The sequence below is a fragment of the Pelomonas sp. Root1444 genome, from assembly GCF_001426885.1.
In the GTDB taxonomy this organism is placed as follows: domain Bacteria; phylum Pseudomonadota; class Gammaproteobacteria; order Burkholderiales; family Burkholderiaceae_C; genus Pelomonas.
Genome location: NZ_LMFP01000028.1, coordinates 419,948 through 477,618, shown reverse-complemented (window position 1 = coordinate 477,618; position 57,671 = coordinate 419,948). Strand labels below are relative to the sequence as shown.

Genomic DNA, 57,671 nt, shown 5'->3' with positions numbered 1-57,671 from the left:
TGCCTGGTGGATGCATTGGAGATCATCACCAAGGCCGACCGCGGCCGCGCCAGCGAGCTGGTGCAGGCGCAGAAGAGCCTGCAGCAGGCCGACCTGTCGCTGGAGCAGACGATGTCGGCCCTGCGCCAGACCGAGGTGCGCATGAAGCGCCTGGTGGGCGAGCCGCTGCCGCCGGCCATCGGCATGTCGGCGGCGCTGTCGGTGCTGCCGGACCTGGAGCAGATGAAGAGCGACATCCTGCTGGGCGCCGACGTGGCGCAGGCGGAGGCGCAGGCCCGGTCGCAGCGCAACTTCGCGGAGTCGGTCATCGCCGGCCAGAAGCCCACGGTCAACGTGACCGGCAGCGCCAGCGCGCTGTATCGCACCGGCGCGCTGCCCGGGGAGGCGCGCTCCACCGATGTGGGCGCGGGCGTGTCCGTCACCATCCCCATCCTGCAGCCGGGTGCGCAGGCTCAGGCCAATGCCGCCGTGCAGCGCTACCGCGCGACGGTGATGCAACGCGACGAAACCATAGAGGCCAAGCGTTATCGCCTGCTGGAGATGAACGAAATGGGCTCGTCGGCGCTGGACCGCGCGCGCCGCATCGTCGAGATCCTGCGCAACAGCGACCGTGTGCGCGCCTCTACGCTGCAGCAGTGGCAGCAACTGGGTCGCCGCTCGCTGTTCGACGTGATGGGCGCCGAGAGCGACTACTACTCGATGCGCATCGCCCACGTGAACGCCTTGTTCGACGCGCAGCAGATCGCCGCCATGATGTGGTCGATGGGCCGCGGCGTCGTCACGCCGTTGCGCTGACCTACCGCCCGGCCTTGCGGGCGCGCGGCCATCCGGCCGGCGATTTGAGCGGTTTCCCGCCCCGTGCTCGCTGTGACCTGGCCTCTTTTTTGAGGTCTACTGCGGGCTTGTACTCCTCCAGAGAAGGACTCGCATGCTCCCGAACGCCCCGGCGCCGATCGCCAAGCTCCTGACGATGATGGAGAGCTCGGCCCGTTTCGCGCGGGAGAGCGTGCGCCGGGCGGCTGCGGAGTTCGGGCCGGCCTGGGAGGCCGACTTCTCGGCCATGCTGCAGAACTTCTACGGCAGCGATGCGGCACTGCAGGACGCGGTCAAGGGCTATGCGGCCTTCGTGATGGACTCCATGCGGCGCCAGAAGCGCTTCGAGCAGGAGCTGAGCTACCCGGCCAAGACCTACGCCGAAGCCGCCGCCGAGGTCTACTACAACGACGACTACATGCGTCGCCAGTACCTGCCGGGCCTGCTGCTGTCCCACTACCTGTGGACGCACCACTACCAGCAGATCGAGTACTTCAAGGGCTTCTTCCTGCCGTGGCTGCAGCGCCAGGGCGTCGAGGAGTTCGCCGAGGTCGGCGTGGGCACCGGCATCTACTCGCGTCTGGCGCTGCAGGCCCTGCCGAACCTGCGCGGCACGGGCCTGGACATCAGCCCCCTGTCACTGGAGTTCACCAGCGCCCACGTGGGCAGCTTCGGCTTCGGCCCGCGCTACGCGCTGCGCCAACAAAACATTCTCGAAGGCGACAGCCCCGAGCAGTACCGCGCGGTCATCTGCGTGGAGGTGCTCGAGCATCTGGAGGATCCCGTCGCCTTCCTCATCGGCTTGAAGAAGCTGACGGCGCCGGGCGGCCGGCTGTTCGTCACGGCGGCGCTGAACGCGGCGCATGCCGACCACATCTACCTGTACGGCAAGCCCGAGGAGGTCGTCGCTCAGGTGGAGGCCGCAGGGCTGCACCTGGAGCACAGCTTCTTCGCCAACGCCTATGCGCCGGCCAAGCCCGGGCTGCCCGTGCCGGGCGCGCTGGCGATGGTGCTGACCGTGAAACGCTGACATGCCTGCGCTGACGCTGAACGGCGAGTTCGTCGACCTGGTGCCGTTGACGCCCGAACATGCCGCGCTCACGTTCGGCTGGCGCCAGAGCCAGCGCGCCGCCAACCTGAACCGCGGTGCGGCGACCGTGGCGCAGCAGGCTGCGTGGATCGCCGGGCGGCCCGAGGCCGAGTACAACTTCGTCATCCGCCTGAAGGACGGCCGCGAGGTCGGCATGGTGTCCGTCACCGGCATCGACACCGAGCACAGCCACTGCGAGCCGGGCCGCTTCCTGATCGGCGACGAGGAGGCGGTGCGCGGCATCCCGGCAGCCGTCGAGGCGATGAAGCTGGTGTACGAACTGGTGTTCGACCGGCTGGGTCTGCAGCGCATCTACGGCACCGTGGCGTCGGACAACACGCTGATGATCAAGTGGCAGAAGTTCCTCGGCATGAAGGAAGAGGGCCGCATGCGCCGCCACTACTTCATCAACGGCCATTTCCAGGACGCCGTGTGGATGGGCATGCTGGTGGACGAGTACCGCACGCAGGCGCTGCCGCGCATGAATTCGCTGATTGCCGCGGGCCGCAAGGCCGCGGCTTGGAAACCCAAGGACTGAAGAGATGACGAACTCCCAAGAAGCCGCCGTGCTGGAAGCGATCTACCAGGCGCTGCGCACGCTCAACGAAGAGCGCGCCGCCGACGAGCAGATCGCCATCGGCCCCGACACCTGCCTGTTCGGCGAAGGCTCGGCGCTGGATTCGCTGTCGCTGGTGTCCGTCATCGTCGACCTGGAGACCGCCGTGTCCGACCAGTTCGGCAAGCCCATCAGCCTGACCGACGACAAGGCCATGAGCCGCGACCCGGTGCCGTTCACCGACGTGACGGCGCTGAAGACCTACATCCTGGAGCTGCTGGCCTGATGCGCTACGCCGGCAAGATCGTCCTCGTGACCGGCGCGCGCCGCGGCGTCGGGCGGCTGCTGGCCGAGCATTTCCTGAAGGAGGGCGCCCAGGTCATCGGCTTCAGCCGCCATGCCGACGACGACCTCGCCGCCGAGGGCTACACGCCCATCGCGGTGGACGTGGGCGATGCCGATTCGGTCGCCCGCGGCTTCGAGCAGGTGCGCAAGACCTTCGGCCGCGTCGACATCGTCGTCAACAACGCCGCCGTGCTGACCTCCCAGTACTCGATGATCATGCCGCCCGCCGCCGCCCGCGGCATGCTGGAGACCAACCTGTTCGGGACCTTCCTGGTGTCGCGCGAGGCCGCCAAGCTGATGCGCAAGGGCAAGTGGGGCCGCATCATCAACATCGGCTCCATGGCCGCCAGCCTGGAGCCCATCGGCGACTCCGTCTACGCGGCCACCAAGGCGGCCGTGGCGACGCTGGCCAACGTGATGGCCAAGGAGTTCGCGCCGTTGAACATTACCTGCAACACGCTGGGCATCACCGCCATCGAGACCGACATGCTGGGCCAGCTGCCGCGCGACAAGGTCGACGCCGTCATTGCCGGCCTGCCCATGCCGCGCTACGCGACGGCGGACGACATCTTCAACGTCGTGGACTTCTTCGCCAGCGAGCGCAGCAGCTACATCACGGCGCAGACCGTCTTCCTCGGCGGGGTGAACTGAAGTGAAAGTGAGCCCCTCGCCCGGCCTTGCCCTGCTGAACGCAGGCAAGTCCCGTCGGTCCCCCGGGTGGACGGCGATGCTTGCGGCGTCGAGCCGCAAGCACATCGCCAGACGGGCCGGCTTGGGAGCGGCCCGTCGCTCGGCCCGAAACACTGCTTTCATGCGTCGCGGGTGCTGCGTACGCGGAATGGATAACTGACATGAGCAAGTCCGTGGTCGAGACCCTGCTCGGTGGCGCGCTGAAGCGCATCACCAACCACGAGCTGCACTCGAACACCTACCTGCTGGCCGACCCGCAGCAGTCGGGCGCCTGCGTCGTCGTCGACCCCGGCCTGGACCGCGAACGCGTCGAGGCGGCCATCGCCGACAGCGGCTGGACGCCCATGGCGGTGCTGTGCACGCACGGTCACTTCGATCATGTCGGCAGCACGGCGGCGCTGCAGGAGCGCTTCGGCGTGCCGGTCTACCTGCGCGCGCAGGACCAGAAGACCGCCAAGCTGTCCAACTTCCTGATGGCGGCCTTCAAAATCAAGGCACGCATCGCGCTGCCCGAGTTCACGCTGCTGGCCGACGACGGCGCCAGCGTGGACGTGGCCGGCCGCCACTTCACCTTCCACGCGCTGCCGGGTCACACACCCGGCAGTGCCGGCATCGAGGTGGACGGCCTGCTGTTCTCCGGCGACTCGCTCTATGCGCGCCGCACGGCGCTGTCCAAGCTGCCGGGCGAAGACCACGACCAACTGCGCGCCTCGCTGAAGGCCCTGTTCGCCTGGATTCCGGGCGACACGCTGGTGCTGCCGGGCCACGGCGGCACGGCGACCATCGATCAGATCCACGCCGGCAATGAAGAGCTTCGCGCCTTCATGGCCGCTGCCGTCCCCGCTTGAACATGCTGAATCCCCACCTGCCTGCCGTCTCCATCATCGGCGTCGGCCATCACCTGCCGGCACAGTTCGAGGACAACGAGAGCCTGTGCCGCAACCTGGACGTGACGCCCGAGTGGATCGTCGAGAAAACCGGCATCGAGCGCCGCTACATCGCCGCACCCGACGACACGGCCTGGGGCTACTCGGTGGCCGCCGCGCGCCAGGCGCTGGAGATGGCCGGTGTCACGCCGGAGCAGCTCGGCCTCATCATCTGCTGCACCTTCTCGGGCGACTACCAGTTCCCGCCGCTGTCTGCCAAGGTCGCGCAGCAGCTGGGCGCCAAGAGCGCGCAAATCTACGACCTGCAGGCCAACTGCTCGGGCTTCGTCGCCGGGCTGACGGCCGCGACCGACCGCATGCGCGTGGACCCGTCGGTCGGTCATGCGCTGGTCATCGGCGTCGAGTTCTGCAGCCGCTACATCGACCGCACCGATGCCAACACCGCCATCTACCTGAGCGATGGCGCCGGTGCCGCGGTGCTGGGCCCGGCCGAGGCGGGGCAGGGCATCCAGGCTTCGGCCTTCCACACCGACGCGTCCAACTACGAAGCCGTGCGCCTGCGCGGCGGCGGTGCCGCGCATGCCAACAACGGTCGCGCGTTCGATGCGGCGGTGGATCTGATGGAGATGAACGGCATCGCCACCTGGAAACAGGCCATCACGCACCTGCCGCCCACCATCCGCCGCGCCTGCGAGAAGGCCGGCGTGGACGTGAAGTCGCTGGACTTCATGGTCTTCCACCAGGCCAACCTGCGGCTCATCGAGTACCTCGTGCGCAAGATGGGCCTGGGGCTGGACAAGACGTACACGAACGTGGCCACCGTGGGCAACAGCGGCTCGGCGTCGCTGGCCATCGCCCTCAGCGAGGCGGTGCGCAAGGGCCTGATCAAGAACGGCGACCTCGTCGCGCTGGCCGGCGTCGGCGCCGGCTTCAACTTTGCCGCCAGCGTGTGGCGCTGGACGCTTGGAGCCGCACGATGAGCGTGTTCGCCGATTTCGAGGCGGTCAAGGAAGGCGACGCCGAGTCGCTGACCAAGACCATCACCGAGGCCGACATCCGCCGCTTCGTTGAGCTGACGGGCGACGACAACCCGCTGCACGTCGACGCCGACTACGCGGCCGAGACCTCGTTCAAGGAGATCGTCGTCCACGGCATGCTGGGCGCGTCCTTCATCTCGACGGTGATCGGCACCAAGCTGCCCGGCCCGGGCGCGCTGTGGGTGTCGCAGGCGATGGACTTCAACCTGCCGGTGCGCCTGGGCGACACGCTGACGGTGACCTGCACGGTGCTGAAGAAGCACCCGCGCGACCGGCTGCTGGAGCTGGACACGCGCATCACCAACCAGCACGGCCAGGTCGTGCTGTCCGGCGGCGGCAAGGTCAAGCTGCTGGAGCCGCCCAAGCCCAAGGCCGAAGCCCCTCAGGCCAAGCTGAAGGTGGCCATCGTGACCGGCGGCGCGGGCGGCATCGGCCGCGCGATCTGCGAGAAGCTGGCGGCGGACGGCCATGCGGTGGTCGTCAACTACCGCTCGGGCGCCGAGAAGGCGCAGGCCGTGGTGGCGCGCATCACGGAGGCCGGCGGCCGTGCCGTGGCCGTGCAGGCCGACGCGGCCGAGGAGGCGGGGGCGGCCCGGCTGGTGCAGGAAGCGGTGAAGCGCTTCGGCGGCGTGACGGTGCTCGTCAATGCGGCGTCGCCGCGCATCGTGGCGCGCAACGTCGACGAACTGGCCTGGAGCGAGGTGCAGCAGCAACTGGACGTGCAGCTCAAGAGCGCGCTGCTGATGATCCAGGCCTGCAAGCCCGCCATGGTGGCGGCCGGTGGTGGCCGCGTGATCTCCATCGGCTCGCAGTCCTGGGACGGGACGCCGGTGGCGGGCTGGACGGCCTACGCGCTGGCCAAGGGCGCGCTGTCCACACTGACACGCTACCTGGCCGCGGAACTTGGCCCCCAGGGCATCACCGTCAACCTCGTGTCGCCGGGCATGACGAACACCGCCTTCATCTCCAACGTGTCCGAGAAGCAGCAGCTGATGGCCGCGCGCCAGACGCCGCTGCGGCGCCTGGCCGAGCCCGAGGACACGGCCGGCGCCGTGGCCTACCTGGCGTCCGAGCAGGCCGCCTACGTGACGGGCCAGAACCTGCGCGTCAACGGCGGAGGCTCGATGGCATGGTGATGAGCGATGCCGACGCGCTGGCGACGCTGGGCCGTGCCGACGCGCCCATGGTGGAGGTGCTGCAGGCGCTGAAAGTGCTGGACGGCAGCACGGCCGGGTTCCGCACCTTGCGCGTGGGCATCGCCGCCAACGTCACGGTCGACCTGCTGGGCACCTACCTGCGCCGCCATGCCTACGCTGCCGGCGTGCGGCTGCAGGTGGACAAGGGCAACTACGACGACCTCGTCGGCGACGCGCAAACGCATGCGGCCGCGGGCGTGGATCTGCTGGTCATCCTGCCGTTCTTCGACAACCTGCAGCCGGGCTGGGAAACGCAGCTCGAGACGCTGGACGCCGACGCCCGCGCCGCCGCGCAGGCCGACTACCTGAACCGCCTGGAGCTGGCGCTGCAGGCCGCCGAGGCCGTGCCGCAGGTGCTGCTGTTCACCGGCCACCTGATGAACCCGGCCGTGGGCGCGCGCAGCCCGCAGCAGGCGGCGCTGGACGCCTTCAACGACGGCCTGGCCGACGCGGCCGCGCGCCATCCGCAGGTGAAGCGGGTCGAGACCGCCGGCCTGCTGGCCCGCTTCGGCGCGCGTCATGCGTTCGACGCGCGCTTCTATTTCCGCGGCAAGGCGCCGTACACGGCGGGCTTCGTGGATCAGCTGGCGCAGGCCGCTGCCGCCGCCACGCGCCGCTTCGGCACGCAGTTCCACAAGGTACTGGCACTGGACTGCGACAACAGCCTGTGGGGCGGCATCGTCGGCGAGGACGGCCCGGACGGCATCAAGCTGGACCGCTACAGCTACCCCGGCAACATCTTCTGGACCGTGCAGCAGCAGTTCAAGGCGATGGAGGCTGGAGGAGCGCTGCTGTGCCTGAACAGCAAGAACAACCCGGCCGACGTGGACGAGGTGCTGGCCAACCATCCGCACATGGTGCTGCGCGACGCGCAGCTGGTGGCCAAGAAGGTGAACTGGACCGACAAGCCCAGCAACCTGCGTGCGCTGGCCGCCGAGCTGAACCTGGGCCTGGACAGCTTCGTGTTCATCGACGACTCCGCCTTCGAGGTCGAAGCGGTGCGCGAGCAACTGCCGCAGGTGCGCGTGTTCCAGGTGCCCAAGGCCTTGCAGGACTACCCGGCCCTGGTGCGCGACGAGATCGCGCCGCTCTTCACCGCCGGTGGCGTCAGCGCCGAGAGCAAGGGCAAGACGCAGCAGTACCGCGCATTGGCCCAGGCAGCCGAGGCGCGTGCCGGCTTTGCGAACCAAGAAGACTACCTGCGCTCGCTGGGCCTGACCGTCACGCTGCAGCGCGATGCCCAGGCGCAGCTGGCGCGCATCACCGAGCTGATGGCCAAGTCCAACCAGTTCAACCTGACAACCGAGCGGCTGCAGGCCGGGGACGTGGCCGCGCTGATGGCACGGCCGGACGCCACGGTCTATTCGTTCTCGGTCAGCGACCGCCTGGCCGAGCATGGCCTGACCGGGGTGCTCATCACCGAGGACGACACCGAGGACGCGGCCGCCGTGCGGGTGCATTCCTTCCTGATGAGCTGCCGTGTCATCGGCCGCGGCATCGAGTTCGCCGTGTGGCGCGCCGTGGTGGCCGATGCGCTGGCGCGTGGAAAGCAGCGGCTGAAGGCGGCTTATCGCCCGACCGCCAAGAATGCCCAGGTGGCAGACTTCTACGATCGACTGGGCTTGAGCCTGTCCTCCGAGGCAGGCGATGGCACTCGTTTCTACATGGCCGAGCTCGCCACCGTGCAGCTCGCCGAAAGTGCATGGGTGGAGTTGCGCAATGGTTGACAAGGCGTTGGTGAAGCAGGTGATGGCCTCGGTGCTGGAGGTCGATGAGGCCGCCATCGGCGACGACGCCAGCATGGACAACGTGCAGGGCTGGGATTCGCTCAAGCAGATGAACCTCGTGCTCGCGCTGGAGGAGAGCTTCGGCGTGACCATCCCCGACGAGGACGCGGGCAACGCCACGTCGTTCAAGCTGATCTGCCTGGTCCTAGAAGAGCAGCTCGCCTGACCATGCAATGGCTGCTCGACCGATTCGCCGCGGCTGATCCGTCGCTGAAGGCCTTCGTCCACAAGGGCCAGGTCTTCACCTACGGCCAGATGTCGGCGCGCATCGCCGAGTGCACAGCCGAGCTGCGGGAACGCGGCGTCAAGGCGGGCCACACGGTCGTCGTGCTGGCCGACTACGCGCCCGACGTGTTCTGCATGATCCTCGCGTTGGCCTCGCTGAAAGCGCTGGTCGTGCCGATGACGCGCGGCTCGGTCATCGAGGAGGGCGAGGCGCTGTCCATCTCCGGCTGCGACCATGCGATCGACTTCGCGCCGGATGGCCTGAGCTGGACGTTGAAGGCGCATGAAGTGCCCGTCAGCAACCCCATGCTCGACGAGTTCCGCGCCACCGGCAAGGCGGGGCTGATCCTGTTCTCGTCGGGCTCCACCGGCAAGCCCAAGGGCATGCTGCACGACTTCGAGCGCGTGATGGACAAGTTCCGCGTGCAGCGCGCGCCGGTCGTGGCCATCCCCTTCCTGATGCTGGACCACTTCGGCGGCATCAACACCATCCTCGCGATCACGGCCAGCCTCGGCACCGTGGTGACCGCCGAGGACCGCGCCATCGCGACGATCTGCGCGGCCATCCAGAACCACAAGGTCGAGCTGCTGCCCACCACGCCGTCGTTCCTGACGCTGCTGGCCGCGACCGACCTGGCCCAGCGCTACGACCTGTCGTCGCTCAAGCGCATCACCTACGGCACCGAGACCATGCCGCAGGCGACGCTGGACCGCATCCGCGCGCGCTTCCCTGGGGTGGAACTGCAGCAGACCTACGGGCTGTCGGAAGTCGGCGTGCTGCGCTCGCAGTCGCGGCCCGACGGCTCGCTGTGGGTGCGCATCGGTGGCTCCGGCTTCGAGACGCAGGTGCGCGACGGCATCCTGTGGATACGCTCCGACTACCGCATGGTGGGCTATCTGAACGCACCCTCGGGCTTCGATGCCGACGGCTGGTTCAACACGCAGGACCGCGTCGAGGTCGATGGCGACTACTTCCGCATCCTGGGCCGCGTGACGGACCTCATCAACGTCGGCGGCCAGAAGGTCTACCCGGCCGAGGTGGAGGACGTGATCCTGGCACAACCCAACATCGCCGACGTGGTGGTGGTGGGCGAGAAGCACGCGCTGCTGGGGCAGATCGTGGTCGCCAGGATCGCCTTGCACGAGCCCGAGCCGCTGGCCGACCTGCGGCTGCGCATCCGCAAGGCCTGCCTGGCCAAGTTGACGGCCTACAAGGTGCCGGCCAAGGTCGAGATGCTGGACCAGGCCATCTACTCGGCGCGTTTCAAGAAGATGCGGCGGTGAACCGGCGTTAATCCGGTGCGGACAGGGGCGCGCCCGGCCCACAATCCGTGGGAAACAGAGGATGCCCCCCCTATGTCCATCGACAACTGCAAGATTCTTGACCTGCCCAAGATCCAAGACCCGCGCGGCAACCTGACCTTCATCGAAGGCGGGGTCCATGTCCCGTTCGACATCCAGCGCGTCTACTACCTCTACGACGTGCCCGGCGGCTCCGAGCGGGGCGGGCATGCGCACAAGGAGCTGCACCAGTACATCGTCGCGATGTCGGGCAGCTTCGACGTCGTGCTCGACGACGGCAAGGACAAGAAGCGCGTCCACCTTAACCGCTCGTACCACGGCCTGTACGTCTGCCCCATGATCTGGCGCGAGCTGGACAACTTCTCCTCCGGTGCCGTCTGCATGGTGCTGGCGTCCAACCGCTACAGCGAGGACGACTACTACCGCGACTATGCCGAGTTCATGCGCGCGAGGTGGAGCAAGTGAGCGTGCCGGTGAGCCTTCCGTTCCTGGACCTCAAGCGCCTGAATGCCGCGCACGACGAGGCCATCCGGGCCGGCATCGCCCGCGTCATCGACTCCGGCTGGTACATCCTCGGCGAGGAGGTCGCCGCCTTCGAGCGCGAGTTCGCCGCCTATTGCGAGGCCAGGCACTGCATCGGTGTGGCCGACGGCCTGGACGCGCTGGCGCTGATCCTGAAGGCTTATGGCATTGGCGAGGGCGACGAAGTGCTCGTGCCCTCCAACACCTTCATCGCCACCTGGCTGGCCGTCAGCCAGGCCGGCGCGACGCCGGTGCCGGTGGAGCCCGACCCGCGCACCCACAACATCGACCCGGCCAGGCTTGAAGCCGCCATCACGCCGCGCACGAAGGCCATCATGCCGGTGCACCTGTACGGCCAGCCGGCCGACATGGCACCGTTGCTGGACGTGGCCCGCCGCAACGGCCTGAAGGTCATCGAGGACGCCGCGCAAGCCCACGGCGCCCGCTACCGCGGCCGGCGCGTTGGCAGCCTGGGCGACGCGGCTGGCTTCAGCTTCTACCCCGGCAAGAACCTGGGTGCGATGGGCGACGGCGGCGCCATCACGACGAACGACGACGCCCTGGCCGCCACGCTGCGCATGCTGCGCAACTACGGCTCCAGCATCAAGTACAAGCATGAGATGGCCGGCGTGAACTCCCGGCTCGACGAGATGCAGGCCGCCGTGCTGCGCGCCAAGCTGCCGTCGCTGGACGCCGACAACGCCGCCCGCCGTCGCATCGCCGCGGCCTACCTCGATGCGCTCAAGGGCCTGCCGCTGCAGCTGCCGCAGGTGGCCGACGGCGCCGAGCCCGTGTGGCACCTGATGGTCATCGGCACCGACAAGCGCTCGGCCGTCCAGGCCGCGCTGACCGCGGCCGGCATCGGCCACCTCGTGCACTACCCCATCGCCTGCCATCAGCAGCAGGCCTACGCCGGCCAGGCGTGGCCGCCGCTGCCCATCGCCGAGGCGCTGCAGCACCAGGTGCTCAGCCTGCCCATCGCGCCCTACATGAGCACGGACGACGTGGCCCGCGTAGCGGCGGTCGTCCGGCAGGCTCTTTCCTGACGCCATGCGGTTCACCACGCTCGTTCCGGCCTACAAGCCCAAGTACCTCATCGAGTTGCTGGCGGCGCTGCGCCATCAGACCGTCAAGCCCGCCAAGGTCATCATTTCCGACGACAGCCCGGACCAGGCCTTCATCGCCGCGCTGCGCGACACGCCGCTGGGCCAGATGGTTGCGGACCTGAACCTGGAAGTCGTGCCCGGCCCGCGCACCGGCGCGTACGACAACTTCCGCGCGCTGCTCCAGCGTTATGCCGGCCAGACCGAGCTGTTCCACCTGCTGCTGGACGACGACATTCCTTACCCCACCTTCTACGAGCGCCACCTGGTGGCGCACGAGCAGGGGCGCATGGCCTGCGCCGTCAGCCGCCGCTGGACGGCCACGGAGTCCGGCCTGCCCACGCGCGACCTGCCGGTGCCGGCGGCGGTGGCCACGCATCCGCAGCGCATGCTGTCGCTGGACGCGCCGCTGCTGTTCGCGCACACGGCGGGGCTCAGCGGCAACTGGCTGGGCGAGTTCTCGAACGCCACCTTCCGAGCCGACATGGCCGCGCTGCTGGACGACCCCAGCCTCGATGGCGTCTGCTTCACGGGCCTCGAAGACCTGGGCGCCTTCCTGAAGGCCAGCCTGCTCGCGCCGCTGGGCTACATCAACGAGCACCTGGGCTTCTTCCGCACCAGTGCCGCGCAGCATTCCGCCGACCCCATGGGCCGGCCGATGAAGCTGGCGCACCTGGCCTACATCGCGTTGACGCTGTCGGGCCGGCGGCTGGGCCAGCTGGACGCGAAGGCGGCGCAGGCCAACCTGGCGCGGCTGTGCCCGCTCATCGTGGAGCGCTATGGCGCGCAGGCCGACATGGCCGGCATGTGCGCCGTGATGCCGGCGCTGGCCGCGGGCGGCGAGACTGCCGAGGCCGACTTCCTGGCCTTGTGGCATGTCTACAGCGGCGCCGCGGCGCGCCGCGCATTGCCGCCGCTGGCGTGAGGGCAGGGCAGATGGCTGACGGCGAACAACGGCTGAGCGAGTTCCTGCAGGCCGAGCGTGTGCTGGCCGAGGCCAACCACCAGCGCCTGGCCGCGCTGTACGACCGGCCGTTCGAGACGCTGTCCAAGGATCAGGTCGCCATCACCGGCGCCGACGGCTGGCAGTTCATCAGCAACGGCAGCAACCACTGGGAGCAGCAGTACCTGGGCCAGCTGCGCCTGGCGCCGCCGGCCATCGCCGAGTGGCAGCAGGTGTTCGAGCGGCGGCTGGCCGCCTCTAGCGCCATCGGCGCGCGCTTCGCGCACCTGGTGGTGCCGGAGAAGCAATCCATCTTCCCCGAGGCGCGCTGGCCCAACGGCGTGGCCGTCGTGGGCGAGCGGCCCGTGCAGCAGCTGATGGCGGCCGTGCCGCAAGGCCTGGTCTATCCGCTGGAGCAGTTGCGCGCCGAGTCCTGGCGCGCCGAGCTGGCCTTCCGCGGCAACAGCCACTGGTGCGCCAGCGGCAGCTGGTTCGGCTTCGCGGCGCTGATGGCGCGCGTGTGGCCGGAGCGCCGCTTCGACTTCACCCACGTGCCGCTGGGCCGCGCCTGGTGGCGGCACGACCTGCTGCTGAAGTACATCGACGAGGTCTGCCACGAGAGCGTCATCAGCATCACGCGGCGCGCACCGCCGGTGTACGACAACCGGCTGCTGGCCACCACGGGCGGCCATGTCGGCAACCACTTCGTGTTGCAGAACCCCGCGGCGCCGTACCAGGAGGCGGTCGTCTTGTTCGGCGACAGCTACTCCTACGACATCGGCTTTGCCGACCTGCTCGCGGCCTTCTTCGGCCAAGTGCACTTCGTGTGGAACACGATGGTCGACTTCCGCTACTGCCAGAGCGTGAAGGCCAGCCTCGTGCTGGTGCAGAGCGCCGAGCGCTACCTGGTGCGGCCGCACCCGCTGGACCTGATGCCTCTGTGAACACCGCCATGAAAATCTGCCTGGTCCAGTACAACCCCTTCCACCCCAAGGTGGGCATCCTCGATGCGTACAACGAGGTGGTCGAGTCCTACCACTGGGGCTTCCTGGCGCTGGGCTACCAGGCCGAGCGGCGCATCAACCACTTCGACCCCGAGGCGCTGAACCTCGTGTTCGGGTTCCAGATCCCGCTGCAGCTGGGGCTGATCAACAGCTTCCCGGACAACACCATCTTCTTCAACATGGAGCGCTACGCGCACCGCGACCTCGCCGGCACGGCCGCCGAGCACGTGGCGCGCAAATACCGCATCTGGGACTACAGCGCCTCCAACGTGGCCGCGTGGAACGCGCTGAACCCGCGCGTGCCGGCGTACCACGCGCTGACGGCGTATGCGCCCAACCTGGAGAAGGTGCCCAAGGGCGTGGCGCAGGACATCGACGTCCTCTACTACGGCAACATCACGCCCGACCGCTTCGAGGCGCTGCACCAGGTGGCCGGCCTGCGGCCCGACCTGACGGGGCTGTCCGTCATGACGGTGTGCAACGTGTGGGGCAAGCAGCGCGACGAGCTCATCGCGCGCTCCAAGGTCGTCGTCAACTTCTCGCGCGGCACCATCTTCGAGATCGTGCGCGTGTCCTACCTGATGGCCAACTGCAAGGCCGTCGTCTGCGACTACAGCGACGGGCTGGAGATCGAGCCCGACCTGCGCGCCGCGCTGAACTTCGTCAAGACGGCCGAGATCCGCGCGGCCTGCGAAGCCCTGGTGGCCGACGATGCGGCTCGTGAGGGATATGCGCGCCAGGGTTACGACCTGATCCGCCAGCGCGACATCCGCGACGTGATCCAGCGCGGCCTGAGCTGAGGTCGCCGGCTCCCCGTACAAAGAGCGGCGTCCGTCCGGACAACTCGACGAGTTCAGCGAGGCTCGGAAGCGATCAGGCGACCGAGGTGCAGCGAAGGCGGGCGTCACAGTCCGGCCTGCGCGCCTCCAATACGATCCGCCGGTCCTCCATCGGCAAAGGCCCAGCCCGTGCGACGCTTCGGCATCACGATCATCCTCACTCTTGCGGCCACCACTCATGCGGGTGCTCAGGAATGCGAGCGAACCTGCAACACGCAGGCCCAGCCCTTGCACGCCCAGGACGGCAAGCCATGACCCCGATTCAGCAATGGCACGCCACCCGCAGCCTGCGCCTGCTGCTGCAGACGCTGCGCGACATGATGGTCTCGATGGGGCCGCTGCTGCTGCTCGGTGGAGGCCTGCTGGTAGCGGCCTACTGGTGGCTGGATCCGCAGCCGCCGCGCCAGGTCAGGCTGGCCACCGGCCCGGCCGGAAGTGCCTACGCCGCCTTCGGCGAGGGCTATGCGAAGGCGCTGGCGCGCGAGCGCATCCAGGTGGAGTTGATCGCCAGCGAAGGCGCGCTGGACGACCTGGCCCATCTGCGTGCAGGCACGGCCGATGTGGGCTTCGTACGCGGCGGCATGGCCGATCCGGCGGCCGATACCGAGGCCGGCATCGTCTCGCTCGGCAGCCTGTTCTACGAGCCGATCTGGATCTTCTACCGCCGCGATCTCGCCATCGCGCGCCGCCAGCCCGGCGGCGAGCTGCAGCGCCTGGACCAGCTGCGCGGCCTGCGCGTCAACGTGGATCAGGACGGCAGTGGTGTGCCGCAGATCGTCGAGAAGCTGCTGGCGCTGAACCGGCTGAAGACTACCGATCTGCGGCTGTCCAATCTGGCGCCCGACGCCGCCGGTGAGGCGCTGCGCCAGGGGCGGCTGGACGCCGCGGTGCTGATCTCGGCGCCGCAGTCCGGCCTGATCCGCGCGCTGCTGCGCGACCCGGCCATTGCGCTGATGGCCTTCGAGCAGAACGAGGCCTATTCGCGCCACCTGCCTTTCCTGGCCACCGTGAGTTTGCCGCGCGGCGTGGTGGACTTGGCGGCCGATTTGCCGCCGCACGACGTGCCGTTGCTCGCCACCACCACCGCACTGCTGGCGCGCGAGCAGACGCACCCTGCGCTGCGCCAGCTGTTTGCGCAGGCGGCCCTGAGTCAGCACAGTGAGGCCGGCTGGTTCAATGGCGCGCGCGACTTCCCCAATACCCGCACCAGCGAACTGCCGGTCAGCGCCGAGGGCGACCGCGCGATCAACGGCACGCCACCGGCGTGGGCGCGCTACCTGCCCTTCTGGGCCGGCAATCTGCTGGAACGCATGTGGCTGGTGGTCGGCGGCCTCCTGGTGCTGATGCTGCCGCTGTCGCGCGTGGTGCCGCCGCTCTACACCTTCCGCGTGCGCTCGCGCGTGTTCCGCTGGTATGCACGGCTGCGCGAGGTCGAAGCAAAGCTGGAAACCGGCGCGGGCGAGCGCGAGGCGCTGCTCGACGAGCTGGACGAGCTGGACCGCGTCACGCACCGCATTGCGGTGCCGCTGTCCTATGCCGAAGAGCTCTACGCGCTGCGCAACAACATCTATGCGGTGCGCAAGCGCCTGATGGCGCGGTCCCGGCCAACAGACAGACTGACTGATTAGTTGTAGTTCCGCAGGACGCTATTTACCTCGTTGGCTCAGCCGTGAGGCTGGCGGCTGGCGGCTGGCGGCTCGTGGTCGGTGGCGGAGTGAGGGTTGTGAAAGGCTGCATGCCAGCGCGGCGGAGAGCCCCCAAAGAGAACAGCCAGTCGCCCCTAGCGAGGCGGCTGGCTGTCCGTTGGGCGGCCCTTGCGGGCCGGGTGTGCACCGTCAGATCAGGGGCATCTGGCGGTTGTTCTCCTCCTCGTCGAGGGACTTCAGGCGCAGCTGCAGCAACTCGGGCGTTCCGGCCGCCGGGGCTGCCGGCACTGGGGCACCCGCGGCTGACCCGCCGAGCAGCGCCGCCTCCGGCTGGGCGAGCAGGTCGCCGAGCTTGACGTCGGCGGCCGGGCTGCCGTCCTTGTTCTTCGCGAACCAGACGTCGCCGAGCTGGTGGACCGCGCCATCCGCAGTCGTGTAGCTCGACAGCAGGCCGACCACGTTGCCGTTGTTGACCTCGCTCGTCTGGCTGGCGTTGAGGTTCATCTCGATGATGCCCAGGTCGACCAGCGACTTCAGCTCGCCCGCATCGGTCTTGCCGTCGTGGTTGGCGTCCACCCACACGCGCAGCTGGTTGAACTGCTCGTCTGCCGTGGTGAGCTTGTGGTCGTGGTTGCCGTCCAGGCTGGCCAGGGCGGCGAAGCCGTCCGCGGCGCGCTTGCCGTCATTCATCACGAAGCCCGCGCCGAACAGCTCGCTGCCGTTGTTGATGCTGCCGTCCGCGTTGCGGTCCAGGGCCAGCAGGCCGTCGCCGCCACCCACCCAGCCCCACTGCTGCGCGTTGCCGGTGCCGTTCAGGTCGAACACCACGCCGTCGGAGGCATGCAGGGTCTCGATGCCGTTGCCGTTCAGGTCCAGCACCAGCGGCGTGGAGTACATCCGGGCGTCGGCCTGGGCGTTGCTGAGCGCCTGCACCTGCTCGGAGGTCATGGCCAGGGTCTGGCTCATGTCCATCGCGGCCAGGTCCTGGGTTTCGAAGCCCTGGATCTGCTGTGTCGTGAAGGCCTGGATCTGCTCCGTCGTCAGGCCGGCGATGGCGCTGGTCGAGAAGGCGATCATGTCCTGCGTGTCGATGGCCTGGATCTGCGCCGTGGAGAACGCCGCCAGCTGCGTCGACGTCAGGGCCGCGAAGTGTTGGGTGTCCAGCGCCTGCACGCTTTCCGTTGCCAGCGCGTTCAGCTGGGCGGTGCTCAGCGCATGCAGTTGCACGGTGGTCAACACATGGATGTCGGCGGTTTCCATCGTCGACATCTGGCTGGTCGTCAGCGCGGCGATCTGGCCGGTGGACAGCGCGCGGATCTGCAGGCTGTCGAGGGCGTTCAGGTCATCGCTGACGAGGCCACCGATCTGCTGCGTGGTCAGCGAGATCACCTGCTGGGTGCTCAGCGCGCCGATCTGGTCGGAATCCAGCGCCTCGATCTGCGCCGTGCTCAAGGCACGCAGGGACGAGGTGTTCAGCGCACGCAGGTCCTCCGTTTCGATGGCCTGGATCTGCTCGGTCGTCAGGCCCTGCACCTGGCGCGAGCTCAGTGCGGCGAACTGGCTGGTTTCCAGCACGTCGATGTTCGCGGTGGACAGGGCGCCCAGCTGCGAGGAGCCCAGCACGGTGATCTGCGCGGTGCTCAGCGCGGCGACATCGGCGCTGTCCATCGTGGAGACCTGTGCAGTGGACAGGGCGTTGATCTGCGCGGTGTTGAGCGCGCGGATCTGGGCCGTCTCCAGCGCGTTCAGGTCTTCGCTGGCCAGGCCGGCGACCTGTTGGGTCGTCAGCGATGCCACCTGGCCCGTGCTCAGCCCGGCGATCTGGGCGGAGCCCAGCGCGTCGACCTGCGCCGTGGTCAGGGCGCGCAGCGCCGAGGTGTTCATCGCACGCAGGTCCTGCGTCTCCAGCGCGGCGACCTGGTCGGTCGTCAGGCCGGCGATCTGGCGGGAGTTCAGCGCAGCGACCTGGTTGGTTTCCAGCGCGGCGATGTTGGCGGTGGCCAGCGCACCCAGCTGCGACGAACCCAGCGCGCCGATCTGGCTGGTGCTCAGCGCGGCGACATCGGCACTTTCCATCGTCGAGACCTGGGCCGTCGACAGGGCGGCGATCTGCGCGCTGTTCAGCGCACGGAACTGGGCCGTGTCGAGGGCATTCAGGTCATCGCTGGCGAGGCCGGCGACCTGGCTGGTCGTCAGCGATGCCACCTGGCCGGTGCTCAGCGCGCCGATCTGGGCCGAGCCCAGGGCATCCAGCTGCGCGGTGCTGAGCGAGCGCAGGGCAGAGGTGTTCATCGCACGCAGGTCTTGCGTGTCCAGCGCGGCGACCTGGTCGGTCGTCAGCCCGGCGACCTGGCGCGAGTTCAGCGCGGCGACCTGGTTGGTTTCCAGCGCGGCGATGTTGGCCGTGGCCAGCGCGCCGAGCTGCGAGGAACCGAGCGCGTTGATCTGAACGGTGCTCAGGGCTGCGACGTCGGCGCTCTCCAGCGTGGAGACCTGGGCCGTCGACAGCGCGGCGATCTGCGCGGTGTTCAGCGCACGGAACTGGGCGCTGTCCAGCGCGTTCAGGTCATCGCTGACGAGACCGGCAACCTGGCCGGTGGTCAGCGAGGCGACCTGTTGCGTGCTCAGTGCGCCGATCTGGGCGGAGCCCAGGGCTTCCAGCTGCGCGGTGCTCAGGGAGCGCAGCGCGGCGGTGTTCATGGCACGCAGGTCTTGCGTATCCAGCGCGGCGACCTGATCGGTGCCCAGCGCCGTGACCTGGCGCGAGCTCAGGGCGGCGACCTGGTTGGTCTCCAGCGCGGCGATGTTGGCGGTGCTCAGTGCGCCGAGCTGGGTGGAGCTCAGCGAGGCGATCTGCGCGGTGCTCAGCGCGGCGACGTCGGCGCTGTCCATCGTGGAGACCTGGCTCGTGGTCAGGGCGTTGATCTGCGCGGTGGTCAGGGCGCGGATCTGCGCGCTGTCCAGTGCGTTCAGGTCGTCGCTGACCAGGCTGGCCACCTGGGCGGTCAGCAAGGTTGCGACCTGCGCCGTGCCGAGCGCACCGATCTGGGCGGAACCCAGAGCCTCGAGCTGAGCGGTGCTCAGGGCGCGCACAGCGGCGGTGTTGAGCGCACGCACATCCTGTGTCTCGATGGCGCCGATCTGGTCGGTGCTCAGGCCCGCGACCTGGCGCGAGTTCAGCGTCGCGACCTGGTTGGTTTCCAGCGCGGCGATGTTGGCCGTGCTCAGGGCACCGAGCTGCGAGGAGCTCAGCGCGCCGATCTGGCTGGTGGCCAGCGCGGCGACGGCGGCGCTTTCCATCGTGGAGACCTGGGCGGTCGTCAGCGCAGCGATCTGGGCACTGCCCAGGGCGCGGATCTGTGCCGAGCCCAGCGCATTCAGGTCTTCACTGGCCAGGCCGACGATCTGCGGCTGGGTGGTCAGCGAGGCGACCTGCTGCGTGCTCAGCGCGCCGATCTGGGCCGAACCCAGGGCTTCGATCTGGGCCGTGGTCAAGGCGCGCAGGGCGGCCGTGCCCAGTGCACGCAGGTCCTGCGTCTCGATCGCGGCAATCTGATCGGTCGTGAGGCCGGCCACCTGGCGCGAGCTCAGTGCGGCGACCTGGTTGGTTTCCAGCGCGGCGATGTTGGCCGTGGCCAGCGCGCCAAGCTGCGACGAACCGAGGGCGCCGATCTGGCCGGTGCTCAAGGCGGCGACGTCGGCGCTGTCCATCGTCGAGACCTGCGCGGTGGTCAGCGCGCCGATCTGCGCGGTGTTCAGCGCGCGGACCTGGCTGCTGTCCAGCGCATTGAGGTCATCACTGACCAGGCCAGCGACTTGGGCCNGGTCAGCGAGGCCACCTGCTGCGTGCTCAGCGCGCCGATCTGGGCCGAGCCCAGGGCTTCCAGCTGCGCGGTGCTCAGCGAGCGCAGCGCGGCGGTGTTCATCGCCCGCAGGTCTTGCGTTTCGAGTGCGGCGATCTGGTCTGTGCCCAGCGCCGTGACCTGGCGCGAGCTCAGTGCGGCGACCTGGTTGGTTTCAAGGGCGGCGATGTTGGCTGTGGCCAGGGCTGCCAGCTGTGACGAACCGAGGGCGTTGATCTGGGCGGTGCTCAGCGCGGCAACGTCGGCGCTGTCCATGGTGGAGACCTGCGCGGTGGTCAGCGCGCCGATCTGCGCGGTGTTCAACGCACGGATCTGGGCGCTGTCCAGCGCGTTCAGGTCTTCGCTGGCCAGGCCGACGATCTGCGGCTGGGTGGTCAGCGAGGCGACCTGTTGCGTGCTCAGCGCGCCGATCTGGGCGGAGCCCAGGGCTTCGATCTGGGCGGTGGTCAAGGCGCGCAGGGCGGCCGTGCCCATCGCGCGCAGGTCCTGCGTCTCGATCGCGGCAATCTGGTCGGTCGTGAGGCCGGCCACCTGGCGCGAGCTCAGCGCGGCGACCTGGTTGGTCTCCAGCGCGGCGATGTTGGCCGTGGCCAGCGCGCCGAGCTGCGAGGAACCGAGGGCGCCGATCTGGCCGGTGCTCAGCGCGGCGACGTCGGCGCTGTCCATCGTCGAGACCTGGGCGGTCGTCAGCGCGGCGATCTGGGCGCTGTTCAGCGCACGGAACTGGGCCGTGTCGAGGGCGTTCAGGTCTTCGCTGGCCAGGCCGGCGACTTGAGCCGTGGTCAGCGAGGCCACCTGCTGCGTGCTCAGTGCGCCGATCTGGGCGGAGCCCAGGGCTTCCAGCTGCGCAGTGCTCAGCGCGCGCAGGGCGGCGGTGTTCATCGCCCGCAGGTCTTGCGTCTCCAGGGCGGAGACCTGGTCGGTGCCCAGCGCCGTGACCTGACGCGAGCTCAGGGCGGCGACCTGGTTGGTTTCAAGGGCCGCAATGTTGGCGGTGGCCAAAGCGCCCAGTTGCGACGAACCCAGCGCGTTGATCTGGCCGGTGCTCAGGGCGGCAACGTCGGCGCTCTCCATCGTGGAGACCTGGCCGGTCGTCAGTGCGCCGATTTGCGCCGTGTTCAGGGCGCGGACCTGGGCGCTGTCCAGCGCGTTCAGGTCTTCGCTGACGAGGCCGGCCACCTGGCCGGTGGTCAGCGAGGCGACCTGTTGCGTGCTCAGCGCGCCGACCTGGGCGGAGCCCAAGGCTTCAAGCTGTGCGGTGCTCAGGGCGCGCAGGGCGGCCGTGTTCATGGCACGCAGGTCTTGCGTGTCGAAGGCGCCGACTTGGTCGGTACCCAGCGCCGTGACCTGGCGCGAGCTCAGGGCGGCGACCTGGTTGGTTTCAAGGGCGCCGATGTTGGCGGTGCTCAGCGCGCCCAGCTGCGAGGAGCCCAGCGATGCGACCTGCGCGGTGCTCAGCGCTGCGACGTCAGCGCTCTCCATCGTGGAGACCTGGCCGGTCGTCAGTGCGCTGATCTGGGCGGTGTTCAGCGCGCGGATCTGGGCGCTGTCCAGCGCGTTCAGGTCTTCGCTGACCAGGCCGGCGACTTGTTGTGTCGTCAGCGAGGCGACCTGGCCGGTGCTCAGCGCGCCGACCTGGGCCGAGCCCAGCGACTCGAGCTGAGCGGTGCTCAGCGCGCGCAGGGCGGACGTGTTCATCGCACGCAGGTCCTGCGTCTCGAGGGCGCCGACCTGGTCGGTGCTCAGGCCTGCGACCTGGCGCGAGTTCAGCGAGGCGACCTGGCTGGTTTCCAGCGCGGCGACGTTGGCGGTGCTCAGGGCACCCAGCTGCGTGGAGCTGAGCGCGCCCATCTGTGCGGTGCTCAGCGCGGCCACGCCGGCGCTTTCCATCGTCGAGATCTGTGCGCTGGTCAGGGCGGCGACCTGGGCCGTGTTCAAGGCGCGGATCTGGGCCGAGCCCAGCGCGTTCAAGTCTTCACTGGCCAGGCCGACGATCTGCGGCTGGGTGGTCAGCGAGGCGACCTGCTGGGTGCTCAGCGCGCCGATCTGGGCGGAGCCCAGGGCTTCGATCTGGGCCGTGGTCAGCGCACGCAGGGCGGCAGTGCCCATTGCACGCAGGTCCTGCGTTTCGATCGCGGCGACCTGGTCGGTCGTGAGACCCGTGACCTGGCGGGAACTCAGCGCGGCCACCTGGGCGGTTTCCAGCGCGGCGATGTTGGCCGTGGCCAGCGCGCCGATCTGGTTGGAGGCGAGGGCGCCCACCTGGCCGGTGCTCAGTGCGGCGACGTCGGCGCTCTCCATCGTGGAGACCTGGCCGGTCGTCAGTGCGCCGATCTGGGCGGTGTTGAGGGCGCGGAATTGGGCGGTGTCCAGCGCGTTCAAGTCGTCGCTGACGAGGCCGGCCACCTGGCCGGTGGTCAGCGCGGCGACCTGGCTGGTGCTCAGTGCGCCGATCTGGGCCGAACCCAGGGCTTCCAGCTGCGCGGTGCTCAGCGCGCGCAGCGCGGCGGTGTTCATCGCACGCAGGTCTTGCGTGTCGAGGGCGCCGACCTGGTCGGTACCCAGCGCCGTGACCTGGCGCGAGCTCAGTGCGGCGACCTGGTTGGTTTCAAGGGCGCCGATGTTGGCCGTGGCCAGCGCGCCCAGCTGGGACGAGCCCAGCGAGGCGATCTGGGCGGTGCTCAGCGCGGCGACGTCGGCGCTGTCCATCGTGGACACCTGGCCGGTCGTCAGCGCGCCGATCTGGGCGGTGTTCAGGGCGCGTACCTGGGCGCTGTCCAGCGCGTTCAGGTCTTCACTGCTGAGGCCGGCCACCTGGCCGGTGGTCAGCGAGGCGACTTGGCTGGTGCTCAGCGCGCCGATCTGGGCCGAGCCCAGTGCGTCCAGCTGTGCAGTGCTCAGGGCGCGCAGCGCAGCGGTGTTCATGGCACGCAGGTCTTGCGTGTCGAAGGCGCCGACCTGGTCGGTACCCAGCGCCGTGACCTGGCGCGAGCTCAGCGCGGCGACCTGGTTGGTTTCCAGCGCGGCGATGTTGGCGGTGGCCAAAGCGCCCAGCTGGGATGAACCCAGCGCATTGATCTGGCCGGTGCTCAGCGCGGCAACGTCGGCGCTGTCCATCGTGGAGACCTGGCCGGTCGTCAGCGCGGCGATCTGGGCGGTGTTCAGCGCACGGACCTGGGCGCTGTCCAGCGCGTTCAGGTCGTCGCTGCTGAGGCCGGCCACCTGGCCGGTGGTCAGCGAGGCCACCTGCTGCGTGCTCAGCGCGCCGATCTGGGCCGAGCCGAGCGCGTCGATCTGGGCAGTGCCCAGGGCGCGCAGGGCGGCGGTGTTCATGGCCCGCAGGTCTTGCGTGTCGAGGGCGCCGATCTGGTCGGTGCCCAGTGCCGTGACCTGGCGCGAGCTCAGTGCGGCAACCTGGTTGGTCTCCAGCGCGCCGATGTTGGCCGTGGCCAAAGCGCCCAGCTGCGACGAACCGAGGGCGCCGATCTGGCCGGTGCTCAGTGCGGCGACATCCGCGCTGTCCATCGTGGAGACCTGGCCGGTCGTCAACGCGGCGATCTGGGCGGTGTTCAGCGCGCGGACCTGGGCGCTGTCCAGCGCGTTCAGGTCGTCGCTGCTGAGGCCGGCCACTTGGCCGGTGGTCAGCGAGGCCACCTGCTGCGTGCTCAGCGCGCCGATCTGGGCGGAGCCCAGGGCTTCCAGCTGCGCGGTGCTCAGCGCGCGCAGGGCGGCGGTGTTCATCGCGCGCAGGTCTTGCGTGTCGAAGGCGCCGACCTGGTCGGTGCCGAGCGCCGTGACCTGGCGGGAGTTCAACGCGGCGACCTGGTTGGTCTCCAGCGCGGCGATGTTGGCCGTGGCCAGTGCGCCCAGCTGTGCCGAGCCGATGGCGCCGATCTGGCCGGTGCTCAGGGCGGCAACGTCCGCGCTCTCCATCGTGGAGACCTGGCTGGTCGACAGCGCGCCGATCTGGGCGGTGTTCAGTGCGCGGACCTGGGCGCTGTCCAGCGCGTTCAGGTCTTCACTGGTGAGGCCGGCGACTTGGCCGNGGTCAGCGAGGCCACCTGCTGCGTGCTCAGCGCGCCGATCTGGGCCGAGCCCAGGGCTTCCAGTTGCGCGGTGCTCAGCGCGCGCAGGGCGGCGGTGTTCATGGCACGCAGGTCTTGCGTGTCGAGGGCGGCGACCTGGTCGGTGCCCAGCGCCGTGACCTGGCGCGAGCTCAGCGCGGCGACCTGGTTGGTCTCCAGCGCGCCGATGTTGGCCGTGGCCAGAGCGCCCAGCTGCGACGAGCTGAGAGCCGCCACCTGGGCGGTGCTCAGCGCGGCGACGTCGGCGCTGTCCATCGTGGAGACCTGTGCGGTGGTCAGCGCGCCGATCTGGGCGCTGTTCAGCGCACGGACCTGGGCGTTGTCCAGCGCGTTCAGGTCTTCGCTGACCAGGCCGGCGACTTGTTGTGTCGTCAGCGAGGCGACCTGGCTGGTGCTCAGCGCACCGATCTGCGCGGAGCCCAGGGCTTCGAGCTGCGCAGTGCTCAGCGCGCGCAGGGCGGCGGTATGCATCGCGCGCAGGTCTTGCGTCTCCAGAGCGCCGATCTGGTCGGTGCTCAGGCCGGCGACCTGGCGGGAATTCAGCGCGGCGACCTGGTTGGTTTCGAGCGCGGCGATGTTGGCGGTGGCCAGAGCGCCCACTTGCGAGGAACCGAGCGCAGCGATCTGCGCGGTGCTCAGCGCGGCGACGTCGGCGCTGTCCATCGTCGAGACTTGCGCGGTCGTCAGCGTGGCGATCTGGGCCGTGCCGAGCGCGCGGATCTGCGCCGTGTCCAGCGCGTTCAGGTCGTCGCTGGTCAGGCTGTTGACCTGCACGGTCGTCAGCGAGCCGACCTGGTTGGTGCTCATGGCGCCAATCTGCGCCGAGCCCAGCGCTTCGAGCTGCGCTGTGTTCAGCGTGCGCACGGCGCTGGTGGTCAGCGCGCGCAAGTCCTGGCTTTCGATCACACCCATCTGCGCGGTCGTGAAGTTCGTCACGGCGCGCGTGGACAACGACGCGAATTGCGATGTCGTCAGGGCCTGGAACTGGTCCGTGGAGAAGGCGAGCCAATCCTCACTCGTCAGTCGCGACAAGTTGCTTGTCGAGAGAGCCGCGATCTGTGCGGTGGTGAGATTGGTAATCAGTGAAGCCATCGTCTGCTCCTGGAGCGGAATCGTTTAAGTGCGCGTGCTGGAGTGGCGCTGCGCCTGCCAGCACGCCCGCATAACGAGGTCGTCATGCGGGCATGGAACAGGTGCTTGGAGCCTTCCCTCAGCCTTCAGTCGATTTTCGGACGCGGGTTTCAAAACTTGAGGGGATGTAACTCGCGCAGACTCGACAGTTCGTGCCGGAATGCTAGAAAAATGGCCGCGCGACGATCAGTGCATAAGCAAGGTCATTCCCCCTGACCTCGCAGCCCATTGGCTGAAGCGTGACTTCAGACCAGGGGCGACTCCGGCGGCGCCGCAGCGGCAAGGCCGTTCTGGAAGTGCCCGCGCAATTGAGCGGATGCCAATTCCGGTTGCCGTTGCAGCAGCGCCTGCATGAGTGCGCGGTGTTCGCGAAGCGACTCTTCCAACCGGCCCTGCTTGAACAGCGAGTGATGGCGGTTGAGCTTCATGACGCGACGCAGGTCGGTCACGATCTGCAGCCGCCAGCGGTTGCCATCGATCTCCAGCAGCCGCATGTGAAATCGTTCATTCGCGGCGAAGAACGCGTCGCGCTCGCCCACCTGCGATTCCAGCGCGTCGTGCAACTGCTGCAGTTCCTGCAACTCGTTTTCGGTCGCATGCGCCGCAACTTGAGCGGCCGCGTCGCTTTCAAGCAGGGCAAGCAGCTGATAGGCCTCGCGCACGTCGCGCTCGGACATTTCGGTGACGTAGGCGCCGCGCCGCACCTTCATCGTCACCAGGCCCTCGGCGGCCAGCACCTTCAGCGCCTCGCGCAACGGCGTGCGGCTGATGCCGAACTCGGCGCACAGCTTCTGCTCGTCGATCCAGCTGCCTGGCTCCAAGGCGCGGGCAAAGATCTGCTGGCGCAGACGCTCGGCCACCTCTTGATAGAGGGCGCGCGGCGCAAGCGAGGGCGGGGCAGTCATGCGAGGCGAGTGTAGAGGCAATCTGAATTCATAATTATGAATAACGGCTCGGCTAAGATGCCGCGCAGTCACAGGAGAGATTCGATGTCGGACGCCAGCCGCGCGGGGGACGCCCCCGAGTTCAAGACTGCCACGCTGGAGCAGTGGGCTGCAGCGGCCGCCAAGTCGGCGCCGGGCGGCGACATCGCTGCCTTGAACTGGGTCACGCCCGAGGGCCTGACCGTCAAGCCGCTGTACACGGCCGCTGATGTCACCGGTCTGCCGTATACCGACACGCTGCCCGGCTTCGAGCCCTTCCTGCGCGGCCCGCAGGCGACGATGTACGCCGCCCGCCCCTGGACCATCCGCCAGTACGCCGGCTTCTCCACCGCCGAGGAAAGCAACGCCTTCTATAGAAAGGCGCTCGCTGCCGGTGGGCAGGGCGTGTCGGTCGCTTTCGACCTGGCCACCCACCGCGGCTACGACAGCGACCACCCGCGCGTGACGGGCGACGTCGGCAAGGCGGGCGTGGCCATCGACTCGGTGGAGGACATGAAGATCCTGTTCGACGGCATCCCGCTGGACAAGGTGTCGGTGAGCATGACGATGAACGGCGCCGTGCTGCCGGTGCTGGCCGGCTACGTCGTGGCGGCGGAAGAGCAGGGCGTGGGCCAGCAGCAGCTGGCCGGGACCATCCAGAACGACATCCTCAAGGAGTTCATGGTCCGCAACACCTACATCTACCCGCCCGAGCCGTCGATGCGCATCGTCGGCGACATCATCGAGTACACGGCGCGGGAGATGCCAAAGTTCAACTCCATCAGCATCTCCGGCTATCACATGCAGGAGGCAGGCGCCAACCAGGCGCTGGAGCTGGCCTTCACGCTGGCCGACGGCCAGGAGTACGTGAAGACGGCCATGGCCAAGGGGCTGAGCGTCGACGACTTCGCGCCGCGGCTGAGCTTCTTCTGGGCCATCGGGATGAACTTCTATCTCGAGATCGCCAAGATGCGCGCGGCGCGGCTGCTGTGGTGCCGCATCATGAAGGGCTTCGGCGCCAAGTCGCCCAAGAGCCTGATGCTGCGCACCCACTGCCAGACCTCGGGATGGAGCCTGACCGCACAAGACCCGTACAACAACGTCGTGCGCACCACCATCGAAGCCATGGCCGCCGTCTTCGGCGGCACGCAGAGCCTGCACACCAACTCGCTGGACGAAGCCATCGCGCTGCCCACCGAGTTCAGTGCCCGCATCGCGCGCAACACGCAGCTCATCATCCAGGAAGAGACCCACATCACCAGCGTCGTCGACCCCTGGGCCGGCAGCTACATGATGGAGAAGCTGACGCAGGACATGGCCGACAAGGCCTGGGCCATCATCGAAGAGGTGAACGCCCAGGGCGGCATGATCAAGGCGGTGGACTCGGGCTGGGCCAAGCTCAAGATCGAGGCCAGCGCGGCCGAGAAGCAGGCGCGCATCGACTCGGGCCAGGACGTCATCGTCGGCGTCAACAAGTACAAGCTGGCCAAGGAAGATCCCATCGACATCCTCGACGTGGACAACGTCAAGGTGCGCGAGGGCCAGATCGAGCGCCTGAAACGCATCAAGGCTACGCGCGACACGGCTGCCGTGCAGGCGGCGCTGACCTTGCTGACGCAGGCCGCCGAGACGGGCGAGGGCAACCTGCTCGACCTGGCCATCCGGGCCATGCGCCTGCGTGCGACGGTGGGCGAGGTGAGCGACGCGCTGGAAGCCGTCTTCGGCCGCCACCGCGCCGACACGCACAAGGTCAGCGGCGTCTATGCCGCGGCCTACGACTCGGCCGAAGGCTGGGCCAGGCTGCAAGGCGAGATTGCCGCCTTCGGTGACGAGCAGGGCCGCCGCCCGCGCGTGATGATCGCCAAGCTGGGCCAGGATGGCCACGACCGCGGCGCCAAGGTCGTCGCCACGGCCTTTGCCGACCTCGGCTTCGACGTCGACATCGGCCCGCTGTTCCAGACCCCCGAGGAATGCGCCCGCCAGGCCATCGAGAACGACGTGCACGCGGTGGGCATCTCCACGCTGGCGGCCGGCCACAAGACGCTGGTGCCGGCCATCATCGAGGAGCTGAAAAGGCAGGGCGCCGACGACATCATCGTGTTCGTCGGCGGTGTCATACCGGCGCAGGACTACGACATGCTGTACGCGGTGGGCGTGAAGGGCATCTACGGCCCGGGCACGCCCATCCCGGCGAGCGCCAAGGGCGTGCTGGAGGCGATCAAGGCGCAAGTGTCTGGAGTGGCTGCTTGAGCCTGGCCGCGCCATTGCAGGCCGGCGACCGCCGCGCGCTGGCCAAGGCCATCACGCTGATCGAGTCCACCCGGGCCGACCACCGCGAGCAGGCCGACGGGTTGCTGACCGCGTTGATGCCGGCCACCGGCGGCGCGCTGCGGCTGGGCATCTCGGGCGTGCCGGGCGTGGGCAAGAGCACCTTCATCGAAGCCTTCGGCCTGTTCCTGCTGGCGCACGGCCATCGCGTGGCGGTGCTGACGGTGGACCCCTCCAGCACGCTGTCCGGCGGCGCCATCCTGGGCGACAAGACGCGCATGGAGAAGCTGTCCATGGACCAGCGCGCCTTCATCCGTCCCAGCCCCAGCAGCGGCACGCTGGGCGGCGTGGCCGAGAAGACGCGCGAGGCCATGCTGCTGTGCGAGGCGGCGGGCTACGACGTCGTCATCGTCGAGACCGTCGGCGTGGGCCAGAGCGAAACGGCCGTGGCCGGCATGACCGACCTCTACCTGCTGCTGCAGCTGCCCAATGCGGGCGACGACCTGCAGGCGATCAAGAAGGGCGTCATGGAGCTGGCCGACCTCGTCGTCATCAACAAGGCCGACCTCGACGACCAGGCGGCCACGCGCGCGCAGGCGCTGATCACCTCCGCGCTGCGGCTGCTGCCCGTGCACGCGCATGCCCGGCAGCGCGTGCTCAAGGTCAGCGCATTGAAGTCCGACGGCATCGCGCCGGTGTGGGACGCGCTGGCTGCGCTGCGCAGCGAACGTGAGGCCAGCGGCGCCTGGGCGGCCCGGCGCCGCGAACAGTCCCTGGCCTGGATGTGGGAGCGCATCCAGGCCGGCCTGCGCCAGGCCTTCGTCGCCCACCCCGCCGTCCATGCCCGGCTCGATGCCGCGACCACCGCGGTGCGCGAGGGCCGCACCCCCGCATCCACCGCCGCGCGCCAACTGCTCGCGGCCTTTCAATCCAGGAGCGCCGAATGATCACGGGCCTGAATCACATCAACCTGCGCGCGCCGGCCGAGCTGCTGGCCACGCTGCGCGACTTCTACCGCGACGTGCTGGGCCTGACGGTCGGCCCGCGGCCCGCCTTCGACAGCGACGGTTACTGGCTCTACGCTGGTGGCCACCCCATCGTGCACCTGTCCACGCAGCGCGCCCACGAGCCGGTGCGCGGCCCGGTCGATCCGGCGAGACCGACGACGTACGACCACACCGCCTTCTTTGGCAGCGACTACAAGGCGATGGCCGCCCACCTTGCCACCCAGGGCGTGACCTTCCACGAGGTGCGCTCGGACATCACGCGCCAGCACCAGTTCTTCCTCCAAGACCCCGCCGGCAACGGCGTGGAAATCAACTTCCCGTTTGAGGCCTGAGCCCATGCACGACATCCTGCAAGCACTCGAAGCCAAGCGCGCCAGGGCGCGGCTGGGCGGCGGCGAAAAGCGCATTGCCGCCCAGCACGCCAAGGGCAAGCTGACCGCGCGCGAACGGCTGGAGCTGCTGTTCGACGAGGGCAGCTTCGAGGAATGGGACATGTTCGTCGAGCACCGCTGCGTGGACTTCGGCATGCAGGACAACAAGATCCCCGGCGACGGCGTCGTCACGGGCTACGGCATGATCAACGGCCGGCTGGCGTTCGCGTTCAGCCAGGACTTCACCGTCTTCGGTGGCGCGCTCTCCGAGGCCCATGCCGAGAAGATCTGCAAGGTGATGGACCAGGCCATGAAGGTCGGCGCCCCGGTCATCGGCCTGAACGACTCGGGCGGCGCGCGCATCCAGGAGGGTGTGGCCAGCCTGGGCGGCTATGCCGACGTGTTCCAGCGCAACGTGATGGCCTCCGGCGTGATCCCGCAGATCAGCCTGATCATGGGTCCCTGTGCCGGCGGCGCGGTGTACTCGCCGGCCATGACGGACTTCATCTTCATGGTGCGCGACAGCAGCTACATGTTCGTCACCGGCCCCGAGGTCGTGAAGACCGTGACGCACGAGGAGGTGACGGCCGAGGAACTGGGCGGCGCCACGACACACAACTGCAAGAGCGGCGTGGCCGACCTGTCGTTCGAGAACGATGTGGAGGCGCTGCTGATGCTGCGCCGCTTCTTCAACTACCTGCCGCTGTCCAACCGCGAGAAGGCGCCGTGCCGCCCGAGTGGCGACCCGGCCGCGCGTGTGGACTACTCGCTGGACACGCTAGTCCCCGAGAACGCGAACAAGCCCTACGACATCAAGGAGCTGATCCTCAAGGTCGTGGACGACGGCGACTTCTTCGAGCTGCAGCCCGACTATGCAAAGAACATCGTCACGGGCTTCGCGCGCATGGAGGGCCAGACGGTCGGCATCGTCGCCAACCAGCCGCTGGTGCTGGCCGGCTGCCTGGACATCAAGAGCAGCATCAAGGCCGCGCGCTTCGTGCGCTTCTGCGATGCATTCAGCATCCCGGTCCTCACCTTCGTCGACGTACCCGGCTTCATGCCCGGCACCTCGCAGGAGTACGGCGGCATCATCAAGCACGGCGCCAAGCTGCTCTACGCGTACGCCGAGGCCACGGTGCCCAAGATCACCGTCATCACCCGCAAGGCTTACGGCGGCGCCTACGACGTGATGGCCTCCAAGCACCTGCGCGGCGATGTCAATTTCGCCTGGCCCAACGCCGAGATCGCGGTGATGGGCGCCAAGGGCGCGGTGGAGATCATCTTCCGCGAGGACAAGGGCGATCCGGCCAAGCTTGCAGCGAAGGAGGCCGAGTACAAGGCCCGCTTCGCCAACCCCTTCATCGCCGGCAGCCGCGGCTTCATCGACGACGTCATCCAGCCGCACGAGACGAGGAAGCGCATCTGCCGCAGCCTGTCGATGCTGAAGGACAAGAAGCTGGAGAACCCGTGGCGCAAGCACGGGAACATCCCGCTGTGAGCAAGGCCAGCTGCGCGGCGGAGGCCAGGCGCCTCACCGACATCCCCAACATCGGCAAAGCCATGGCGGCCGACCTGGTGGGACTGGGCATCACCACGCCCGCGGACGTGAAGCGCATGGATCCGATGAAGGCCTACGACCGCCTGCGCGACGCCATGGGCCAGCGCCACGATCCCTGCGTGCTCGACACCTTCATGGCCGCGCACGACTTCATGAACGGCGGGCCAGGCCAGCCGTGGTGGCATTTCACCGAGCAGCGCAAAAAGCTGCTGGGTTCCAAGACATAACGAGGCACTGCATGTTCACCAAGATCCTGATCGCCAACCGGGGTGAAATCGCGTGCCGGGTCATCGCCACGGCGAAGAAGATGGGCATCGCCACGGTCGCCGTCTATTCCGAAGCCGACAAGGATGCCCGCCACGTCGATCTGGCCGACGAGGCCGTGCTGCTGGGCCCGGCGCCGTCGCGCGAGAGCTACCTGGTGGCCGACAAGATCATTGCCGCGGCCAAAAGCACCGGCGCGCAAGCCATCCATCCCGGCTACGGCTTCCTCAGCGAGAACGAGGCCTTCGCGCGCCGCGTGGAGGAAGAGGGCCTGGTCTTCATCGGACCCAAGCACGGCAGCATCGCGGCGATGGGCGACAAGATCGCGTCCAAGAAGCTGGCCACTGCCGCGGGCGTCAACACCATCCCCGGCCACAACGAGCCCATCCTCTCGGCCGACGAGGCCGTCGGCATCGCCGCGCGCATCGGCTACCCGGTGATGATCAAGGCCAGCGCCGGTGGCGGCGGCAAGGGCCTGCGGGTGGCCTTCAACGACAAGGAAGCCTTCGAGGGCTTCACGTCCTGCCGCAACGAGGCACGCAACAGCTTCGGCGACGACCGCGTCTTCATCGAGAAGTTCGTCGAGGAGCCGCGCCACATCGAGATCCAGGTGCTCGGCGACGCGCAAGGCCATGTCGTCTACCTGTGGGAGCGCGAGTGCTCCATCCAGCGCCGCCACCAGAAGGTCATCGAGGAGGCGCCGTCGCCCTTCATCAGCGAGGCCACGCGCCGCGCGATGGGCGAGCAGGCCGTGGCGCTGGCCAAGGCGGTCAACTACCAGAGCGCCGGCACGGTGGAGTTCGTCGTCGGCAAGGACCAGGGGTTCTATTTCCTGGAGATGAACACGCGGCTGCAGGTGGAGCACCCGGTCACCGAATGCATCACGGGGCTGGACCTGGTCGAGCAGATGATCCGCGTCGCCGCGGGCGAGCCGCTGGCCTTCACGCAGGCCGACATCAGGCGGGACGGCTGGGCCATCGAGTGCCGCATCAACGCCGAAGACCCGTTCCGCAACTTCCTGCCCTCCACCGGGCGCTTGGTGCGTTATCAGCCACCCGAGGCGACGATGCAGCAGGCGGAGGCCAGCCGCTTCGGCGTGCGTGTCGACACCGGCGTCTACGAAGGCGGCGAGATCCCGATGTTCTACGACTCGATGATCGCCAAGCTCATCGTGCACGGGAAGGACCGCGTTGATGCCATCGCCAAGATGCGCGAGGCGCTGAACGGCTTCGTCATCCGCGGCGTCTCCAGCAACATCCCCTTCCAGGCGGCGCTGCTGGCGCACCCCGACTTCGCCACCGGCAACTTCAACACCGGCTTCATCGCCCAGCATTACGCCGCGGGTTTCAAGTCCGACGACGTGCCGCATGCCGACCCGCTGTTCCTGGTCGCGCTGGCCGGCTTCATCCGCCGCAAGGCGCGCGAGCGCGAGGCCGGCATCAGCGGCCAGCTGCGCGGCCACGAGGTACAGATCGAGCACGACTACGTCGCAGTGGTGAACCTGGGCGGCGGGCAGGCCGAACGTCATGCACTGCACATCAGCGAGTTCGCCGGCGCGCTGGGCGAGGCGCGCGTGCAGGTCGGCGGCAAGGACTACCGCATCGTCTCCAACTCGCGGCTGAACGACGTGCGCATCACCGGCACTGTCAACGGTCTGGCCTTCACGGCCCAGGCCGAGCGCGGCACGGCCAGGAACCCGCTGGCCTACCGCATCCAGCACGGCGGCCGCTCCGTCGAGCTGACCGTGCTGAGCCCGCGCGCCGCCGAGCTGCAGGCGCTGATGCCGTATAAGGCGCCGCCCGACACCTCCAAGCTGCTGCTGTCGCCGATGCCGGGCTTGCTGGTGCACCTGGCCGCCCAGGCCGGCCAGACCGTGCAGGCCGGCGAACGGCTGGCCGTCATCGAGGCGATGAAGATGGAGAACATCCTCAGCGCACAGCAGGACGTGGTGGTGGCCGAGGTGCTGGCCAAGCCGGGCGAAAGCCTGTCGGTGGACCAGCCGATTCTTCGCTTTGCCTGAGGCCGGCGTCGCCATCGTCGGTGCGGGCGTCGCGGGCGCGGCGGCGGCCATCCGGCTGGCCGAGCGCGGCGTGCCGGTCGATTTGTACGAGGCGGTGCCCGAGCCGAGGCCGATCGGTGCCGGCCTGCTGCTGCAGCCGACGGGGCAGCGCGTGCTCGCGGCGATGGGCCTGCTCGACGAAGCGCTGGCCCTGGGCACGCGCGTGGACCGGCTGTTCGGCGACACGCCGTCCGGGCGGGCCGTCCTCGACATGAGCTACCGGCGGTTCCATCCCGAGGCCTATGGCCTGGGCATCCAGCGCGGCGCGTTGATGGGCATGCTGTGGCGCCGCCTGCGCGAGCTGGGCGTGCGCTGGCATTGCGGCGCGGCGGCGCAGGGCTTCGAGCAGGACGCCGATGGCGTCACGCTGCGGCTGGCGCACCGCGAGCCCGCCCGCCATGCGGCACTCATCCTCGCCAACGGCAGCTTCTCCAGGCTGCGCGAAGGCATGAGGGTCGCGCAGCATGGGCGGCCCTTTCCTTGGGGTGCGGTGTGGACCGTGCTGCCGGCGCCGCCCGGCTTTCCGCAGATCGAGCTGCGCCAGCGCTTCCGCTCGGCCTCGCAGATGATCGGCCTGATGCCCGTCGGCAAGGCGCACGCGGAGGACGCCGAGCGCGGCATCAACCTGTTCTGGAGCCTGCCGCTGGCCGAACTCGACGGCTGGCAGGAACGTACCGGGCTCGATCGGCTGAAGCAGCAGATGGCGACCTTGTTCCCCGAGGTCTCGCCGCTGCTGACGGGCTTGCGCGACAGCACGCAGCTGCGTGAGGCGCGCTATGCCGACGTCTGGATGTCGCGCTGGCATGACGGCCGTGTGCTGGCCATCGGCGACTGCGCGCACGGCATGAGCCCGCAGCTGGGGCAGGGCGCCAACATGGCGCTGATCGACGCGCATGAACTGGCCTGCGAGGCGGCGGGCGACTGGCCGGGCGTCTTCGAGCGCTACAGCCGGCGCCGTCGCGCGCACCTGCGCTTCTACGGCCAAGCCAGCAAGAGGCTGACGCCGATGTTCCAGTCACACGCCGTCGTCGCGCCCTGGCTGCGCGACCGCTTCTTCGGCTGGGGCGGGCGCCTGCCCTACATCCATCAACAATCCATCGCCACCCTGGCCGGCGTGAAGACCGGCTGGCTGTGGGGGCGGCTCAAACTGTGACGACGACCATGAGCGAAACCCGACCCTTCCGCGTCCTGGGCCTGCAGCAGATCGCCATCGGCGGCCTGGACAAGGCAAGGCTGCGCCACCTGTGGGTGGACCTGCTCGGCGTGCCGGTGACCGGCAACTTCGTCAGCGAACGCGAGAACGTCGACGAGGACATCTGCACGCTGGGGCAAGGCGCCCATGCGGTGGAGGTGGACCTGATGCAGCCGCTGGACCCCAACCGGAAGCCTGCCGTCCACGCCACGCCGCTCAACCACATCGGGCTGTGGGTGGACGATCTGCCCGCGGCGGTGCGGTGGCTGGAGCAGCAAGGGCTGCGCTTCGCACCGGGCGGCATCCGCCGTGGCGCGGCCGGCCATGACATCTGCTTCGTTCACCCCAAGGGCAACGACCAGTTCCCGTTCGGCGGCGAGGGCGTGCTCATCGAGCTCGTCCAGGCACCGCCTGCAGTGATCGATGCGTTAGGGTTTTCAGCCGGCTGAGCGCCGTTCGCTCCCTTCGTCACCGTAGTGCCGGGGATTGGCGAATTACTCGCCGCAGTGCAAGATGGAGCCGTGACCTGGTCACCTGCTTGCATGGTAGGCCGGTTGCTTGCACCGCCACCCGGCGGGTCGTTGGCAGGGTTCATGGGAGGAGAGCGATGGCGACGCGTACCTACTACGAGCAGTCACGCGCGGAGGTGCGCCCGTTCGTGCCGGCCGGTTGCCTTCGCGTGCTGGAGATTGGTTGCTCCGAAGGCCGGTTCATGGCCGGGCTCAAGGCCGAGCGCGCGGGCATCTATGCGGTCGGCGTCGAGCCGTTTGCGGACGCAGCGAGCAAGGCCGCCAGCGTGTTCGACCGGCTCGTCCAGGCGCCCGTCGAGGCGGCGCTGGACCTCCTCGGCGACGAGGCGCCGTTTGATTGCGTCGTCGCCAATGACGTGCTCGAGCATCTGGTCGACCCGTGGAACGTGCTGCAGCGCATCTGCCGCCACCTGGCGCCCGACGGTTGCGTGGTGGCGTCGCTGCCCAACATCCGCCATTGGCCGACGCTGAACGCCTTGTTTCTGGGCGGCCGCTGGGACTACGCGGAATGCGGCGTCCTCGACCGCACCCATCTGCGCTTCTTCACACGCAGCAGCCTACCGGAGTTGTTCGACCGGGCCGGCCTGGCGCTGACGACCTGCGCCGGCATCAATGCCGCAGAGCTGCCGTGGAAGATCGCCCTGCTGAACCGGGTGCTCTCGGGTCGGTTCGACGACACCCGGTACCAGCAGTTCGTGTGCGTGGCGCACCGCGCACAACCCAGGCCGACCGTGCAGTGAGGCGCTCCGTGGGCATGCGCGGTCGCTGAACTGCTCACGCGCCAGGTGTGCGGCCAACTTCGCGGCCTGACCCCCACCCGCCGGCTTGCCCGCTGGCGAAGCGCTGCTTGTGGAATCGCCGCTTCTGCGAAGCGGCACCCCTGCGTAATCTGCGTGCAGCAAAACTTGCGCGTGCTGCGCTGGGCCCACCGGCCCGTGGCACACCGGGAGGCGGGGCGGCCACAAGCGACCTCGTGGATTCGGTCGCAAGGCTTTGCCTGATGCGCGCCAGAATGCCGGCTTCCCCAGCCGCTGCCGTCGATGCGCCTGCTTCCTGCCCTCTCCGCCCTGTTCGCCCTGCTGCTGCCCACGTTCGCGCAGGCCTGGGGCAACCACACCCCCATGTGCTACCGCGCTTTCGAGCGCATGCCTGAGGTCGCGGGTGCCGCAGCCGTGAAGGCCGAGCCGCTGGACGATTTCCTGCGCGATCAGGAGGCCGCCATCGCGCGCGAACTGGATGCGCAGGAGACCTCGGCTCGCGAGCAGCTGAAAGGCCATGCGCCGCGCCCTGACGCGCTGCGCTTTGTCGCAGGCACCAAGCGCAGCGATGCCGACCGCCGTGCCGCCTTCCTGCGTGCGCTGCGCCTGTCGCCGCACACCAGGCTCGCGCTCTACGTGCAGGTCGACCCGCGTGAACCGGAGGTGCCCGGGCAGGCCATCGACATGAATCAGGTCAGCGCCGTCACGCCCAGCAAGGGGGCAACCCAGCGCTTCGTCGCCTTGCAGCCCGGCGAGGCGGTCGCGCCGCTGGCCGTGCTGGCCTCGGCCTGCGACGAGCCCGACTACGGGCACGACCTGAACCTGTTCGACGACAACCCCGGCAGCCCGTCGAACCCGCCATACGGCTTCGGCAAGCAGCCCTTCGGCAACCCGGCCGTCGCCATCGGCTCGCAGGCGCCCTTCCACATGGGCTTCTTCCACCAGGGCGCCATCTTCAACACGCTGGCGCCCAGCTTCGCGCGCACCTTCACTGAACTGCGCGTGCGGCAGTACGGTGGTCTCGCCGTGCTGGCCTGGCAGACCGGCCATGCCTACTGGGGCTGGCGCTTTGCCGGCCTGGCGCTGCACCATGTCGAGGACCTGACCCAGCCCTATCACGCCAGCGCGGCGCCCGGCGCGACGCTGGGCCACATGATGTGGGTCAACCTCAAGGCGCAGCTCGGCGCGCCGGCGGACCGGCAAGGCCTGGTCGTGCTGCAGAGCAACCGGCATTTCGTGCTGGAGCGCTTCCAGACGAACTGGATCATCGAGAACGCCCGCCAGCGCCGTGACGGGCCGCTGGAGGCCGCGCTGCGCGATACCGGCCAGGATGGGCGCTATCCGGCGTGGGGCTCCGACTATGTGCGCGAGGTCGTGGCTGCCGAGGCGTTCGCGGCGGGGCCTGCGACGGACGCGGCGGTCGTCGTCGGCGCGCCCGCGAAATTTGTCACTGACCCCAATTTCGATTTCGCCGCCAACGAGGCCACGCTCGGGCCGGAGCTCGCGCGTGGCATGCAGGGGCAGCGCGACGCGCTGCAGGCGCGCCTGGCCGAACTGCTCGGCCACTTCGGCGCCCACAGCCGCAACACCTTGCGAGGGCTGCTGAAACAGGCGGGATAGTGGGCCGTTGAAATTCGTCTTCGACGAAGACGAAGTCGCTTTTTGGCGCAGAATCGCGTTCTTCACGAAGGCTATGCTGGAGCGAGAGACAAACATGCGCCACGACCTCACCACCCTCAATCTTGTGCTGGCCATCGAGCAGACCCGCTCGATCACCCGCGGTGCCGCCCAAGAGCACCTGGCGCTGGCGGCAGCCAGCAAGCGCCTCTCGGACCTGGAAAGCCGCCTCGGCGTGCAGCTCTTCGAGCGGCGCGCGCGGGGTGTCGAACCGACCGAGGCGGGGCGGGCATTGGTGCGTCACATCCGTTCGCTGCACGCCTCGCTCTATGCACTCGAAACCGAGGTCATGGAGTTCTCGCGCGGCATCAAGGGCCACCTGCGCATCGCGTCCAACACCAGCGCGATCGCCGAATGCCTGCCGCCTTACCTGGTCGAGTTCTCGCAGGCGCACGGCCAGATCCGCATCAGCCTGGAAGACCTGACCAGCGGCGAAGTGCAAGCCGCCGTGGCCGAGGGCAGGGCGGACGTGGGCATCTTCACGGCACCGGTGCTGGACAACCGCGTGCAGACCTGGGTCTTCGCGCGCGGTCGCCTCGCTGCGCTTGTGCCGCTCAAGCATCCGCTGGCAGCCCGCGAGGCCGTCAGCTTCGACGACCTGCTGGGCTACGACCTCATCGGCCTGCATGCCGGCGCCAGCGCCCAGGAACTGATGCGCGAACAGGCCGCCGCGCGCGGCCAGACGCTCAACGCGCGCCTGCAGGTGCGCGGCTTCGACGGCATCGCCCAGCTCGTCGAGTCGGGGCTGGGCGTGGCCGTCCTTCCTGAACAACCTGCCGAGCGCTTCACCCGCGTCTTCGGCGTGCGCGCGCTGCGACTTGAAGAGTCGTGGGCCGAGCGCGACTATTACCTGGGTGTGCTGCGTCAACAGCGCTTGCCCACCGTGGTGCAACGCTTCGTGGACACCCTGATTCCTCGAGAGAAGCAATGACCTCCCGTACCCTTTACGACAAGCTCTGGGACGAGCACGTCGTGCACACCGAACCGGATGGCACGGCCCTGCTCTACATCGACCGCCATCTCGTGCACGAGGTGACCAGCCCGCAGGCCTTCGAAGGTCTGGACCTGGCCGGCCGCAAGGTCTGGCGCCTCAGCGCCAACCTGGCCGTCAGCGACCACAACGTGCCGACGACCGACCGCTCGCAAGGCATCGCCGACCCGGTCTCCAAGCTGCAGGTCGACACGCTGGACGCCAACTGCGACCGCGTCGGCATCACGCAGTTCAAGATGAACGACAAGCGCCAGGGCATCGTGCACGTCATCGGCCCCGAGCAGGGCGCGACGCTGCCCGGCATGACCGTCGTCTGCGGCGACAGCCACACGTCCACGCACGGCGCGTTCGGCGCGCTGGCACACGGCATCGGCACCAGCGAGGTCGAGCATGTGCTAGCCACGCAGACGCTGTCGGCCAAGAAGGCCAAGAACCTGCTCGTCAAGGTCGAGGGCAAGCTGCCCGCCGGCTGTGGCGCCAAGGACATCGTGCTGGCCATCATCGGCAGGATCGGCACCGCGGGCGGCAACGGCTACACCATCGAGTTCGCGGGCGCGGCCATCCGCTCACTCTCGATGGAAGGTCGCATGACGGTCTGCAACATGGCCATCGAAGCCGGCGCCCGCGCGGGCCTGATCGGCGTGGACGACACGACGATCAACTACGTCAAGGGCCGCCCCTTCTCGCCCACCGGTGTGGAGTGGGACCAGGCCGTCGCCTACTGGCGCACGCTGCACTCCGACCCCGGCGCCCACTTCGACAAGGTCGTCGAGATCGACGCCGCGCAGATCCGCCCGCAAGTGACCTGGGGCACCTCGCCCGAGATGGTGCTGTCCATCGAGGACCGCGTGCCGGACCCGGACAAGGAGAAGGACGCCGTCAAGCGCGGCGCCATCGAGCGCGCGCTGACCTACATGGCGCTGGAGCCCAACAAGGCCATCAGCGACATCCATGTCGACAAGGTCTTCATCGGCTCCTGCACCAACAGCCGCATCGAAGACATGCGCGAGGCTGCGGCCGTCGTGAAGCGCGTGGGCGGCCGGCTGGCCAAGAACATCAAACTGGCCCTTGTCGTGCCGGGCTCCGGCCTCGTCAAGGCGCAGGCCGAGGCCGAAGGCCTGGATCAGGTCTTCAAGGCTGCGGGCTTCGAGTGGCGCGAGCCGGGCTGCTCGATGTGCCTGGCGATGAACGCGGACCGGCTGGAGCCGGGCGAGCGCTGCGCCTCCACCAGCAACCGCAACTTCGAAGGCCGCCAGGGCGCCGGTGGGCGCACCCACCTGGTCAGCCCGGCGATGGCGGCTGCGGCCGCGATGACCGGCCATTTCGTTGACGTGAGGACGCTGGCCTGACATGGACAAGTTCACCATCCACAAAGGGCTGGTCGCGCCCATGGACCGCGACAACGTCGACACCGACGCGATCATCCCCAAGCAGTTCCTGAAGTCGATCAAGCGCAGTGGCTTCGGCCCCAACCTGTTCGACGAATGGCGCTACCTGGACCACGGCGAGCCCGGCCAGGACCCGGCCAGCCGCAAGCCCAACCCCGACTTCGTGCTGAACCAGCCGCGCTACGCCGGTGCCAGCGTGCTGATCGCTCGCCAGAACTTCGGCTGCGGCTCCAGCCGTGAGCACGCGCCCTGGGCGCTGCAGCAGTACGGCTTTCGCGCCATCCTGGCGCCGAGCTTCGCCGACATCTTCTTCAACAACTGCTTCAAGAACGGCCTGCTGCCCATCGTCTTGCCGGAGAGCGCCATTGCACGCCTGTTCGACGAGGTCTACGCCTTCCCGGGCTACCAGCTCACGGTCGACCTGCCGCGCCAGGTCATCGTGAAGCCCGATGGCGCCGAACTACCCTTCGACATCGAGCCCTTCCGCAAGGAATGCCTGATCGGCGGCCTCGACGAGATCGGCCTGACGCTGCAGCACACCGACAAGATCCGCGCCTACGAGGCCGCCCGCATTGCTGCGAAGCCCTGGCTCAACAACCGAGTGATTTAGACCACCCCCTACGCGCTGACGCGCGCCCCCTCAAGGGGGCACTGCCAGTAGCCCGGCAAAGCCGGTTCCACGGCAGTCGCTGGGTTGGGAGTGGTTGTGTGGAGAGATTGAGATGACGATCAAGAAAATTGCAGTACTGCCGGGCGACGGCATTGGCCCCGAAATCATGGCCGAAGCGGTCAAGGTGCTGAACGCGCTGGATCTGCCTTTGCAGCTCGACTGGGCCGACGTCGGCGGCAAGGCCTTCGAGACCAGCGGCCACCCGCTGCCGCCCGCCACGCTGAAACTGGCCCAGGAAGCCGATGCCGTGCTGTTCGGCGCCGTCGGCGACTGGAAGTACGACAAGCTGGAGCGCTCGCTGCGCCCCGAGCAGGCCATCCTGGGCCTGCGCAAGGCCCTAGGCCTGTTCGCCAACTTCCGCCCGGCCATCTGCTACGAGCAGCTGACGCACGCCTCGTCGCTGAAGCCCGAACTCGTCGCAGGCCTCGACATCCTGCTGATCCGCGAGCTGACCGGCGACATCTATTTCGGCCAGCCGCGCGGCCGCCGCACGGCGGTGGACGGCCACTTCCCCGGCGCCGACGAAGCCTTCGACACGATGCGCTACTCGCGCCCTGAGATCGAGCGCATCGCCCACGTCGCCTTCCGGGCTGCGCAGAAGCGCAACAAGCGCCTGACCAGCGTCGACAAGGCCAACGTGCTGGAGACCTCGCAGTTCTGGAAGGACATCGTCACCGAAGTCCACGCCCAGTACCCGGACGTCGAGCTGGACCACATGTACGTCGACAACGCCGCCATGCAGCTCGTCAAGGCGCCCAAGAAGTTCGACGTCGTCGTGACTGGCAACATGTTCGGCGACATCCTGTCGGATGAGGCCGCGATGCTGACCGGCTCCATCGGCATGCTGCCGTCCGCCTCGTTGGACGCCAACAACAAGGGCCTCTACGAGCCCAGCCATGGCAGTGCGCCGGACATCGCGGGCAAGGGAATCGCCAATCCGCTGGCTACAATCCTGTCCGCCGCCATGATGCTCAAGTTCTCCCTCAACCAGCCAGCCGCCGCCGCTCGTATCGAAGCCGCGGTGGAATCGGTGCTGGCCCAGGGCTTGCGCACCGCCGACATCTGGAGTGAAGGCACCTCGAAGGTCACGACCCGCGAGATGGGCGACGCTGTCGTCAAAGCCATCACGACCACCAAAACCATTAAGAGCTAAAGCTCCGTCTCGTCTCGCCCCTCCAAACCCGGCGAACGAGCCGGGGCCCGAAGTGGATGGGGTTTGGTGACAGTACGAAAGGATTTGATGATGACGACCTTGGTAGGCCTCGTAGGCTGGCGCGGCATGGTGGGCTCGGTGCTCATGGAACGCATGACCGCCGAGCGCGATTTCGATCTGATCGAGCCGCTGTTCTTCTCGACCTCCAACGCCGGTGGTGCCGCTCCGGCCCAGGCCAAGAACGAGAAGTCGCTGCAAAACGCCTTCGACATCGAACAGCTCAAGCGCTGCGACATCATCATCACCGCCCAAGGCGGCGACTACACGACCGAGGTCTATCCCAAGCTGCGCGCCGCGGGCTGGACGGGCCACTGGATCGACGCCGCCTCCACGCTGCGCATGGCGGATGACGCCGTCATCATCCTGGACCCCGTCAACCGCCCGGTCATCGACCAGGCGCTGAGCAACGGCGGCAGGAACTGGATCGGCGGCAACTGCACCGTCAGCTGCATGCTGATGGGCGTGGGTGCGCTGTACAAGGCGGGCCTCGTCGAGTGGATGTCCACGCAGACCTATCAAGCCGCTTCCGGCGGCGGCGCGCAGCACATGCGCGAACTGCTGACGCAGTACGGCACGCTCAACGCCGCCGTCAAGCCGCTGCTGGACGACCCCAAGAGTGCCATCCTGGAGATCGACCGCCAGGTCATCGCCAAGCAGCGTTCGCTTTCCGCGGACGAGACCGCCAACTTCGGCGTGCCGCTGGGCGGTTCCTTGATCCCCTGGATCGACAAGGACCTGGGCAACGGCATGTCCAAGGAAGAGTGGAAGGGCATGGCCGAGACCAACAAGATCCTCGGTTCGGGTGCCATTCCCGTCGACGGCTTCTGCGTGCGCGTCGGCGCGATGCGCTGCCACAGCCAGGCCCTGACCTTCAAGCTCAAGAAGGATGTGCCGCTGGCCGATATCGAAGCCATGATCGCCGCGGACAACGACTGGGTGAAGGTCGTGCCGAATACGCGCGAAGCGACGATTCGTGACCTCACGCCCGTGGCCGTCACCGGCACGATGACCATTCCCGTCGGCCGCCTGCGCAAGCTGGCGATGGGGCCTGAGTACCTCGGCGCCTTCACGATCGGCGATCAATTGCTGTGGGGTGCGGCCGAGCCGCTGCGCCGCATGCTGCGCATCCTGCTTGAGCGTTGATTTGCTTACGGTCTTTTACGCCTTGACCTAGGGTTCACCCTGGCGTCGATATTGAAACCAAGCGACACATCAGGTACCCCTTGAGCATTTCAACGTATATGCTTGATACCGTTGTGTTTTTGATTCGAGACTCGACGAGGCCATGACGTGCAAACCAGCGTGCAGACCAGGTTCGTGCGGCGCGTGCTGAAGATCGAGACAGGCGGGGCCCATTGCCCCGCCTTGTTGCTTGGGGGAATGCATTGAAAGACCACATCCGCGACGCATCCGGGGGCGTTCGGCCGACCGGCTTCAACCGCCACCATCTCGCACTGGCTGCCGCGCTGCTGGCAGCCAGTGCGAGCGTGCAGGCGCTGGGGTTGGGCAAGCTGAACGTGCAATCGGCCCTTGGCGAGACCATGCGCGCCGAGATCGACGTCACCAGCCTGACGGCCGAGGAAGCCGCGACGCTGAAAGTGCGCGTTGCGCCGGCCGAGTCATATCGCGCCAGTGGCGTCGAGTACAACCCGGTGCTGACCTCGACCCAGGTCCAGGTCGCACGCCAGAACGGCCGCACGGTATTGCGCGTCAGCAGCGACCGCGCCATTCAGGAGCCGTTCGTCGACGTGATCCTTGAGCTGACCTGGTCGAGCGGCCGTCTGGTACGTGAATACACGCTGCTGTTCGACCCGCCCAGCCTGCCCAAGCCTGCGCCTGTCATCACCGCACCGCCGGCCGTGGCTGCGGCACCGGCAACTTCCGCCTCCAGCGAGGCTGTGCCCGCGCCGGCGCCGGCCGTGACGACCGCCTTGCCGCGCACCCCTTCTGCGTCGGCACCGGCTCCCATCGTCGTGGCGCGTCCACCGGTCGCTGCGCCGGCGCCAGTGCGCCCACCGGTCGCCGCCGCGGCCTCCGAATACCGCGTCCGCGCCGGCGATTCGCTGTCCAAGGTGGCTGCGCGCACGCAGGTTGGCGGCATCTCGCTGGACCAGATGCTGGTCGGCCTGTTCCGCAACAACCCCGACGCCTTCATCGACGGCAACATGAACCTGCTGAAGTCGGGGGCCGTGTTGCAGGTGCCCTCGAGCGAGACGCTGGCCAATGTGTCCGCGCCGGAAGCGCGCCGCGTCATCCTGGCCCAGAGCGCGGACTTTTCCGCCTACCGCCAGCGTCTTGCATCCGCCGCGCCGACGCTGCAGAACAACGAAAGCGAACGCCAGTCCAAGGGGCAGGTGCAGGCGGCTGTCGAGGACCGCAAGCCCGCTGCCGCACCGACGCCGGACAAGCTCACGCTCAGCAAGGCCAGCGGTGTCGCCGCCAGTGCGAACGAGGCCAAGCTGTCGAAGGACGCCGAGAAGAAGGACGCCGCCGCCCGCGTGGCCGAGCTGACGCGCAATGTGGAAGAGCTCAAGAAGCTCTCCAGCGCCGCCAAGCCGGCTGCGGACGGGGCGGCCTCTGCGGGCACGTCCGCTCCCGTGGTGTCGACGTTGCCCGCGCCCGTCGTGGCCGACGCAGCCTCCGCCTCCCGCCCCGCGCCGGCACCCGTCGTCGCCGACGCCAGCTCTGCGGCATCTCGCCCGCAGGCGCGTGCCAGTGCACCGTTGGCGCCGCCGCCGCCGGCGGTCGAGCCGCCAAGCTTCATCGACCAGTTGCTGGACAGCCCGGTCGTGCTGCCGCTGGCCGGGGTGCTGGTCGCCGTGCTGGGCGGGCTGGGTCTGTACCGCCTGCGTTCGCGCCGCCCCGCGCATGCGGCCGAAACCGGCTTCCATGAAAGCCGCCTGCAGCCCGACTCCTTCTTCGGCGGCACCGGTGGCCAGCGTGTCGACACGCGCGACGCGCAGAACAGCGGCCAGTCGTCGATGAGCTATTCGCTCAGCCAGCTCGATGCCATCGGCGATGTCGACCCGGTTGCAGAGGCCGACGTCTACCTGGCCTATGGCCGCGACCTGCAGGCCGAGGAAATCCTGAAGGAAGCCCTGCGCGCCAACCCGACGCGCCTGGCCATCCGCCTGAAGCTGCTGGAGGTCTACGCCAAGCGCCGTGACACCAAGGGCTTCGAGCAACTGGCCGTGCAGCTCTATGCCGAAACCAAGGGCAGCGGCGAGGACTGGGCCAAGGCCCAGGAGCTGGGCCGCGGCATCGACCCCGACAACCCGCTCTACCAGCCTGGCGGCGCGCCGGCACATGTCGAGGATGGCCCCGAACTGCGGCCCGAGCCGATGAATGCCAGCACGCTGCCGCAGACGGCATTGCCCAGCGGAGCGACCGCCGCAGCGGCTGCGGCGGTGGCGCATCTCGGTACCGATGCGATGTCGCGCGGCGGCCCGGACACCGGGCCGGTCAGTGGCTTCGACCTGGCCCTGGACCTTGACCTCGACGCACCGGAACCCGTCTCGCCGACGGCCATGGCGGCGACCCAGGCCATGCCGGCCTCGGTGGAGCAAGCGCCGCTGACGATGGACTTCGACATCTCCGGCCGTGGCGCGCGCACCGCGCCGCCAGCGCCTGACTTGAACTTCGACCTCAGCAGCCTGGGCAACCTGCCGTCCAGCCCGGCGCCGGCGCCGGCATCAACCGCGCTGCCCGGCCTGGATTTCGACTTCGGCGAACCGCCCCAGCCGGGTGACACGCATCCGGACCACCTCGCCGACGCGCTCGACGCACTGGGCGACGACGAGGGTGACCCGCTGCTGCGCCAGCTGGAGCTGGCTGACGAGTTCCGCCAGATCGGCGATACCGAAGGCGCCCGCGAGGTGTTGCAGGAGCTGATCCAGCGGTCCAGCGGCACGCTGCGCGACCGTGCGCAGGCGATGCTGAACGATCTGCGGTAAAGCACTGCCGCGATACTCCGACGCCCGGCCTGGCCGGGCGTTTTTCTTTGTCGAGGACCGATGAGAGTTGCATTGGGCGTGAGCTACCGCGGCGGCGGCTACAACGGCTGGCAGAGCCAGCCCGACGGCCGCACCGTGCAGGACGCGTTGGAGAAAGGCCTGTCCGCCTTCGCGGCCCAGCCCATCCGCACAGTCTGCGCCGGCCGCACCGATGCGGGCGTGCACGGCATCAACCAGGTCATCCACTTCGACACCGAAGTCGAGCGCGAGCCGTTTTCCTGGGTGCGCGGCAGCAACCGCTACCTGCCGCCCGACATCGCGATCCAGTGGTGCCGCTTCCCGGGCGATGCCTTCCACGCGCGCAACGCCGCACGCGGGCGGCGCTATGCGTACTTGTTGCTCGAATCGGCGGTGCGCCCGGCCATCGAAGCGGGCCAGTGTGGCTGGATCTTCCGGCCTCTCGACCAGACGGCGCTGGAGGCCGCCGCCGAGCGACTGATCGGCGAGCACGACTTCTCGTCGTTCCGCTCATCCGAATGCCAGGCCGCGTCGCCAGTGAAGACGCTGCGCGAGATCAAAGTGCAGCGCCGTGGTGCCTACTGGCGCTTCGAGTTCGAGGCCAGTGCCTTCCTGCATCACATGGTGCGCAACCTGATGGGCTGCCTGCTTGCGGTGGGCAGCGGCACGCGCTCGGCCGACTGGGTGTCGGAGGTGCTTGCCGCACGCGACCGCAAGGTGGCGGCGCCCACCTTTGCCCCCGACGGCCTTTATTTCCTCGGCCCGACCTACGATGCGGCGCTCGACATCCCGCGCGAAGTCGCGGCACTGAACTGGCTCCCATGACCCGAATCAAGATCTGCGGCCTGACCCGCGAAGCCGACGTGGAAGCGGCCGTCGCGGCCGGTGCCGATGCCATCGGCTTCGTCTTCTACGCCAAGAGCCCACGTGCCGTGACACCGGAGCGGGCGAGGGCGCTGGCCCGGTTGCTGCCGCCCTTCGTGACGCCGGTGGGGCTGTTCGTCAACGCGACGGACGCCGAACTGCGGGCCGGCCTCGATGCGCTGCCCAACATGCTGGTGCAGTTCCACGGCGACGAGACGCCCGCCGACTGTGACCGGGTCAAGCGCCCTTATCTGCGCGCGGCCCGGATGTCGCCCGGGGTCGATTTGCTAGACTTCGCCACTCAATTTCCCAACGCCCAGGCCCTGCTGCTCGACGCCCATGTCGACGGCTACGGCGGCGGCGGCAAGGTCTTCGATTGGTCACTCATTCCTCCAAGCGTCAGCTCTCGCCTCGTTTTGTCTGGTGGGTTGAATGCAGCAAACGTCGCCGATGGCATCGCCAGGGTGCGGCCCTGGGCCGTTGATGTGAGTTCCGGCGTGGAGGTGTCCAAGGGCATCAAGAGCGCCGACCTGATCCATGAGTTCTGCCGCGCCGTGAAGCGCGCCGATGCAGAACCGACCTGACAGAGGAAAGCCATGTTTGAGTACGACCAGCCCGATGCGACCGGGCATTTCCGCCATTCCGGTGCGCCCACCTATGGCGGCAGCTTCGTCTCCGAGACCCTCGTCCACGCGCTGGACCAGCTCAAGGACGCCTACGCACACTATCGCAACGACCCTGAGTTCATCGCCGAGTTCCAGAAGGAGCTCAAGCACTTCGTCGGCCGCCCCAGCCCGATCTATCACGCTGAACGCCTGAGCCGCGAGCTGGGCGGCGCGCAGATCTACCTGAAGCGCGAGGACCTCAATCACACCGGCGCGCACAAGATCAACAACGTCATCGGCCAGGCGCTGCTGGCCAAGCGCATGGGCAAGCCGCGCGTCATCGCCGAGACCGGTGCCGGCCAGCATGGCGTGGCCACCGCGACGATCTGCGCCCGCTACGGCCTGGAATGCGTCGTCTACATGGGCAGCGAGGACGTCAAGCGCCAAAGCCCCAACGTCTACCGCATGAAGCTGCTCGGCGCGACCGTCGTGCCGGTGGAGTCCGGCAGCAAGACGCTGAAGGACGCGCTCAATGAGGCGATGCGCGACTGGGTCACCAACGTCGAGAACACCTTCTACATCATCGGCACCGTGGCCGGCCCGCATCCCTACCCGATGATGGTGCGCGACTTCCAGCGCGTCATCGGCCTGGAGTGCCTGGAGCAGATGCCCGAGCTGGCCGGCCGCCAGCCGGACGCCGTCATCGCCTGCGTGGGCGGTGGCTCCAACGCCATCGGCATCTTCCACCCCTACATCCCGCACGAGAACGTTCGGCTCATCGGCGTCGAGGCCGAAGGGCAGGGCGTCGCGAGCGGCAAGCATGCCGCCACACTGACCGCCGGCAGCCCCGGCGTGCTGCATGGCAACCGCACCTACCTGCTGCAGGACGAGGACGGCCAGATCATCGAGACGCACTCCATCTCGGCCGGCCTGGACTATCCCGGCGTCGGCCCGGAGCATGCCCACTTGAAGGACATCGGCCGCGCCGAGTACGTCGGCATCACCGATGCCGACGCGCTGTCGGCCTTCCACCGCCTGTGCCGCACGGAAGGGATCATCCCGGCGCTCGAATCCAGCCACGCGGTCGCCTATGCGATCAAGCTCGCGCCGACGCTGGGTCAGGACAAGGTGCTGCTGATCAACCTCAGCGGCCGTGGCGACAAGGACATCGGCACCGTCGCCGACCTGTCCGGCGCCGCCTATTTCGACCGCCCGTCGCAAGCCGGCGAGAAGGTCAAGCAATGAGCCGCATCAAGACCACCTTCGACCAGCTCAAGGCCGAGGGTCGCAAGGCGCTGATCCCCTTCGTCACCGCCGGTGATCCCTACCCGACCGAGACCGTCGACCTGCTGCTGGCCATGGCCGAGGCCGGTGCCGACGTCATCGAGCTGGGTGTGCCGTTCTCCGACCCGATGGCCGACGGCCCCGTCATCCAGCGTGCCGGCGAGCGGGCTCTGAAGCACGGCATCGGCCTGCGCCATGTGCTGGGCTTCGTGCGCGAGTTCCGCGCCCGCAACGACAAGACGCCGATGGTGCTGATGGGCTACGCCAACCCCGTCGAACGCTACGGCCTGGACGCCTTCGTGGCGGACGCCAAGGACGCCGGCGTCGACGGCATCCTCATCGTCGACTACCCGCCCGAGGAGTGCGAGGACTTCGCCGCCAAGCTGCGCGCCGCCGACATGGACGCGATCTTCCTGCTCGCGCCCACCTCCACCGAGGCGCGCATGGCGCAGGTCGGCAAGCTCGCCAGCGGCTACGTCTACTACGTGTCGCTGAAGGGCGTGACCGGCGCGGGTCACCTCAACACCGCGGCCGTCGCCGAAGCCGTGCCTCGCATCAAACAACACGTCAGCACGCCGGTGGGCGTGGGCTTCGGTATCCGCGACGGCGCGACGGCCCGCGCCGTGGCCGATGTGTCCGACGCCGTCGTCATCGGCTCCAAGCTGGTCGAACTGCTGGAGCGCCAGCCGGCCGATAATGTCGCTTCCACCGGCGCCGCGTTCATCCGTGACATCCGCGCCGCACTCGACAAGAAGGATTGACGCATGAGTTGGCTCGACAAACTGCTCCCGCCCAAGATCCAGCAAGGCGACCCCGCCGACCGTCGCACAGTCCCGGAAGGCCTGTGGATCAAGTGCCCGAGCTGCGAGACGGTGCTCTACAAGACCGACCTGGAGCAGAACATCAACGTCTGCCCCAAGTGCTCGCACCACCACCGCATCAACGCCCGCGCGCGGCTGGACGCCTTCCTCGACGGTGAAGGCCGCTACGAGATCGGCCAGGAAGTGCTGCCGGTCGACGCGCTGAAGTTCAAGGACAGCAAGAAGTACCCCGACCGCCTGAAGGAAGCGCTGGAGAACACCGGCGAGACCGACGCGCTGGTCGTCATGGGCGGCGCCGTCATGAGCGTGCCGGTCGTCGCGGCCTGCTTCGAGTTCGACTTCATGGGCGGCTCCATGGGTTCCGTCGTCGGCGAGCGCTTCGTGCGCGGCGTCGAGACGGCCATCGAGCAGAAGACGCCCTTCATCTGCTTCACCGCCACCGGCGGCGCGCGCATGCAGGAAGGCCTGCTGTCGCTGATGCAGATGGCCAAGACCAATGCGTCGCTGACGCGCCTGGCCAAGGCCAAACTGCCCTACATCAGCGTGCTGACCGACCCGACGATGGGCGGCGTGTCCGCCAGCTTCGCCTTCGTCGGCGACATCGTGCTGGCCGAGCCCAAGGCGCTGATCGGCTTTGCCGGCCCGCGCGTCATCGAGAACACCGTGCGCGAGAAGCTGCCCCCGGGCTTCCAGCGCGCCGAGTTCCTGATGGAGAAGGGCGCCATCGACATGATCGTGGACCGCCGCCAGCTGCGCGAGACCATCGCCCGACAACTCGCAATGCTGCAGCGCCAGAGCGCGGACGCCGTCGCCTGAACGCCGCCCGCAACGTTCCGAGCCAGGCCCCAGCGCCTGGCTTTTGTTTTTAGTGATCCGCCATGACGCTTGACGACTGGCTCGCCCACTGCGAGCGACTGCATCCCAAGACCATCGACATGACGCTGGATCGTGTCGCGACGGTGAAGCAGCGGCTGGGCATCGCCTTCGACTGCCCGACCATCGTCGTCGCCGGCACCAACGGCAAGGGCTCGACCTGCGCGATGCTGGAATCCATCGCGCTGCACGCCGGTTACCGCGTGGGGCTCTACATCAAGCCGCATCTGGTGCACTTCCAGGAGCGCTGCCGCGTCGGCGGGGCGCCGGTGACGGCCGAGTCGCTGGAGCCGCATTTCGAAGCCGTCGAGGCCGCGCGCGGCGACATCACGCTGACCTACTTCGAGTTCACGACGCTGGCCATCATGCGCCGGCTGCAGCACGAGCCGCTGGACCTCGTCATCCTTGAGGTGGGCCTGGGCGGCCGCCTGGATGCCGTTAACGTCATCGACGCCGACTGCGCCGTCATCACCAGCATCGACCTCGACCACACCGAGTTCCTCGGTGCCGACCGCGAAAGCGTCGGCCGCGAGAAGGCCGGCATCATGCGCACCGGCCGGCCGGTCGTCGTCAGCGACCCCATGCCGCCGTCCTCGCTGGCCGAGCGGGCCACCGAGATCGACGCCGACCTGCGCCAGCTCGGCCGCGACTTCACGTTCAGCGGCGACCGCACGCAGTGGCAATGGGCCGGCCGCAACAAGCGCTTCTCCGGCATGGCCTACCCCGCGCTCCGCGGCGTGAACCAGTTGCTGAATGCCTCCGGCGTGCTGGCCGCTTTCGAAGCGCTGGCGGACCGCCTGCCGATCAGCGCGCAGGCCGTGCGAACCGGGCTCGCGCTGGTCGAGTTGCCCGGTCGCTTCCAGGTGCTGGCCGGCCAACCCGCCGTCGTGCTGGACGTCGCTCACAACCCGCACGCGGTCGCCGCGCTGGCCCAGAACCTGGACCAGATGGGCTTCTTCCCGCGCACGCATGCCGTCTTCGGCGCGATGGCGGACAAGGACCTGGGCGGCATCCTGGGCCGGATCGCGCCGCTGGTGGACGCCTGGCACTTCACCGACCTGCCCATCCCGCGGGCCGCGACCGCCGTGCAACTGCAGGCGGCGTTTCTCGCCGCGGGGCTGAAGACACCGCCCGGCGTCGAGACCCACACCCATGCCAATCCCCTCGACGCCCTGCATGCCGCGGCGGCCGCGGCGACCGCGGCCGATAGAATCCTCGTCTTCGGTTCCTTCTACACCGTGGGCGGGGTGCTCCAGCAGGGCCTGCCCCGGGTGACGGCCGGCGCCGCCGAGCCCAAACCTCCCACCCTCCACTGAAGTCAGACGCCGCCGATGGGCCTGTTTTCCTTCCTCAAGCGCGATGACGCCGCCACCGCGGCGGCGCCCAAGAAGTCGGCCAAGTCCGGCGCCAAGGCCAGCGCGGCCGACGACGTGCAGGCGTTGCGCATCCGCGCGCGGCGCCGCCTCATCGGTGCGGCCGTGCTGGTCGCGGCCGGCGTGGTGGGCTTCCCGCTGATCTTCGAGACCCAGCCGCGGCCGATTCCGGTCGACCTGCCCATCGACATCCCGCGCAAGGACACCGCGCCGCCGCTGACCGTGCCGACCCGCGAGCCGCTGGCGCAGCAGGCCGAGCCCGCCCCGGCGCCCGAGCCTGCGCCCGTTGTCGCCACGCCGGCGCTGGTCGAATCGAAGGTGGCGGAAAAGCCGGTCGAAAAACCCGTGGAGAAGCCGCCGGTCAAGGTGGCCGAGAAGCCGGCGGACAGGCCTGCTGATAAGCCGGTCGACAAACCCAAGCCGCCTGCCAACGACGGTGCGCGCGCTCAGGCGCTGCTGGAAGGCAAGGACACCACGTCCGCCACTGCCGGCGCGCGCTACATCGTCCAGGTCGGTGCCTATGGCGAAAGCAAGGCTGCGCAGGAGATGCGCGCCAAGGTCGAGAAGCTCGGGTTGAAGACCTACGCCCAGGCGGTCGACACGGCGGACGGCCGCCGCATCCGCGTGCGCCTGGGCCCGTTCGCGAGCCGCGACGAAGCCGAGCGCGCGTCTGCCAAGCTCAAGGGCGCGGGCCTGCCCGGCGCCATCCTGACGCTCTGAGGCCACCCATGGACGTTGCACTGAGCTGGGTCGACCTCGCATTGGCAGTGATGCTGCTGCTGTCGATCGGCATCGGTCTGTGGCGCGGCCTGGTGTTCGAGGTGATGTCGCTGGCCGGTTGGGTCGTGGCTTATTTCGCCGCGCCGCCGCTGGCACCGGTCGTCGCCGAACTGCTGCCCGCCTCGATGACGAGCAAGTTCGGCCCCACCGTCTTCCATGTGGTCACGCTGGCCATCGCCTTCTTCTTCGTGCTGCTGGTGTGGAGCCTGGGGACGCGCCTCGTCAAGGCGCTCATCCACGCCACGCCGCTGTCGGTGGTGGACCGCCTCGGCGGCGCCGGCTTCGGCGCGTTGCGCGGCATCTTCATCGCGCTGCTGCTGGTGCTGGTCATCGGCGCCTCGCCGCTGGCCGAATCCAGCACCTGGCAGGCCTCGCGCGCCGCGCCGGTGCTGGCCGGCGTGCTGCGCGACGCCGCGCCGCTGCTGCCCGAACCCGTTGCCCGTTTTGTTTCCCGCTCGATGACCCCATCTGAAGCGGACGCTACTGATTAAGGACTCGCCATGTGCGGCATCGTCGGCGCTCTCGCTGCCTCTCCCGTCAACCAGTTGCTCTACGACGCGCTGCTGCTGCTGCAGCACCGTGGCCAGGACGCCGCCGGCATCGTCACGATGCAGGGCCAGAAGTGCTTCATGCACAAGGCCCGCGGCATGGTGCGCGACGTTTTCCGCACGCGCAACATGCGCGCGCTGCCGGGCACCATCGGCCTTGGCCAGGTGCGCTATCCCACCGCCGGCAACGCCTACAGCGAGGAGGAGGCCCAGCCCTTCTACGTGAACGCGCCCTTCGGCATCGTGCTCGTGCACAACGGCAACCTGACGAACGCGCTGGCGCTGAAGGACGAGTTGTTCGACATCGACCGCCGCCACATCAACACCGAGAGCGACACCGAGGTGCTGATCAACGTGCTGGCCCACGAGCTGGAGTTGGCCGCGCGCGACCTGCCGCTGACGCCCAAGGAGATCTTCTCCGCCGTGCGCGCCGTGCAGAAGCGCATCAAGGGCAGCTACGCCGTCATCGCGCTGATCGCCGGCCAGGGCCTGCTGGCCTTCCGCGACCCGTTTGGCATCCGCCCGCTGTGCTTCGGCCGCTCGGCCAGCGGCGAGTTCATGGTGGCGAGCGAGAGCGTCGCCCTCGAAGGCACGGGTCACCAACTGGAGCGCGACGTGGCGCCCGGCGAGGCGCTCTTCATCGACATGACCGGCAAACTGCACACCGAGCAGTGCAACGAGCAGCCAACGCTGAACCCCTGCATGTTCGAGTTCGTCTACCTCGCGCGGCCGGACTCGGTGATGGACGGCATCTCGGTCTACCAGGCGCGCCTGAACATGGGCGAGACGCTGGCGCAACGCGTCATCTCGACGATGCCGCCGAGCGACATCGACGTGGTCATCCCCATCCCCGAAAGCAGCCGCCCGTCGGCCATGCAGCTGGCACATCGCATCGGCAAGCCCTACCGCGAAGGCTTCGTGAAGAACCGCTATGTCGGCCGCACCTTCATCATGCCGGGGCAGGGCGCGCGCAAGAAGAGCGTGCGCCAGAAGCTCAATGCCATCGGCCTGGAGTTCAAGGGCCGCAACGTGCTGCTGGTGGATGACTCCATCGTGCGCGGCACGACCTCCAAGGAGATCGTGCAAATGGCCCGCGAGGCCGGCGCGCGCAAGGTCTATCTCGCCTCCGCCGCGCCGCCGGTGCGCTATCCCAACGTCTACGGCATCGACATGCCCACCAAGGAAGAGCTCATCGCGCATAACCGCTCGATCGAGGAGATCCGCGAGTACATCGGCGCCGACGCGCTGATCTACCAGGACGTGGACGCGATGAAGCGCGTCGTCGCCGCGCTGCGCCCAGGGCTCGCCGGCTTCGAGGCCAGCTGCTTCGACGGCCACTACGTGACCGGCGACGTCAGCCTTGCGGACTTCGAAGCCATGCGCGAGCAGCGCGCCAGCCAGCCCAGCGACGAGGAGGCCGACGCCCGCGGCCGCCTAGCCCTGCAAAGCGGCGGGGAGGGCTGAGCGCATGAGCGACCCATCTGGCCAAGACAACAGCCGCCGCACCCTGCCCGAAGGCCTGCGCCGCGAAACGCTGGCCGTCCGCACGGGGCTGCCGCGCAGCCAGCACGGCGAGCATTCCGAAGGGCTGTTCCTCACCACGGCCTACGTGCAGGCCGACGCAGAGACCTCGGCGCGCAAGTTCGCGAACTCCGAGGACTTCACCTACTCGCGCACCAGCAACCCCACCGTGCGCAGCCTCGAGGCGCGCATGGCCGCGCTGGAAGGCACCGAAGCCGCGATCGCAACGTCGACCGGCATGAGCGCCATCCTGCTGCTCGGCATGGGCCTGCTGAAGGCGGGTGACCACGTCATCTGTTCGCGCTCCGTCTTCGGCTCGACGATCAACCTGTTCGCCAAGGAATTCGGCAAGTTCGGCGTCGAGACCAGCTTCGTCTCGCAGACCGACCTGGCCGAATGGCGCGCGGCCATCAAGCCGACGACCAAGCTGTTCTTCGCCGAGACGCCGACCAACCCGTTGACCGAGATCTGCGACATCCGTGCATTGGCCGACCTCGCGCATGGCGCCGGTGCCATCCTGGCCGTCGACAACACCTACTCGACGCCGGCCCTGCAGCGCCCCACGGAGATGGGGGCCGACATCGTCATGCACTCGGCCACCAAATACATGGACGGCCAGGGCCGCGTGATGGCGGGCGCCCTCTGCGGGCCCAACAAGTTCATCCGCGACATCTTCGGCCCCGTGCTGCGCACGGTCGGCATGACGCTGGCGCCCTTCAACGCCTGGGTGGTGCTGAAGGGCTTGGAGACGATGGCCCTGCGCATGAAGGCGCAGAGCGAACAGGCGCTGGCTGTCGCGCGCTGGCTCGAGGCGCGGCCCGAGGTCGCCCGCGTGTACTACCCCGGCCTGGCTTCGCATCCGCAGCATGAGTTGGCGATGCGCCAGCAAAGCGGGCAGGGCGGCGCGGTGCTGTCCTTCGATCTCAAGGCCGACGCCGCAGACGCCGCACGCGCTGCCGCCTTCCATGTCATCGACAGCACGCGCGTCGTTTCCATCGCCACGAACCTGGGCGACACCAAGACCATCATCACCCACCCCGCGACCACCTCGCACGGCCGTCTCACCGAGGCGCAGCGCCAGGCCGCGGGCATCGGCCAGGGCCTGATCCGCCTGGCCGTCGGCCTTGAGCATGTCGACGACATCTGCGACGACCTGGCTCGCGGCCTTTCCACCTTGAGATCCTGATGAGTTCCACTTTCGACAAGGTGCGTACGCGCATCGCGCCATCGCCGACCGGCTTCCTGCACCTGGGCACGGCTCGCACGGCGCTCTACTCCTGGGCCTACGCCCGCCACCACGGCGGTGAGTTCGTGCTGCGCATCGAGGACACCGACGTCGCCCGCTCCAGCCAGGATTCGGTCGACCAGATCATTGCCGCAATGAACTGGCTGGGCCTGGGCTACGACGAGGGCCCGATCTACCAGATGCAGCGCCTGGACCGCTACCAGGCCGTCGTTGAGCAGTTGATCGCCGAAGGCAAGGCCTATCGTTGCTATGCGACGCCTGAAGACCTGGAAGCCATGCGCGAGGCCCAGCGCGCGCGCGGCGAGAAGACCCTCTACGACCGCCGCTGGCGCCCCGAGCCCGGCAAGACGCTGCCGGCCCCGCCGGAGGGCGTGAAGCCTGTTATCCGCTTTGCCAACCCTGTCGACGGCGACGTGACCTGGGACGATCTCGTCAAAGGCCCGATCACGATCAACAACCGCGAAATCGACGACCTCATCATCGTGCGCCAGGACGGTGTGCCCACCTACAACTTCGCCGTCGTGGTGGACGATTGGGACATGCGCATCAGCCACGTCTTCCGTGGTGACGAACATGTCAACAACACACCCTGGCAGATCAACATCTTCAAAGCGCTGGAGGCACCGCTGCCGTCTTTCGGCCACCTGCCCATCATCCTGGGCGACGACGGCCTGAAGCTCTCCAAGCGGCGTGGTGCCGTCAGCGTGATGGACTACGCCGCCAACGGCTATCTGCCCGAGGGCATGCTGAACTACCTGGCCCGCCTGGGCTGGAGCCATGGTGACGACGAACTGTTCTCGGCCGGACAGATGGTGAGCTGGTTCGATGGCAGTCACCTGTCCAAGAGCCCGGCCCAGTGGGATCCGGCCAAGCTCGACTGGGTCAACGGCCATTACGTGAAACACATCGACGAGGCGCGGTTGGCAGACTTGGTCGTCGCGCAATTGACCCGCCGGGGCATCGTCGTGGGTGTCGACGAAGTCCAGCCCAAGGTTGGCCTGTTCAAGGACCGTTGCTCAACCGTCGCAGCCCTGGCCGACTGGTTGGTGATGTACTTCAGTCCCGTCAGCCCGTCGGCCGATGATCTGGCAGCGCATGTCACGGATGCCGTCCGTCCCGCGCTCAAAGCGTTGGCTGAGCGCCTGGCTGCGTTGACCGATTGGAACAAGGCCGCCATGCAGCAGGCCTTGAAGGAAACCCTTTCGGCCAGCGGGCTGAAGATGCCGCAACTCGCGGTGCCGGTGCGGGTTCTGGTGTGCGGTCGTGCTCAGACTCCCTCACTGGATGAAGTGCTCGAGCACTTCGATAAGAAAAAAGTTCTCGAACGCTTGCAAGGGGCCTGAAATTCGTCATATACTCTTGGTCTCGCTTGAACAGCGCTGCAAACGAAGCGATCGGTAGTCAAGTCGATGCGAAAGCAAAGATGAAACTGCAAATCAAAACGGGGGTATAGCTCAGCTGGGAGAGCGCTTGCATGGCATGCAAGAGGTCAGCGGTTCGATCCCGCTTACCTCCACCATTCAAACCATCAGGTTTATTGGCGGCGCGCAGTTCAAGTTGCGAAGGATTANAGAGGCCTAGGACACCACCCTTTCACGGTGATTACAGGGGTTCGAATCCCCTAGGGGACGCCAAGTTTGATGAGCTTGGCAATCGTTGACGATTTCGATCGGAAGGCGGTTGCGAATTCATCCCACGCGGAGTGGTAGTTCAGTTGGTTAGAATACCGGCCTGTCACGCCGGGGGTCGCGGGTTCGAGCCCCGTCCACTCCGCCAAGGATTCCGTCGGGTTTCCCGATAAAGAGCGGCCAATTTATTGGCCGTTTGCTTTTTGAGTTTGAATTGCGATTTT

The 57,671-nt window shown here is 68.3% G+C and carries 46 protein-coding genes, 2 tRNA genes and 2 pseudogenes (1 of these 50 cut by a window edge); 46 read left to right on the top strand and 4 right to left on the bottom strand.

The window, feature by feature from the left end:
• The 17 genes from ASD35_RS19955 to ASD35_RS19875 all read left to right on the top strand — a co-directional run.
• Positions 1–795 carry the 3' portion of a TolC family protein gene (locus tag ASD35_RS19955; RefSeq protein WP_056876696.1) on the top strand. Its footprint begins 633 nt before the window's first position, so only the last 795 of its 1,428 coding nucleotides appear in the window; the start codon falls outside the window, past its left edge; the stop codon is at positions 793–795.
• Between the two features lie 133 nt (positions 796–928).
• Entirely contained in the window at positions 929–1,843 is a 915-nt protein-coding gene (locus ASD35_RS19950) for a class I SAM-dependent methyltransferase (RefSeq protein ID WP_056876695.1), read from the top strand.
• Between the two features lies 1 nt (position 1,844).
• Positions 1,845–2,441, top strand: a complete 597-nt coding sequence (locus tag ASD35_RS19945; protein WP_056876694.1) for a GNAT family N-acetyltransferase — start codon at positions 1,845–1,847, stop codon at positions 2,439–2,441.
• A 4-nt stretch (positions 2,442–2,445) separates the two neighbouring features.
• Positions 2,446–2,745: a hypothetical protein gene (locus ASD35_RS19940; RefSeq protein WP_056876693.1), complete on the top strand. Its 300-nt coding sequence runs from the start codon at positions 2,446–2,448 to the stop codon at positions 2,743–2,745.
• The gene (locus ASD35_RS19935; protein WP_056876692.1) at positions 2,745–3,455 is read left to right on the top strand and encodes an SDR family NAD(P)-dependent oxidoreductase; all 711 of its coding nucleotides are present in this window, start codon (positions 2,745–2,747) and stop codon (positions 3,453–3,455) included. The genes ASD35_RS19940 and ASD35_RS19935 overlap by 1 nt, the downstream gene beginning before the upstream one ends.
• 200 nt (positions 3,456–3,655) lie before the next feature.
• Complete coding sequence (locus ASD35_RS19930) at positions 3,656–4,342, top strand: MBL fold metallo-hydrolase (RefSeq protein WP_056876691.1); 687 nt, start codon at positions 3,656–3,658, stop codon at positions 4,340–4,342.
• Positions 4,343–4,344: 2 nt separating this feature from the next.
• Entirely contained in the window at positions 4,345–5,361 is a 1,017-nt protein-coding gene (locus tag ASD35_RS19925; RefSeq protein ID WP_056876690.1) for a 3-oxoacyl-ACP synthase III family protein, read from the top strand.
• Positions 5,358–6,554 (top strand): SDR family oxidoreductase, encoded by a 1,197-nt coding sequence (locus ASD35_RS19920; protein ID WP_056877446.1) that lies wholly within the window; start codon positions 5,358–5,360, stop codon positions 6,552–6,554. Before ASD35_RS19925 ends, ASD35_RS19920 begins: the two co-directional genes overlap by 4 nt.
• Positions 6,554–8,341: an HAD family hydrolase gene (locus tag ASD35_RS19915; protein WP_056876689.1), complete on the top strand. Its 1,788-nt coding sequence runs from the start codon at positions 6,554–6,556 to the stop codon at positions 8,339–8,341. The genes ASD35_RS19920 and ASD35_RS19915 overlap by 1 nt, the downstream gene beginning before the upstream one ends.
• Positions 8,334–8,567 carry an acyl carrier protein gene (locus tag ASD35_RS19910; protein WP_056876688.1) on the top strand — a complete coding sequence of 78 codons (234 nt, stop codon included), beginning with the start codon at positions 8,334–8,336 and terminating at the stop codon, positions 8,565–8,567. The genes ASD35_RS19915 and ASD35_RS19910 overlap by 8 nt, the downstream gene beginning before the upstream one ends.
• A 2-nt stretch (positions 8,568–8,569) precedes the next feature.
• Entirely contained in the window at positions 8,570–9,910 is a 1,341-nt protein-coding gene (locus ASD35_RS19905; protein ID WP_235538402.1) for a class I adenylate-forming enzyme family protein, read from the top strand.
• Between the two features lie 72 nt (positions 9,911–9,982).
• Positions 9,983–10,393 carry an FdtA/QdtA family cupin domain-containing protein gene (locus ASD35_RS19900; RefSeq protein ID WP_056876686.1) on the top strand — a complete coding sequence of 137 codons (411 nt, stop codon included), beginning with the start codon at positions 9,983–9,985 and terminating at the stop codon, positions 10,391–10,393.
• Between the two features lie 8 nt (positions 10,394–10,401).
• On the top strand, positions 10,402–11,496 hold the full coding sequence (locus tag ASD35_RS19895; RefSeq protein WP_056877445.1) for a DegT/DnrJ/EryC1/StrS aminotransferase family protein: 1,095 nt from the start codon (positions 10,402–10,404) through the stop codon (positions 11,494–11,496).
• A 4-nt stretch (positions 11,497–11,500) separates the two neighbouring features.
• Positions 11,501–12,478 (top strand): glycosyltransferase family A protein, encoded by a 978-nt coding sequence (locus tag ASD35_RS19890; protein ID WP_056876685.1) that lies wholly within the window; start codon positions 11,501–11,503, stop codon positions 12,476–12,478.
• Between the two features lie 11 nt (positions 12,479–12,489).
• The gene (locus tag ASD35_RS19885; RefSeq protein WP_056876684.1) at positions 12,490–13,440 is read left to right on the top strand and encodes a hypothetical protein; all 951 of its coding nucleotides are present in this window, start codon (positions 12,490–12,492) and stop codon (positions 13,438–13,440) included.
• 8 nt (positions 13,441–13,448) lie between these two features.
• Positions 13,449–14,300, top strand: a complete 852-nt coding sequence (locus ASD35_RS19880; RefSeq protein WP_157275671.1) for a hypothetical protein — start codon at positions 13,449–13,451, stop codon at positions 14,298–14,300.
• 290 nt (positions 14,301–14,590) lie between these two features.
• A complete protein-coding gene (locus ASD35_RS19875; RefSeq protein ID WP_056876682.1) occupies positions 14,591–15,967 on the top strand; it encodes a TAXI family TRAP transporter solute-binding subunit in 1,377 nt (458 codons plus the stop codon).
• Between the two features lie 207 nt (positions 15,968–16,174).
• Here ASD35_RS19875 and ASD35_RS28620 read toward each other — a convergent pair whose 3' ends face one another.
• The 4 genes and pseudogenes from ASD35_RS28620 to ASD35_RS19855 form a co-directional block, all read right to left on the bottom strand.
• Positions 16,175–19,792 (bottom strand): beta strand repeat-containing protein, encoded by a 3,618-nt coding sequence (locus tag ASD35_RS28620; RefSeq protein ID WP_369819239.1) that lies wholly within the window; start codon positions 19,790–19,792, stop codon positions 16,175–16,177.
• 17 nt (positions 19,793–19,809) lie between these two features.
• Positions 19,810–23,893 (bottom strand): annotated as a pseudogene (locus tag ASD35_RS28615) (beta strand repeat-containing protein); the annotation flags it as partial.
• 1 nt (position 23,894) lies between these two features.
• Positions 23,895–25,025, bottom strand: a pseudogene (locus tag ASD35_RS19860) (hypothetical protein); the annotation flags it as partial.
• Positions 25,026–25,309: 284 nt separating this feature from the next.
• Positions 25,310–25,969, bottom strand: coding sequence for a GntR family transcriptional regulator (locus ASD35_RS19855; RefSeq protein ID WP_056876678.1), 660 nt, complete (start codon positions 25,967–25,969; stop codon positions 25,310–25,312).
• Positions 25,970–26,053: 84 nt separating this feature from the next.
• Here ASD35_RS19855 and scpA point away from each other — a divergent pair, with 84 nt between their 5' ends.
• The 29 genes from scpA (at position 26,054) to ASD35_RS19710 (ending at position 57,595) form a co-directional block, all read left to right on the top strand.
• Complete coding sequence (gene scpA / locus ASD35_RS28185; protein ID WP_056876677.1) at positions 26,054–28,237, top strand: methylmalonyl-CoA mutase; 2,184 nt, start codon at positions 26,054–26,056, stop codon at positions 28,235–28,237.
• Complete coding sequence (gene meaB, locus ASD35_RS19845) at positions 28,234–29,202, top strand: methylmalonyl Co-A mutase-associated GTPase MeaB (protein ID WP_056876676.1); 969 nt, start codon at positions 28,234–28,236, stop codon at positions 29,200–29,202. The genes scpA and meaB overlap by 4 nt, the downstream gene beginning before the upstream one ends.
• Positions 29,199–29,594, top strand: a complete 396-nt coding sequence (locus ASD35_RS19840) for a VOC family protein (RefSeq protein WP_056876675.1) — start codon at positions 29,199–29,201, stop codon at positions 29,592–29,594. The genes meaB and ASD35_RS19840 overlap by 4 nt, the downstream gene beginning before the upstream one ends.
• A 4-nt stretch (positions 29,595–29,598) precedes the next feature.
• The gene (locus ASD35_RS19835) at positions 29,599–31,131 is read left to right on the top strand and encodes an acyl-CoA carboxylase subunit beta (protein WP_056876674.1); all 1,533 of its coding nucleotides are present in this window, start codon (positions 29,599–29,601) and stop codon (positions 31,129–31,131) included.
• Positions 31,128–31,418, top strand: a complete 291-nt coding sequence (locus ASD35_RS19830) for a helix-hairpin-helix domain-containing protein (RefSeq protein ID WP_056876673.1) — start codon at positions 31,128–31,130, stop codon at positions 31,416–31,418. The genes ASD35_RS19835 and ASD35_RS19830 overlap by 4 nt, the downstream gene beginning before the upstream one ends.
• A gap of 11 nt (positions 31,419–31,429) precedes the next feature.
• Positions 31,430–33,475, top strand: a complete 2,046-nt coding sequence (locus tag ASD35_RS19825; RefSeq protein ID WP_056876672.1) for an acetyl/propionyl/methylcrotonyl-CoA carboxylase subunit alpha — start codon at positions 31,430–31,432, stop codon at positions 33,473–33,475.
• Complete coding sequence (locus ASD35_RS19820) at positions 33,468–34,667, top strand: NAD(P)/FAD-dependent oxidoreductase (RefSeq protein ID WP_056876671.1); 1,200 nt, start codon at positions 33,468–33,470, stop codon at positions 34,665–34,667. Before ASD35_RS19825 ends, ASD35_RS19820 begins: the two co-directional genes overlap by 8 nt.
• A gap of 8 nt (positions 34,668–34,675) precedes the next feature.
• A complete protein-coding gene (locus tag ASD35_RS19815; protein WP_056876670.1) occupies positions 34,676–35,155 on the top strand; it encodes a VOC family protein in 480 nt (159 codons plus the stop codon).
• Positions 35,156–35,313: 158 nt separating this feature from the next.
• Complete coding sequence (locus ASD35_RS19810; protein ID WP_056876669.1) at positions 35,314–35,976, top strand: bifunctional 2-polyprenyl-6-hydroxyphenol methylase/3-demethylubiquinol 3-O-methyltransferase UbiG; 663 nt, start codon at positions 35,314–35,316, stop codon at positions 35,974–35,976.
• A gap of 300 nt (positions 35,977–36,276) precedes the next feature.
• Complete coding sequence (locus ASD35_RS19805) at positions 36,277–37,614, top strand: hypothetical protein (RefSeq protein WP_056876668.1); 1,338 nt, start codon at positions 36,277–36,279, stop codon at positions 37,612–37,614.
• Between the two features lie 94 nt (positions 37,615–37,708).
• Positions 37,709–38,602 (top strand): LysR family transcriptional regulator, encoded by an 894-nt coding sequence (locus tag ASD35_RS19800; protein ID WP_056877444.1) that lies wholly within the window; start codon positions 37,709–37,711, stop codon positions 38,600–38,602.
• Positions 38,599–40,011, top strand: a complete 1,413-nt coding sequence (gene leuC, locus ASD35_RS19795; RefSeq protein ID WP_056876667.1) for a 3-isopropylmalate dehydratase large subunit — start codon at positions 38,599–38,601, stop codon at positions 40,009–40,011. The genes ASD35_RS19800 and leuC overlap by 4 nt, the downstream gene beginning before the upstream one ends.
• A gap of 1 nt (position 40,012) precedes the next feature.
• A complete protein-coding gene (gene leuD / locus ASD35_RS19790) occupies positions 40,013–40,660 on the top strand; it encodes a 3-isopropylmalate dehydratase small subunit (RefSeq protein WP_056876666.1) in 648 nt (215 codons plus the stop codon).
• 112 nt (positions 40,661–40,772) lie between these two features.
• Positions 40,773–41,873 (top strand): 3-isopropylmalate dehydrogenase, encoded by a 1,101-nt coding sequence (gene leuB / locus ASD35_RS19785; RefSeq protein WP_056876665.1) that lies wholly within the window; start codon positions 40,773–40,775, stop codon positions 41,871–41,873.
• 90 nt (positions 41,874–41,963) lie between these two features.
• Positions 41,964–43,076: an aspartate-semialdehyde dehydrogenase gene (gene asd, locus ASD35_RS19780; RefSeq protein ID WP_056877443.1), complete on the top strand. Its 1,113-nt coding sequence runs from the start codon at positions 41,964–41,966 to the stop codon at positions 43,074–43,076.
• Between the two features lie 242 nt (positions 43,077–43,318).
• On the top strand, positions 43,319–45,886 hold the full coding sequence (locus ASD35_RS19775) for a FimV/HubP family polar landmark protein (RefSeq protein WP_235538401.1): 2,568 nt from the start codon (positions 43,319–43,321) through the stop codon (positions 45,884–45,886).
• A 60-nt stretch (positions 45,887–45,946) separates the two neighbouring features.
• On the top strand, positions 45,947–46,729 hold the full coding sequence (gene truA, locus ASD35_RS19770) for a tRNA pseudouridine(38-40) synthase TruA (RefSeq protein ID WP_056876664.1): 783 nt from the start codon (positions 45,947–45,949) through the stop codon (positions 46,727–46,729).
• Positions 46,726–47,352 (top strand): phosphoribosylanthranilate isomerase, encoded by a 627-nt coding sequence (locus ASD35_RS19765; RefSeq protein ID WP_056876663.1) that lies wholly within the window; start codon positions 46,726–46,728, stop codon positions 47,350–47,352. The genes truA and ASD35_RS19765 overlap by 4 nt, the downstream gene beginning before the upstream one ends.
• Positions 47,353–47,364: 12 nt before the next feature.
• Complete coding sequence (gene trpB, locus ASD35_RS19760; RefSeq protein WP_056876662.1) at positions 47,365–48,618, top strand: tryptophan synthase subunit beta; 1,254 nt, start codon at positions 47,365–47,367, stop codon at positions 48,616–48,618.
• Positions 48,615–49,418, top strand: a complete 804-nt coding sequence (trpA, locus tag ASD35_RS19755; RefSeq protein ID WP_056876661.1) for a tryptophan synthase subunit alpha — start codon at positions 48,615–48,617, stop codon at positions 49,416–49,418. Before trpB ends, trpA begins: the two co-directional genes overlap by 4 nt.
• A 3-nt stretch (positions 49,419–49,421) precedes the next feature.
• On the top strand, positions 49,422–50,294 hold the full coding sequence (gene accD / locus ASD35_RS19750) for an acetyl-CoA carboxylase, carboxyltransferase subunit beta (protein WP_056876660.1): 873 nt from the start codon (positions 49,422–49,424) through the stop codon (positions 50,292–50,294).
• A 62-nt stretch (positions 50,295–50,356) separates the two neighbouring features.
• The gene (gene folC, locus ASD35_RS19745) at positions 50,357–51,667 is read left to right on the top strand and encodes a bifunctional tetrahydrofolate synthase/dihydrofolate synthase (protein ID WP_056876659.1); all 1,311 of its coding nucleotides are present in this window, start codon (positions 50,357–50,359) and stop codon (positions 51,665–51,667) included.
• A 15-nt stretch (positions 51,668–51,682) separates the two neighbouring features.
• Positions 51,683–52,444 carry an SPOR domain-containing protein gene (locus tag ASD35_RS19740; RefSeq protein ID WP_056876658.1) on the top strand — a complete coding sequence of 254 codons (762 nt, stop codon included), beginning with the start codon at positions 51,683–51,685 and terminating at the stop codon, positions 52,442–52,444.
• Between the two features lie 8 nt (positions 52,445–52,452).
• A complete protein-coding gene (locus ASD35_RS19735) occupies positions 52,453–52,995 on the top strand; it encodes a CvpA family protein (RefSeq protein ID WP_056876657.1) in 543 nt (180 codons plus the stop codon).
• A 9-nt stretch (positions 52,996–53,004) separates the two neighbouring features.
• Positions 53,005–54,516 carry an amidophosphoribosyltransferase gene (purF, locus tag ASD35_RS19730; protein ID WP_056876656.1) on the top strand — a complete coding sequence of 504 codons (1,512 nt, stop codon included), beginning with the start codon at positions 53,005–53,007 and terminating at the stop codon, positions 54,514–54,516.
• A 4-nt stretch (positions 54,517–54,520) separates the two neighbouring features.
• A complete protein-coding gene (locus ASD35_RS19725) occupies positions 54,521–55,759 on the top strand; it encodes an O-succinylhomoserine sulfhydrylase (RefSeq protein ID WP_056876655.1) in 1,239 nt (412 codons plus the stop codon).
• Positions 55,759–57,162 carry a glutamate--tRNA ligase gene (gltX, locus tag ASD35_RS19720; protein ID WP_056876654.1) on the top strand — a complete coding sequence of 468 codons (1,404 nt, stop codon included), beginning with the start codon at positions 55,759–55,761 and terminating at the stop codon, positions 57,160–57,162. The genes ASD35_RS19725 and gltX overlap by 1 nt, the downstream gene beginning before the upstream one ends.
• A gap of 100 nt (positions 57,163–57,262) precedes the next feature.
• Positions 57,263–57,338 (top strand) — tRNA-Ala (locus tag ASD35_RS19715).
• Positions 57,339–57,518: 180 nt separating this feature from the next.
• Positions 57,519–57,595, top strand: a tRNA-Asp gene (locus ASD35_RS19710).
• Positions 57,596–57,671 lie beyond the last annotated feature (76 nt).

Excerpts from the sequence above, each read along its gene's own strand:
- ASD35_RS19810 (WP_056876669.1), top strand. The coding sequence starts at position 35,314 with ATGGCGACGCGTACCTACTACGAGCAGTCACGCGCGGAGGTGCGCCCG.
- folC (WP_056876659.1), top strand. The coding sequence starts at position 50,357 with ATGACGCTTGACGACTGGCTCGCCCACTGCGAGCGACTGCATCCCAAG.
- ASD35_RS19740 (WP_056876658.1), top strand. The coding sequence starts at position 51,683 with ATGGGCCTGTTTTCCTTCCTCAAGCGCGATGACGCCGCCACCGCGGCG.
- ASD35_RS19835 (WP_056876674.1), top strand. The coding sequence starts at position 29,599 with ATGCACGACATCCTGCAAGCACTCGAAGCCAAGCGCGCCAGGGCGCGG.
- purF (WP_056876656.1), top strand. The coding sequence starts at position 53,005 with ATGTGCGGCATCGTCGGCGCTCTCGCTGCCTCTCCCGTCAACCAGTTG.
- ASD35_RS19840 (WP_056876675.1), top strand. The coding sequence starts at position 29,199 with ATGATCACGGGCCTGAATCACATCAACCTGCGCGCGCCGGCCGAGCTG.
- ASD35_RS19800 (WP_056877444.1), top strand. The coding sequence starts at position 37,709 with ATGCGCCACGACCTCACCACCCTCAATCTTGTGCTGGCCATCGAGCAG.
- ASD35_RS19880 (WP_157275671.1), top strand. The coding sequence starts at position 13,449 with ATGAAAATCTGCCTGGTCCAGTACAACCCCTTCCACCCCAAGGTGGGC.
- ASD35_RS19930 (WP_056876691.1), top strand. The coding sequence starts at position 3,656 with ATGAGCAAGTCCGTGGTCGAGACCCTGCTCGGTGGCGCGCTGAAGCGC.
- ASD35_RS19940 (WP_056876693.1), top strand. The coding sequence starts at position 2,446 with ATGACGAACTCCCAAGAAGCCGCCGTGCTGGAAGCGATCTACCAGGCG.
- ASD35_RS19905 (WP_235538402.1), top strand. The coding sequence starts at position 8,570 with ATGCAATGGCTGCTCGACCGATTCGCCGCGGCTGATCCGTCGCTGAAG.
- trpA (WP_056876661.1), top strand. The coding sequence starts at position 48,615 with ATGAGCCGCATCAAGACCACCTTCGACCAGCTCAAGGCCGAGGGTCGC.
- trpB (WP_056876662.1), top strand. The coding sequence starts at position 47,365 with ATGTTTGAGTACGACCAGCCCGATGCGACCGGGCATTTCCGCCATTCC.
- ASD35_RS19875 (WP_056876682.1), top strand. The coding sequence starts at position 14,591 with ATGACCCCGATTCAGCAATGGCACGCCACCCGCAGCCTGCGCCTGCTG.
- ASD35_RS19765 (WP_056876663.1), top strand. The coding sequence starts at position 46,726 with ATGACCCGAATCAAGATCTGCGGCCTGACCCGCGAAGCCGACGTGGAA.
- ASD35_RS19950 (WP_056876695.1), top strand. The coding sequence starts at position 929 with ATGCTCCCGAACGCCCCGGCGCCGATCGCCAAGCTCCTGACGATGATG.
- ASD35_RS19910 (WP_056876688.1), top strand. The coding sequence starts at position 8,334 with ATGGTTGACAAGGCGTTGGTGAAGCAGGTGATGGCCTCGGTGCTGGAG.
- ASD35_RS19885 (WP_056876684.1), top strand. The coding sequence starts at position 12,490 with ATGGCTGACGGCGAACAACGGCTGAGCGAGTTCCTGCAGGCCGAGCGT.
- ASD35_RS19920 (WP_056877446.1), top strand. The coding sequence starts at position 5,358 with ATGAGCGTGTTCGCCGATTTCGAGGCGGTCAAGGAAGGCGACGCCGAG.
- scpA (WP_056876677.1), top strand. The coding sequence starts at position 26,054 with ATGTCGGACGCCAGCCGCGCGGGGGACGCCCCCGAGTTCAAGACTGCC.
- leuC (WP_056876667.1), top strand. The coding sequence starts at position 38,599 with ATGACCTCCCGTACCCTTTACGACAAGCTCTGGGACGAGCACGTCGTG.
- leuD (WP_056876666.1), top strand. The coding sequence starts at position 40,013 with ATGGACAAGTTCACCATCCACAAAGGGCTGGTCGCGCCCATGGACCGC.
- ASD35_RS19915 (WP_056876689.1), top strand. The coding sequence starts at position 6,554 with ATGAGCGATGCCGACGCGCTGGCGACGCTGGGCCGTGCCGACGCGCCC.
- ASD35_RS19900 (WP_056876686.1), top strand. The coding sequence starts at position 9,983 with ATGTCCATCGACAACTGCAAGATTCTTGACCTGCCCAAGATCCAAGAC.
- accD (WP_056876660.1), top strand. The coding sequence starts at position 49,422 with ATGAGTTGGCTCGACAAACTGCTCCCGCCCAAGATCCAGCAAGGCGAC.
- ASD35_RS19825 (WP_056876672.1), top strand. The coding sequence starts at position 31,430 with ATGTTCACCAAGATCCTGATCGCCAACCGGGGTGAAATCGCGTGCCGG.
- gltX (WP_056876654.1), top strand. The coding sequence starts at position 55,759 with ATGAGTTCCACTTTCGACAAGGTGCGTACGCGCATCGCGCCATCGCCG.
- truA (WP_056876664.1), top strand. The coding sequence starts at position 45,947 with ATGAGAGTTGCATTGGGCGTGAGCTACCGCGGCGGCGGCTACAACGGC.
- ASD35_RS19890 (WP_056876685.1), top strand. The coding sequence starts at position 11,501 with ATGCGGTTCACCACGCTCGTTCCGGCCTACAAGCCCAAGTACCTCATC.
- ASD35_RS19725 (WP_056876655.1), top strand. The coding sequence starts at position 54,521 with ATGAGCGACCCATCTGGCCAAGACAACAGCCGCCGCACCCTGCCCGAA.
- ASD35_RS19805 (WP_056876668.1), top strand. The coding sequence starts at position 36,277 with ATGCGCCTGCTTCCTGCCCTCTCCGCCCTGTTCGCCCTGCTGCTGCCC.
- ASD35_RS19925 (WP_056876690.1), top strand. The coding sequence starts at position 4,345 with ATGCTGAATCCCCACCTGCCTGCCGTCTCCATCATCGGCGTCGGCCAT.
- ASD35_RS19735 (WP_056876657.1), top strand. The coding sequence starts at position 52,453 with ATGGACGTTGCACTGAGCTGGGTCGACCTCGCATTGGCAGTGATGCTG.
- ASD35_RS19815 (WP_056876670.1), top strand. The coding sequence starts at position 34,676 with ATGAGCGAAACCCGACCCTTCCGCGTCCTGGGCCTGCAGCAGATCGCC.
- leuB (WP_056876665.1), top strand. The coding sequence starts at position 40,773 with ATGACGATCAAGAAAATTGCAGTACTGCCGGGCGACGGCATTGGCCCC.
- ASD35_RS19935 (WP_056876692.1), top strand. The coding sequence starts at position 2,745 with ATGCGCTACGCCGGCAAGATCGTCCTCGTGACCGGCGCGCGCCGCGGC.
- ASD35_RS19945 (WP_056876694.1), top strand. The coding sequence starts at position 1,845 with ATGCCTGCGCTGACGCTGAACGGCGAGTTCGTCGACCTGGTGCCGTTG.
- asd (WP_056877443.1), top strand. The coding sequence starts at position 41,964 with ATGACGACCTTGGTAGGCCTCGTAGGCTGGCGCGGCATGGTGGGCTCG.
- ASD35_RS19855 (WP_056876678.1), bottom strand. The coding sequence starts at position 25,969 with ATGACTGCCCCGCCCTCGCTTGCGCCGCGCGCCCTCTATCAAGAGGTG.